This window comes from Desulfococcus sp. (genome assembly GCF_041737845.1).
Taxonomy (GTDB): Bacteria; Desulfobacterota; Desulfobacteria; order Desulfobacterales; family Desulfococcaceae; genus Desulfococcus.
Genome location: NZ_JBGSQX010000014.1, coordinates 1 through 46,821, shown reverse-complemented (window position 1 = coordinate 46,821; position 46,821 = coordinate 1). Strand labels below are relative to the sequence as shown.

The following is a 46,821-nucleotide window of genomic DNA, read 5'->3' as shown; positions in this document are numbered from 1 at the left end:
AAAAATAGAACTCAGCATAATGTCACCTCCAGATACAGTTTTTCTTTTGTACTGTATCTGCTTGAGGTGAATTTGTCCAGGATTATTAATTAGTTCGATCATTCAGCAATTGACTACCCTAGTGCTACCTTTAAAGGGCTGGTTGAAGGGAGCTAAACGGAAGAGCTTTTTTATTGTTATTTTATGCGGTTAAACAATACCAACAAGTTATGAAATAAGCCTGTAAAGGTCTTAAAATCCCTTGGGGCTTTGTCCCCGTGCGAGTTCGATTCTCGTTCTTGGCACCAAGAAATCAAGGAGTCAGCGCTTTCCGCCGGCTCCTTTTTTTGCAGGGAGCGCAGCGATTGTGCCCAATTCATTCACAGAACCATGAGTTCCCGATCCGAAACGGTGAGCCGTTCAACGCCGCCCTCGGTAACGGCGACCGTATCCTCGATGCGGATTCCGAACTCCCCCTGAAGGTATATTCCCGGCTCAATGGTGAAGACCATTCCGGGCGTAAGGAGTAGGTCGTTGCCCTCCGCCACCGAGGGTGGTTCATGAACCTCCAGGCCAAGGCCGTGGCCGGTGCGGGTGGTAAAAAACGGCCCCATTCCGGCTTCGGATATGATCCCTCGAGCCGTCCGGTCGATGATTGAAACGGCCCGACCCGGCGTTACCGCTTCCAACGCCGCTTCCTGGGCGCGGCGCACGATGGCGTATACCGTCTGATACTTCGGGCCGGGGCGACCCAGACACACCTGCCGGGTGATGTCGGCATAATATCCGCCGGTGCTGACGGCGATATCCAGCAAGACCGGTTCACCCTCCTTGACTGCGGCCGAGCCCGGGAGATGGTGGGGATGGGCGCTGTTGGGGGCCGTCTGGACCAGCACGAAATCAAGGGTCTCGGCGCCGTCTTCCAACAACAGGGCTTTGAGGTTGAGTTCGACCTGTTTTTCGGTGACCCCCGGCCTGAAAACCGTATCCGCCTTTTCCAGCACGCGCTCGATGAGGCGCGCGGTTTTGCGGACTGCTGCGATCTCTTCCGGATCCTTGGTCCGACGCAAAACCGTCATGGCCTCACTGGCCAGCCGCGTCTGAACCCCGCAGATATGCGGTTCAAGCGCCTTCAGGTATCCGAAAGGCAGGGTGTCGTCGAGAGCCATCGTTTGCACTTTTTCCCCGGTCACCCGGTGCAAGGCCTTTTTTATCGCCGCCGGCGGTCCCTGGGCATCGTCCCAGGCGAACACGTCGGCCAGGCCGGTCTTATCGATCAGCTCCTGCTGATCAAAGGCCGGCACCACGGCACAGACGTGGTCCCGCGATACCATGAGGAAGGTCGGCCGCTCAACGGCAATGGGCGCATGGCCCACCAGGTAAATCCAGTTTGCCGAAGGCCAGAGGACGACCAGGTCCACCTCCGTTTGCACCATCACCTGTTGAAGCCGCTGGAGTCTATGGTTTTTTGACAAGTGAACGCTCCTTATTGACAGGCGATTCCGGCTTTCGAAAACGCCCGGGATTCGAACTGGGGTTCCCCGCTTTTGAATGCCATGGCGATGTTGTCGCGATCGGTTGAAATCCGGAATGCGTCGAGGTGTCCTTTTTGAGGACGGCCGGATCCGCCCGTCTTCCCGGCACCAAGGTGCCCAACCCTGCGCTATTCAGACGAAGCGGTGCCGCCCCCAAGTTCCTCGCCCAGTTTCATCAGCAGCAGGACGTAGCCCTTCTGCCCCCTTTCCATGCTCTCTATCCGGAAAAATTCATTCGGTGCATGCAGATTTTCATCCGCGCAACTGAAGCTGAAGCTCACCGTATAGGCCCCCAGCTCCTTGAGAAACAGCGCGCAGGCGGCAATGGAGCCTCCCTCCCGGGTGAGGTAGGGGGGAGTGCCGTAAAGGGTTTCCAGCACATTGGCGGCGGCCCGAATGCCCGCATGGTCGGCGGGCATGAGATAGGGGACGGCACTGCCCGGAATTTCGCGGATCTCCACCCGCACGCCCGGCAATGGGATCCTTTTCACGTGACGCCTGACCGCGGCGATGATTCGCTCCGGGCGTTGATCGGCCACCAGGCGGCAGGAAATCTTGGCTTGGGCGCAGGCCGGAATGATGCTTTTCATCCCCTCCCCCTGGAATCCGCCTCCCATTCCGCAGATCTCCAGGGTGGGCCGGGCGCCGATCCGTTCCAGGGGGGCATACTCCGGCGGTCCAAACAGCTCAGGCACCTGGAGGCGGTCTGCCAGGCGATCGGCCTCAAAGGGGAGCTCGGCCAGGTGAATCCGGTCTTCGGCGGAGAGATCCAGGACGTCGTCATAAAAACCCTCCACCAGGATCCGGCCCTGGGCGTCATGAAACGACGCCAGAATGCGGGACAGGGCCTGGTTGGGATTGTGCAGCACACCGCCGTAGAGGCCGGAGTGCTGGTCTGCGGCCGGGCCCCGCACATCGATCTGAAACGCGGCAATGCCGCGAAAGCCGAGATCGATTTTGGGCTGGTCCGGTGACCACTGCAACCCATCGGCACTGACCACCAGATCGCAGGCCAGAAGATCCCGTTGCCGGGCCAGAAATTCCGGCAGTTGCGGGCTGCCGATCTCTTCCTGGCCTTCGAACAGGAATTTGACGTTCACCGGCAGGCCGCCTCCTGCCAGCAGGGCCTCCACCGCGGCGACCGGAGAAAGCATGTTCCCCTTGTCGTCACTGGCACCGCGGGCATAGATGTGTCCGGCCCTGATCACCGGATCAAAAGGCGGGCTCTCCCACTGCGCCAGGGGGTCCACCGGCTGGATGTCAAAGTGGCCATAAATCAAGACCGTCGGTTTATCCGGGGCCAGGAGCCAGTCTCCGTAGACCACCGGGTGACCGCCCGTGGCCAGGACCTGGACGTGATGGAGCCCCGCCTTCTGCAACCGATGGAAGACCCAGCTTGCTGCGCGGGCCACATCCCCGGCGTGGGCCGAAAGGGCTGAAATACTGGGGATCCGCAAAAATTCCACCAGCTCGGCTAAAAACCGCTCGCGATGGGTCTGCAGATACGCTTCCCACTCCGGTTTGACTGTCATCTCGGAATCGTCTCCTTTGTTCAGTGGACAGGACGTTCACCGGAACGGATGCTATCACGCCGACCCGGTCCAAGCCATCGAAGCCGGCGACCGGTCATCGAACCAGTTCTTTTTCCGCGGCTTTCAGAATCCGGCAGAATTCCTTTTCGACATCCGTCGGCAGCGGCGTGTCCTCATGGGCCGACATCAGCGCCTTGGCTCTTTCCCGGGCCCTTGCCGTCATATCCCTGCTTCCTTCCTGTTCCCACTCCTTGACGAGTCCGTAAAACCCCACTTGGGGCCTGAAGAGTTCCCCGGTGCGCAGGTGCTTGAGGGTATGCGGCTGCAGGAAATAATCCTTGCCGTTCATCGCCTGGGCGATCCCATCCACGGCCAGGTGATCGTCATCCACCACCACCCCCTGGGCCGCCCGAAGGTGCATCGCGAAAATTTCGTCGTCGATAACCAGGTCCTCAAAGGAAGACAGATAGCCGCTTGCAAAACTGCCGAATCCCGAGATGATATTGGCCCCGGCCAGCATCGGCAGCAACCCGTTGACGGCCATCTCGGCGCCGTACTGGGCGTCGTGGGTGCAGGCCGTGGAGGAGTAGCCGTAAACATCCGACGGCAGCCCGTAATAGCGGGCCAGCTGGACGGAACAGGCCCCGATCAAGCCCACTTCAGGCACGCCCCAGACCGAATGGGCGGTGCGCATGTTGGCCACCGCCAGACGGGCGCCGTAAATCACCGGGGTGGCCGGGTTGATCTGGCGGCTGATCACGGCATAGGCCAGGATGCAGGCGTTCATCTGGGTCAGGCCGCCTGCGATGGTCATGGGTGCGGTGAATCCCAGAATGGGCGCCACCAGGGCCAGGGTTGGGATGCCTTCACGGATGAAGGCTTTCATGACATCGACGATCTCCCGGGGAAAATAAAGGGGGGACTCCGGTGAAATCCCCACGTTCATCAGGGGGTAGCGATCCAGTTCGTCAACGGCGCCGCTCATCGCCCGATAGAGCTCCACAATATAGCGCGCCTGAGCCGCGCTGGAGACGGCCGTTCCGGAGGTCGGTTTCAGGTTGTGGCGGAACAGGCAGGCCGCCTGGAGGATTTCGGTGATCGCCGAAGGCACCTCCTGGGGCATGACCACCGCACCCGGCATGCTCAGATGTTCCAGATGGTTCATCATGCGCAGCATGTCTACGAGATCCGCCTGGGTGGCGTCTCGTTTATGTCCGTTTTCGAGGTCGTAGAGGAAAGGAATCGAACCGCCCGTATGGGTTTCCACCTGCCCTTCCCGGATGTGGAGCCGCTTGCCCGAACGGCTGCCGAAGATCACCTCCGCAGGCAGGCCGGCGACGGCCGCATCGATGATTTCAGGGGTAAACTGAACCCTGCTGTTCTCATGGCGGCATCCCTGGTCGAGGAGCTGTTGCCGGATCTCCTCATCCTCGAGCCTCACGCCCACTTGAGTCAGCACCTGCCGGCTGGCGCTGTCGATCTTGAGAATCTCTTCCCGGCTCAGATACTGAAGCCAATTTCTTTTCAAACTTGCCAACTGGGTCCTCCGTCTGGGTGGTCATGGGTGTTGCTTCGGCGAAGGTAAGGCCGAAATCATTGTCTTAAGGCCTGTCTGCGCGGTGACGTCCATCAACCGAATCGCGTCAATCCGCCCGGTGACAGTACATTTCATGCTCGGGCCCCACCTGGGTCCGGCTCGGGAACCGGCTCCGACACCCTTCCCCGGCCATGGGGCATCGGGTATGGAACTCGCAGCCGCCGGGCCGGTGGATCAGGCTGGGAATCTCTCCCTGCAGCCGAACCCGCTTTCTGGGCGCATCGGGGTCGGGTTCGGGGGTGGCGGACAGCAGGGCATGGGTATAGGGGTGCCGCGGGTGGGCAAAAATTTCGTCCGTCGGTCCGGTTTCCACGAAACGCCCCAGGTACATGATGGCGATGTGGTCGCTCATGTGGCGCGCAACGGCCAGATTGTGAGTGATGATCAGAAAACTGATCCCCAGCTCGCGCTGCAGGCGGGTCAGCAGGTTTAGCACTTCCCCCTGAACGGAGACATCCAGACCGGCCGTGGGTTCATCGGCGATGATCAGTTTGGGATTGAGCGCCAGGGCCCGCGCCATCCCCACCCGGCGGGCCTGGCCGCCGCTGAGCTGATACGGGTAATAGGCCCCGAACTGGGGCGGAAGCCCCACCAGGTCCAGCAGCCGTTCGGCTTCACGGCCGAGATCGACCCCTTTGACGCCGTGAATCAAAAAAGGTTCGGTCACCAGGGTGCGGACCGTGCAGCGGGGGCTCAGACAGCCCACCGGATCCTGAAACATCATGGCGATATTGCGCCTCAGCGGTTTGAAGGCCGCATTGCCCAGGCCGCGGAGCTCCCGGCCCTCGAATAGAATACTGCCGTCACACGGCGTCTCCAGGCCGATCACCGCCCGGGCGAGGGTGGTCTTGCCGGCGCCGCTTTCGCCCACCAGGGCAAACGTCCGACCCCGATCGAGGGTCAACGAGGGCCCGCATACCGCTTCGATGTAAGGATCCGGATCGCGATCCAGAAACGCCCGGAAACGGCCTTTGCAGCGAAACCGGATGCGCAGGTTGTTGATCTCGAGCAGCGGGCTCACGGTGCGCCCCCCTTCCGGCTCAGGTGGCAGCGGACGAAGTGGCCCGCTTCGATCTCCCGGCGCGGCGGAACGGTCAACGGGCAGCCGTTCTGCTTGATCGGACATCGATCGGTGAAGATGCACTGGTCGCTCAGTTGAACCAGATCGGGAATCTCGCCCGGAATGGTGGGCAGGGTGAGGGTCTTCTCCCGGATACGGGCCGGATCACATTCGAGCAATGCCCGGGTGTAGGGATGGGCCGGCCGGTGGAAGATGTCCCGCACGTCACCGGACTCCACGGTTTCACCGGCATACATCACCACCACCTCGTCACAGAATTCCGCCACCAGTCCAAGATGATGGGACACGAAAAGAATCGAGCAGCCGATGTCACCATGGAGATCGCGCAAACGGTCGATGATCTCGATTTCCAGGGTGGCGTCCAGGGCCGTGGTGGGTTCGTCGGCGATCAGGAAGTCCGGCCGGGCCATCAGGGCCATGGCAATGGCGACCCTCTGGCGCATGCCGCCGGAGAATTGATGGGGATAATGGTCCAGCCGTTTGACTGCGTCCGGAATCCCCACCCGGGTCAACATGCGGGCGGCACGATCCCGTTTGTCCGCCTTGCCGAGGGAGTCGCGATATTGGATGTCGATCATCTGGCGGCCGATGGACAATACCGGGTTCAAAGAGGTCATGGGGTCCTGAAAGACCACCGAAATCCGGTCGCCGCGGATCCTGCGCAGCTCATCGGGAGTCATTTTCAGGATATCGCGGCCCTTGAACTCGATCGCACCCGACTCCACCCGGGCATTTTCGGCCAGCAGGTTGAGGATGGCATTGATCACGGTGGATTTGCCGCAGCCGCTTTCGCCCACCAGTCCGACGATCCGTTTTTGGGGGATGTCCAGCCAGATATGGCGCAGCGCCTTCAACCGCCCGCGGGTGGTCAGGAAGCTCAGGGTGAGGTCCTTGATCTGAAGGATGGGTCGGTTATCCCGATCCGCAGCGACGGGGGTCGGCATCCTCACACCTCCCGCCGCAATTTGGGGTCGAACACGTCCCGCAGGGTCTCCCCCAAGAAGGTGAACCCCAGGGTGGTCAATATCAGGGGCGCACCGCCGGCGATCACCAGCCAGGGGGTATTGCGGATGAAGGCATAGCCGTCATTGAGGATCGTACCCCAGCTGGCAGTGGGCGGACGCACCCCCAACCCCAGAAAACTGAGGCCCGCCTCGATGGTCACCACCACCGGGATGTCCATGCTGGCGATGATCAGCAGCGGTCCGATCACGTTGGGCAGCATGTGCCGGCCCAACACCCGCAGGGTGCCGGCGCCCATGGCCCGTTCGGCCGTGATGAAGTCGTTGTTGCGAAGGGACTGGGTCTGGCTGCGCACGATCCGCCCGTAAACCGGAATGGAGGTGACAATGACCACCAGGATGACGGTGTTGAGGCTGGGCCCCATGAGGGTGACCACGGCCAGGGCGAACATGATCGTGGGAAAGGAACGGACCGTGTCAAAAAGGATGATCAGCACCGCGTCGAGCCAGCGCGGCCCATACCCGGCCAGCATCCCCAATAACAGCCCGATGCTGCCGGCGACGGCGATCGAAATCATGGCCACCTGCAGGGCGATCCGGCTTCCCATGATCACCCGGGAAAGGACGTCCCGCCCCAGCTGATCGGTACCGAGCAGGTGCTCGCTGGAAGGGGCCTTGAGCCGGTTGCGCACGTTGATTTTGTCAGGGTCGTGGGGAACGAGGTATGGAGCCAGGAGGGCGCTGCCCACGATGAGCACCACCAGGACGACCCCGATCATGGCCAGATGATCCCGCCGGATGTGCCGGAACAACGTGCGCCAGGAGGATGGTTTGGGAGCGACCGGGCCGGCGGCGGCGGGCATTAGAGGTTCTCCCGGATGCGCGGGTCGAGCATTGCCGCGATCAGATCGGACAGGGTGGTGCACAGCACGAAGATGATGGTGGTCATGATCACGCTGCCCATGACCAGCGGGTAATTGCGGGTAATGACGGCGTCGAAGATCAGCTTCCCCACCCCGGGACGGGCGAACACGATCTCGGCGAACACCGCCCCGGAGAGCATGTTGCCGATGCCGACCCCCAGGAGGGCCACCGTCGGCAAGATCGCCAGGCGCAGGGCATAGTGGAGGGTAATGGTCCGTTCCGGCAGGCCGAAGGCCCGTGCCGTGCGGATGTGATTTTCCCCCAGCACCTCCAGCATGCTGGCCCGGACCAGGCGGGCCAGATACCCGACCCAGCCAAGGCCCACCGCCAGCGAGGGCAGAATCAGGTGCCGCAATTGGTCGAGGATATCCCCATCCCGTCCGGCCCCGGTGGCGGGAAGCCATTTCAGGGCCACGGCGAATATCAGCAGCGAGTACAGGGCCACCACAAAAGAGGGAATGGTGATGGTGCCGACTGAAAACACCCCGGTCAGCTTGTCGATCAGGGTATTTCGCCGGATGGCCGAATAGCAGCCCAGGGGGATGCCGACTGCGGCCGACCAGCCGATGGCCATGAAGATCAGACTGGCGGTAAACGGCAGCTGACCGAAAAAGATCTCCGACACCGGGAGCTCGGAGAAGACATCGGTGCCCAGATCCCCCTGCAGGACGTTAAGAAAAAAAACCCCCAGCTGCACCACAAAAGGCTTGTCCAGGCCCAGCTTATCTGCCAGATCGTCCCGCATTTCCGGGGTGGCCCGCGGCCCCAGGACGATGCTGAGGGGATCGCCCGGGACCGCGTGAATCATGCCGTAGAGCAGGGAGACGGCGATCACGACGATAAGCGCCGCCAGCCCCAGCCGTTTTACAAAGTAATAGAGCATCCGCCTCAGGCTTTCCTGAAGTACTGCACCAGGGGAACCCCTTCCGGCGTCATGGCCGGAACGATGGTGTTGCGGTAAATGTTGGGCGTCGTCTCATGGGTGATAAAGCGGTAGCAGCCCGACGCCTCCATCAGGTCCTGCATCCGTTTGTACATCACGTCGCGCTTGGCATCGTCGGTCTCCACCGCAGCCGCGGCGTGCAGCTGGTCGAATTCGTCGCTGCTGAATCGCTCCCAGTTCCACACCCCGACCTGCTCTTTTGTGTGCCACATGGTGTACCAGTAAGGATCGGGCTGGCTCGAAAAACGGTTGGTGATGAGCTGGATATCCTTGACCTTCTCCTTCATCTCCTTTTCGGAGCCCAGGACCCAGAACTGGCCGGACTCATGCACGTTCACCTTTACCCGGATGCCGGCCTCGGCCAGGTTGGATTGAATGACCTGGGCCTGGGTGACGATCTCGCTCTTGTTCAGGCAGTCCAGGGTAAGATCGATGCCGTCGGGATGGCCGGCTTCGGCCAGCAGCTTCCTGGCGCCGGCGGGGTCGGCCTTGGGAGGGATGAGGGCTTTGTCGCGATGGCCGGTCAATCCGGGCGGGATGATGCCGGTGGCGGGTTCGGCCTGGCCGAAGTAAGCGGCCTCGAGAATGCTGGGGATGTCGACGGCCATCTGAACGGCTTTGCGCACGCGCGGATCCTTCAGCCGGGGGTTGTCGGCGTTGATCCCGAGCCATGCGTAATAGAGGGACGGCTTGACGACCACTGTGCTGCCCTTGGGCGGCTTGGCCTGGAAATTTTCCAGTGAAGAAATACTGATGCGGGTAAAATCGATATCCCCCGCCTCGAATGCGATCTCGGCCGTCTTCTCATCGTCGATGGCAAAAAATTGGATCTCTTTGAAGACGGGCGGCGGTCCGCTCCAGACCGGATTCGGCACCAGGATGGTCACCTGTTTGGGCTTCCACGCCTTCAGGATATAGGGACCCGAGCAGGCCGGCGGCTGGGTGGTGAATGTGCCGCCCACGGATTCCATCGCCTTTTTGCACATAATAATGCCGGAGTTGCCGGTCAGGGAAGTCATCCAGATGGGGGCGAAGGGTTTTTTCATGACGATCACGCCGGTGTACTTGTCCTTTTCCTCTACCGCTTCCAGCAGCTTCCAGTCATCGGCATAGGGAGACTTGTTGTCCGGATTGGCAATACGCTCAAAGGAGTAGCGCACGTCCTCGACCGTCATCTCGCCGAAGCCGTTGCTCCACATGATGCCCGGTTTCAGTTTGAACTCGATGTGGGTGGGATCGAGCTGTTTCATGTATTCGGCGGCCATCGGCTGCCAATCCCATTTGTCGCCGGGCTTGAAGTCGATCAGCTTGTTCTGGAGGCAGCCGTTGATCACATATTCATTGCGCGATTTCATGAAGGCCGGATCGAGGGTGAGAACGTCCGAATAGTTGCGGATCCGCAGGATGTCGCCCTCTGCGGCCGCCGATGTGCCGGGAAAAGGCAGCGACCCCATCATCATCAAAGCGGCGGAGGCGGCTGAAATTTCGACAAACTGGCGTCGCGTGATGGACAGATTCTTACCGTTTTTCTCGTTGTCTGGCATAAATTCCTCCTGTATGAGTTTCTGGGGTTTTTGGGACGGCACCGTCCGGCACCCAGAGCAGCGCCTTCGCTTTGGAGCCGTCAGGCAGACAGGTATGCTGGACCTGGAACAGCAGGGGCCACCCGGTTTGGGCCGATTGAACCGCAGCGGATCGGGAATGAGTGCGAGTTCCCGACCGACGCGCAACGCTGCCGGTGGTTCAACTTTCCACCGCCCTGGAGCATGGCGGCAATGGCCCGTATGGTGGATGGGGAAAAAATTGGATGTTGATCAAAAAGGTAAATACGTATATACGTCTAATAGGATGGATTCATTTGGTTTGTCAATCATTTTTTGCTGGGGATCCGTGGTCCCGGGGTGGGAAACAGGATCGAACAAACGCCGCCTTGGGAGGAGGAGGTTTTCAGTCGTTTGGAAAACCCGAGGCGGTCGGGGTTGAATCACCCCATCGAAAAACCGACCGAAGCCTTGAGGCTGAATCGCTATAATTTTTGATAACAGGGATGGATGATGCGCATCTACGAAAACCAGCGACCCCCTAAATACATCCAGATCTACGAATGGGTGCGGGGTATGATCCGGGAGGGCCGTCTGAAGGTGGGCGACCGAATCCCCACCGAGCCCGATCTGGCCAAACAGTTCGATTCGAGTCGGATGACGGTACGCAAGGCCATCGATCCGCTGGTGCTGGAAGGGATGGTGGAGAGACGCCAGGGACAAGGCACCTTTGTCGTCTCCAATGACATCGTCAAGCTGACCTATGACGTCAGCAAGCCGATCCGCTTCAGCCACGAAATGAAGCAGGTCGGTTTGTCGCACCATCATGAGGTGATAGCGGCCAAGGTCATCAACGCCGACAAGCGGCTTCAGCAGTACCTCAACCTGTCCGAGGGCGCCCGGGTCATCCTGATCAAGATGGTGCTCTACGCCGATGGCAAGCCGATGATCATCGAAAGAAACTACTTCTCTCATGAAGACTACCACGAGATGCTGAAAATGAATCTATCGGTGCCGCCGCTGCAGCTCCTGACCGATGAATTCGGAATCGAGGTTAAAAAAGTCAAACAATATATCAGCGCCGTCTGTGCCGGTAAAAGTGAAATGAAACTATTCGGCGTGGACTATCCATTGCCCTGTATCTTCCTCGAGTGGATTTCCTGTGATGAAAAGAGCCTGCCCCTCAGTGTTTCTCTCTGCCATTATCGAGGGGATTCATTCAAGTTTAAAATACCTGCCAGTGAACTCGTTAAACCGGATACGATATAGCCCCCATCGTCGCACTACCCATGCGCCTCGGTGGTAATAATTGATTCACCCCATTGATGATAGGTTGCTGTCGCTAACTCCACCCTATCCGCTTGTTTTGACAAGCTCAATGGGGTTTTTTGTTTTTTTGGCGGTGGATTGGGGGTGGGGCGTCAGCCTCCCGGCTTCATATTCTCGGGCATTTTTACCGCAACGACCTCGCCCCTGGCGCAGACCTTGCCGCCCGCCGACAGGGTCGATTCGACGACGATCTTTTTCCCCTTGATCTCCTTCACCCTGCCGCGGATTTCCAGGGGGCCGTCGATGGGCGTCGGCGCGAGATAGTTCACGTGAAGGGCTGCGGTAACGAACCGCAGCGGCGGATCGGTGTCCATCCCGCGTCCCTCGGCCCGATAGGCGGCGGCGGCGGCCGTTCCGGTGGAATGGCAGTCGATCAGCGACGCGATCAGCCCGCCGTAGACGAATCCGGGAATGGCGGTGTGATAGGGCTTGGGGGTATAGACGGCGACGGTCTCTTCCCCGTCCCAGCGGCTTTTGATCTGGTGCCCGTGTTCGTTCAGCCGGCCGCATCCATAGCAGTGGCTCACGTCGTCGGGGTAACAATCCTGAAATGCACGTTCGATCATCGGTTTCTCCTTTCGAAATTTCATGCTACCAGGCGGTATCACGCCGTAATCATATAAGATCCGCCATCTCGGGAATCGGGTTGAGCGGCGGGTTCCCCCCAAGCACAGCTATGATGAATGAAAGTAAAACAGAGCTCGTCATTTCATTGCCGGCAAAGGGCATGAAGCTTTTTCCACCAATTCGATCAACACATTTCCCGTGTCTTTTGGATGTAGAAAGAGGGTCTTTTCAAAACAGGGAGTCCATTTGGGTTCATCTGAAATCAGACGGACCTTTTTCGCCTGCATTTCCTTGACCACAGCATCGAGGTCTTCGACTTCATAACAAATGTGGTGGATCCCGCCGCCTTTTTGGAGGAAACGCCCCAATCCGTCTTCCGGGTTGGTAGGCTGCACCAGTTCAATGTAGGTATTTTTTACTGGTAAAAACGCAACCTTGGCTGAAAAAGCTTCGACATCGTAAACTTGAATAACTTCCATGCCCAGAACTGTTTCGTACGGTTTTTTTGCGGTATCGATATCTTCGACGACAATCCCGATGTGGTGGACTTTCGAATCCTGCCAATTCATTTGCGTGTATCCTTTTCCGGTAATTTCCTTCTGCCTGGATATGGCGAACTTTTTTTCCAGCAGGAGGATATGGTCTGTTATTTGGTTTGTTAAACCGTTTGCCATTTGAAATAATTCCTATAATCCTTTGAACAATCCGAATTCGTCAATAAATTGAAGCTCGGAGTCTTCCCCATTCCACCAGAGCCTTCGCCGCGGCGATCCACAGGTGTGCCGATTCGAACACCGGTACACCGACATTTTCGATGGCCTGGGAGAGTCTTCGGGTATAGGGTCCGCCGGCAGCACCGCAAAGAATCGGTTTGCCGGATTTGCGGTTCATGCCGGCAACCGCTTCCACGATGCCTTCGTCCAAGGGTGTATCCTGGAACACAAACCAGTTCATGATGATATCCACATTGGGATCATTCAGCAGGCACTCCATTGCGAACAGGTAATCTGCGGATGTAGCCGATCCGGTAACATCCACCGGATTTTTGCTGATGTAAAATGGGGGATATTGCGCCTTCATCTTTTCGACGGTTTCATTGAGAAGCGGTGCGATTTCGAGTTCGTAGCGGCCAAACAAGTCAATGGCATTGACCATGGGGCCGGCCCCGTTGCTGATCATCGATATGCCCGGACCGGCGGCATGGGGCTGCATGGCGAGGGCCTTGGTAACTGCCAACAATTCCTCGAAGGAATCAACAGACAGGATCCCTGCCTGTTTGAATGCCCCACGGTAAATACCATAGGTTCCTCCGTAAACCCCGGTGTGTGACTGGGCCGCCTTGGCCGACCGTTTGGTCCGGCCGGACTTGTAAACCACTATCGGCTTTTTGTAGGTCGATATCGCCTCTCGACATGTTTCAATAAACTTCCGTCCGTCCCCCAAGCCTTCCACATAAGCTGCCAGCACCTTGGTATCGGCATCCCGGGCCAGGTATGCAATCATATCCGCTTCATCCACATCCACCCGGTTACCGTACGAAATCATACGGGTGATCCCGATATGTTCGAATGCTTCCAGAAAACTGCAGCCGTATGTACCGCTCTGGGTGATAAAGGCGGTATGTCCCTTTCGGGGCCGCACCATGCGCTCATGCGTCTGGAAAAAGGCATCGAAACGGTTGCCTGCATTGAAGCAGCCGATACAGTTCGGACCGATCAACCGGATGCCGTATTTTCTCGCCCGGTACTGGATATCCTTTTCCAGCTCGGCCTGTTCACCTCCCAGCTCCTTGCCCCCGCCGGAGATGATCAGCGCGGCCTGTATCCCCAGACCGTGACATTGGTCCAGAATCTCGGGGACCAAGGCCAGTCCCACCACCACGACTGCCAAATCCACGACTTCGGGAATTTCTGCAAGGCTTTCGTAGCTCTCCAGCCCAAAAATTTTTTTTCGCCCCCGGGTGATCGGGTATATCTTGCCATCAAATTGATGATTAATCAGACTGTCGGCAACCACATAACCAATCTTGTCCGGGGTGGTGGAAGCACCGATCAGTGCGACGGTGCGCGGTTCGAAAAATTTATCAAGATGACTGGTATTGGCCGTGGGAGCGCTCAGGCACTCCCCGGCCGGTTCCTGGGTGAGGATGATTTTAGCATCCACCGCCACCGATTGTTTCTCGGTGACGGCAACGGGATTAAAATCAACCGATTCATACAATCCCGCTGCATCCATCCCCAGCCGACTCACGGCCAGCAGGGTTTGGACAAACGCCGCCTCATTCAGGGGCGGGGATCCTCGGAAACCCCGCATCAACACTTTTCCCCTGATTTCCTCGATCATCCCTTCAACGTCTTCGCGCGTTACCGGCAGCATCCTGAAGGTTACATCATCTAAGAGATGAATCATGGTGCCGCCGGTCCCCAACATGATCACCGGCCCGAAACTCGGATCGTTTTGGAGTCCAACGATGAACTCGGCTCCCGCCGGGATCATTTTTTCAACCAGATAACCGTCAAATTCCTCTCCGCGGTTTAAAAATCCTTTTTCCATGGCACCGCAAGCCTCGGATAATGTGCGCTCATCACCGATATTCAAACGCACGGCCTGCCGTTCGGTCTTATGCAGCAGAAAAGGTGAAACCGCCTTCAGCGCTACTGGAAAACCGAGCTGCGCCGCCGCCGCAGATGCCTCGGCAGCGGTGGAGACGAATTTTCCCTCAGGAACCTCTATGTTGTAAATGCTAAGCAGTTGTTTGCAAATATGCTCGGGGATAGTAGTCGCTTTGCGAGCAATGCAGGTTCGGCATAAAGACCTCAGTTCCTCTTTTTCCATTTTCGCCTCCTTTCAAGTATGTTTGCGCGGCCGAAGATTCGCTTCAAACAAAGGCATCGGCGCACGGACCGGTCGTTGAGGTTAATCTTTTCTGCCGAATTTCTTTTCGCAGATATCCCTACAACGACATTTAAAAAATATAACCAATGTCGTTGCAGGGATAATGTTCTCACGGGTAATCAGTGCCGCTAAAAAAACCGAACCCCGAGCCCTGCGCGATTCACCCGATAACCATGATTACCTCCCCGTCGGCCACGGCGGCGCCTTTGGCCACCCTGACCTCCATCACCTTGCCGTCCACAGGGCTGTTGATGTTGTTCTCCATCTTCATGGCCTCGATAATGGCCACCGTCTGGCCGGCGGCCACCATATCGCCTACCACAGCCTTAAGTTCAACGATGAGACCAGAAATGGGAGCTTTCACCGCACCCTTTCCAGATACGGCTACCGACGGACTTCTGGTTGTAACCGGAGAAGGAGGGCTCGGCCGCAACGCTGCCTTTGTGGTGGAGAAGGCTGCCGCGGATCCAGTGCTCGCAAGCGTTGCCGGTTGTGTTGCGGGGGAGGCAGGCCCTGTCATGTTCTCTATATTAACCTGGAAAACCGCGTCATTTACAGTCACCGGAACACATCCGTTTTCTATGACCCCGATCGCTACAGCATATTTTTTGTTTTGGATTTCCAATTGATAATGCATCGCTTCCTCGCTTTTTTCTTAGTGATTATCAAAAAATAAAAATGCTTATTTTTTTCCGGAGACCTGTAGGAGCGAAAAAATTTTTCGTTCCTACAAACGGGCAGATTATTTTTTGGAAGTTTTTTAGTTTATGGTTATTTTTTTGATTTTTAACCTCATCGCCGCGTATTCGAAGGATTCGCTCCCATAGCCATCTGTCGTCCGTGCTGGATCCAGCCTGTGGATTCGGATGTTCCAAGTTCCAGACGCTCCGGTGCCCGCAATCGGGAGAGGTGAATGTGCAGGGCCACCGCAGCGGCGGAAACGCTCTCAGTGTCGATCGCTTGCTCCCCGTCATCATTCCCTATGGCCTGCGGAATTGACACATCCTCCAAGGGCTCGGATTCCGATCGCATGCCCTTTTGCGAATTGTTGATATCCATTTTTTGGAAAATCCGACCGGAAAGTTCCATGCAAATTTGCAGGATTCCCAGTACCAGAAAAATTCCGAAAAACCGGATAAACAGCGTGCCAAGTGCATAGGCCCAGAAAGAATCCCGTGGTCCTCCCACAAAAAAGATCCGACCATTGACCGTTCCGTCCGAATCGTAAGGACCGCCGTCTATGACCTTGATGACCAGATCCTGAACCCGGTCCGGAAGAGAGATGTTTTCACATTCCGAAACCATCCAAGGGCTTGAAAGTTTTTCATTGAACACATAGAACTGCGTGGAACTGGTAAAGAAATCCGATGAAAGTGTAACCATTGCCTCGGCTCCCGGACTGACATCCCCGATCTCAATGGTGAACAGCGCTGATTTGAAATTTTTCACATCCACCTCAGGGCGTTCGGCTATCTCCCATTCCAAGCCCCTGACTTCAACAAGTTTGCCGCCTGAGACCGTGAAATGTACCTGCACACTGGTACTTTTGGCACGGGGGATATATTTGGCTGTAACTCGGTCCCCTTCCCGGCTGAATTCTGGCTTGGGTTTTTCAATGTCCTCACCGAAAGCGGCATGGCCTGTTCGAATCGTCCCCGGACAAAGGAGTAAACCCAACAGGGATCCCATTATCCATGCTGCGGAAAAAATCCTTTTGTATTTTGCTGTCATGGTTCCCTCCTATTGAAACATGGCAATGAACATTCCTGCGGCTGCCGCTGAACCGATCACCCCTGCCAAGTTGGGGCTCATGGCATGCATGATGAGCCAGTTGTCCGGATCGGCTTTCAGTCCCTCAGAATGTGCCACCCGTGCAGCCATGGGTACGGCAGACACCCCTGCCGAACCGATGAGGGGATTTATCTTATCTTTCAGGAAGATATTCATAATATGCACCGTCAGAATACCGCCGAAGGTACAAATTACAAAATCCACCAGACCGAAAGCGAATATCAGCAGGGGTTTCCAGGTGAGAAAGACATCAGCCTGCATGGTCGCGCCCACGGACAACCCCAGGAAGATCGTCACGATATTCATCAGCGCGTTCTGGGCCGTATCCGAAAGCCGTTTTACCACGCCGCATTCCCGCATGAGATTGCCGAACATGAACATGCCCATCAGGGGCGCAACAGCCGGAATCAGCAGCACGATCAGGGCGCATCCAATCAAGGGAAAAAGCAGTTTTTCACGCTGGGATACATACCGGAGCTGACGCATCCGTATCCGTCGCTGCTCCAGTGTGGTCATCATCCGCATAATGGGCGGCTGGATCAGTGGGACCATGGCCATATAGGAATAGGCCGCAAGCGCGTTGGCTCCCAGCAGGTGAGGCGCCAGTTTGGCCGTAAGATAAATGGTGGTCGGTCCGTCCGCACCGCCGATAATACCCACGGATGCGGCCTCTTTCAGGGTGAAACCGAAAAAGAGTACGCCGAGATAGGTGACAAACACGCCCAACTGGGCGCCTGCGCCGATAATCAGGGTCTTGGGATTGGCAATCAGGGGCCCGAAATCCGTCATCGCACCCAGCCCCAGGAAAATCACACAAGGAATGATCTCCCATTCCACACCGTATTTATAGAAAGCCCGGATCAGTTCGGGATTGCCGTGTTCCGTGAACCCCATCAAAGGCGTCAGGGGAAAATTCACGATAAAAATGCCGAAGCCGATGGGAACCAGGAGCAGGGGCTCATATTCTTTGGCAATGGCCAGATAAAGAAAAAGAAGGCCGATCAGAATCATAATCACCTGGTTGACCGCAAGATTGGGGATACCGGTCTGGGTGATAAGGATATTCTGAATCAGTTCTAGCATATGACTCCAGGACATATCCGTCTCTCCTTTCTATAAGGGCATGTTGCCGTGTTTCTTGGGTGGGTTGGTATCCCGTTTGCTTTTCAGCATCTGAAGGGCCCGGATGATTTTGGGCCGGGTATCTGCCGGATCAATTACCTCATCAATATACCCAAGTTCAGCAGCCTTATAGGGATTGGAGAACTTTTCGCGGTATTCTTTTATCAGGCGATTCCGTTCGGCCTCGGGTTCCGCCGCCCCCTTGATCTGGTTTCGGCAGATGATATTCACCGCGCCCTCGGCCCCCATTACAGCAATCTCGGCATTGGGATAAGCAAGATTGATATCCCCTCTCAGATGTTTGGAACTCATGACGATATAAGCGCCGCCGTATGCCTTGCGGGTGATCAGGGTGATCCGCGGCACCGTCGACTCTGCAAAGGCATAAATCAGCTTGGCGCCGTGTTTGATGATACCGCCGTGCTCCTGCAGGGTGCCGGGCAAAAATCCGGGTACGTCTTCATAAATAATGAGGGGGATGTTGAAACAATCGCAGAAACGGACGAAACGAGCGCCTTTGATTGACGCGTTTATGTCCAGCGCACCGGCCATAACCGCCGGTTGATTGGCGACCACACCCACCGTCCGGCCATCCAGGCGGCCGAGGCCGATGACCATGTTTTTCGCCCAATGAGGCTGGATTTCAAAAAAGTAATTATCATCCAGGTTGGAGTGTATGATATCACGAATGTCATATGGTTTGTTGGGATCGATGGGCACCGCCTGGCGCAAGGTTTCATCCTGCCGTTGGGGATCGTCCGCCGAATTCAGACAGGGAGGATCATCCATATTATTCTGAGGCAAAAAAGATAGCAATTCGCGAATCTTCAGCAGGCATTCACGATCATTGGGGGTTGAAAAATGGGCGACGCCGCTTTTGGCATTGTGGGCCATGGCCCCTCCCAGATCCTCCTTGTTGACGTCTTCCCGTGTTACGGATTTGACCACCTCGGGACCGGTGATGAACATATGACTGGTGTTCTCAACCATGAAAATCCAATCCGTGAGGGCTGGAGAGTAAACCGCCCCCCCGGCCGAAGGTCCCATAATGGCAGTGATCTGTGGAATTACTCCCGATGCCATGACGTTGTTTTGGAAGATCTGACCATATCCGGCCAGGCTCATAACACCCTCCTGGATCCGGGCCCCACCGGAATCGTTCAATCCGATAATGGGTGCACCGACCCGCATGGCCATTTCCATTACCTTACAGATCTTTTCAGCATGGGCCAAAGACAGTGAACCCCCAAAGGCAGTGAAATCCTGGGCGTAAACGAAAACCTGCCGTCCATTGATCTCGCCGGAGCCCGTGACCACCCCATCTCCGGGGATCTGTTTGTCCGCCATGCCGAAATCGGTGCAACGGTGGGTTTTAAATCGGTCCAGTTCCGCAAAGGTTCCTTCATCCAATAATATATCGATACGCTCTCGTGCGGTAAGCTTTCCATCCGCGTGCTGCTTTTCTATCCCCTTTTTTCCCCCGCCTTCAGTGGCCCGCTGGTTTTTCTCAGTCAGTTCTGCAATTAGCTCTGCTGTTTCCATTTATCCTCCTCTTATCCTTCCTTGCTTCTGCGGTATCGCTTTCTAATGACGTCGAGCGCTGTTGTCCCCGATTTGAGCGCGCGACGGTTGACTTCGACCTTTTTTCACTGTTTTTCTTATTAGCTACAGGGAACTATATGGCACGTCATGGCCGACGAGCCGCCTCGGGTCATCGCCGTCCATATCGTCCCCGTCCGGGGCAGGGTCATTTTCGCCCGGTATAACCGCTATCTGATCTGCCGAAATGTCATGGCCGACGAGCCGCCTCGGGTCATCACCGGCCATATCGTCCCGGTCCGGGGCAGGGTCGTTTTCGACCGGTATAACCGCTATCTGATCTGCCGAAATGTCATGGCCGACGAGCCGCCTCGGGTCATCACCGGCCATACCGTAAAAGGCAGGCGCAAACATATGACCGTTTATGGTTTGCATTGCTTGGGTCATGCGTACTCCTTCTCCTTAGCTTTTGCTCACTTGAAATGCCCGTGCTGACCGGTCCTACCTCTTTCCTCCGACCGGATATCAAGAGGCCGGGATCTCCTTGTCGATCAGATACTTCTCTCCTGACCCTCCCAGTAAGGTTTGCGCAGGATGCGTTTGAGAACTTTTCCGGTGGCGGTGCGGGGAAAATCATTTACGATATCCACCGAGCGCGGCCGTTTATACCCTGCCAGCTTTTCTTTGCAATGGACCAGGATGTCGTCTGCAGACAAAGCGCCGCTGTTTTTCAAAATCACCAGGGCTTTCACCTCTTCTCCGAAATCGGGATTGGGGATGCCGATCACGGCAACCTCCGAAACATCTGGGATCTGGGTGATCACTTCCTCGATTTCAGCCGGATAGACGTTTTCCCCGCCGCTAATGATCATATCGTGCTTCCGATCGGCCAGAAAATAATAGCCCTCTTCGTCGAAATAGGCCACGTCCCCGGCGGTGGACCATTCCCCGTCGATTGAAGCCTTCGTTTTATCTGGGTCTTTGTAATAGCCGATGAAGGCCGAACGGGCCTTGGCCCAGAGCACCCCCTGTTTGTTCGGTTCGGTGATGATGTTGCCGACTTCATCGACAAGCTTGATCTGAATACCCGGATTGGGTTGCCCGATGCTGCGCACCTTGCGCATTTGATCCTTATGGCGGAGCGTCGTCAGGGCACCGGTTTCAGTGGATCCGTAGCCTTCGCTGAAGCGGATGTTCTTGAAAAAGTCCAGGGCCGCTTCTTTGGTTTTGGTCAACAACGGCGCCGAAGAGCTGCCCAGGGACGTCAGGGAACTCATATCGTATTTTTTCTTGACGTCTTCCGGCAGTTCCAAGATTCGTGTAAGCATGGTCGGTACCATGGAACTGGTGGTCACCTTTTCTTCGTCGATAAGTTTCAATACTTGTTCCGGGTCGAAACGCCCCGAAGGGAAAATAACGTTGGTACCGCCGCACCACAGGGTGATCAGTGTCGACCAGACACTGTTGGAATGGCAGATGGGAATGATGGCCAACATCACGCGTTGGTCCAATTTGATATGGGATTTCCCGGCGGTGCGCACAAAGACGTTTTTCACGATGTCCAAGGTGCCGCGAATGGTGTTCATGGCCCCTTTGGGAAAGCCCGTGGTGCCCGAGGTGTAGCCGAAAAAGAAAATATCGTCCTCGCGCTGCTCCACGTCTTCAGGTTCATGGGTCGGATTGCCGGCCAACAGGTCCTCGTAATTTAAAAAACCGTCCGGTATTTGATCTTTGGGGCCGACGATGAAAATGTTCTCTGGTTTCACCGCCGGGATATTCTCCAGGCGCAGCTTGTCAAACAGTTCTATCCCCACGAACAATGCCTCGGAATCGGAGTTGTTGATAATGTATTCGAGCTCCGCCGGAACCAGGCGGAAGTTGACCGGCACCGAGATCATGGCCGCCCGTGTGAGTCCGTGATAAATCTCCAGAAATTCGACATTGTTGTACATGATAATCGAAAACTTGGTCTGCCGTTTGTACCCTCTTTTGAGGACGGCGTGGGCCAGTCGGTTGGCGCGGTTATTCAGTTCGGCATAGGTAACGCGCCGATCTTCGAAAACCGCCGCCGCCTTGCCCGGAAAACGCCAGGCATTAATTCTTAAGCCGTCTGCCAGGTTCATAATATTCCTCCTGCAAGTTATTGCCGCCGTATCCGGACGTATGATGATGGCCGTGACGGCATTGGAACCCGCTGTTGCGTGGTTCCCTATTTTATGTTGTTGTCCATTCTTTCGTTTGCCCGAAAGCACTCTCTCCGGCCGTAAATCGGCCCGATTCCGAACGTACATCGGCCGAAACCGTACTGCTCTTTTATCCGGTCTTACTTGCGCTCCAACGTAATGGCAAAGCCCATGCCGCCGCCGATGCACAGCGTCGCCAAGCCTTTGGAATAGTTTTTTCGCTGCATTTCCATGGCCAGCGCATAGGTAATCCGGGCGCCGGTACAACCGACGGGATGGCCGATGGAGATGCCGCCGCCGTTTATGTTGGTTTTTTCCCAATCCATTTTCAGTTCACGCATGCAGGCAAGTGCCTGCGAAGCAAAAGCTTCGTTTAATTCGATGCAATCAAGATCGGCCATGGCCCAGCCCGCTTTTTGCAGTGCCAGACGCGTGGCCGGGATGACACCGCACCCCATATAGGCAGGATCTATGGCTCCAGCGGCGTGGCTTTTGATATAGGCCAAGGGCTTAAGACCCAGGTCCGCGGCCTTCTCCGCTGACATGATCACCACCGCCGCTCCGGCGTCGTTGATGCCGGACGCATTGGCTGCCGTAACGGTGCCGTCTTTTTTGAAGAACGGTTTCAGTTTGGCCATTTTTTCCAATGACGTCTCCATGGGCCTTTCGTCTGTATCGAAAACCAGGTCGCCACCTTTTGGCCGGGGAATGGTCACGGGAACGATTTCATCTTTAAGTGTTCCGGCCTTGATAGCTGCAAGGGCACGCTGGTGGCTGTCAAAGCTGAGTCGGTCCTGGTCTTCCCGGCTGATGTCATACTTTTCAACGATATTCTCCGCCGTCATTCCCATGTGGTAACCGTAATAGAGCTCCCACAGGCCGTCGTGTACCATCAAATCAATCGTCTCCGTATTGAACATGCGGGCCCCTTCTCGCAATTTGAGCAGCGCATAGGGGGCGAGGCTCATGTTCTCCATACCACCGGCGATGATGACTTCGGCATCGCCGGCCTGGATAGACTGCACCGCCAACGCAACCGCCTTCATTCCCGAGGCGCATACTTTGTTAACGGTAAAGGCAGGCGTCTCCTTGGGCATGCCGGCGTAAATGGTTGCCTGCCGGGCCGGGTTCTGCCCCTGGCCGGCCTGTAAGACATTGCCCATGATGACCTCGTCCACAGCGACTTCAATATGGTCGTCGTCCCATTGGCGGAATTTTTTTTCCAACTCGATGATTCCGCTATCTTTCAAGGGCACCGGTGCAGTGTCGAGCATGCCCTGGGTCGCCCTGGGTTTTAAACCGGCCTTTTTTAGACTTTCACGGATACAGACGGCCCCCAATTGAGCAGCGGGAATATCCTTAAGCGTTCCCATGAAATTGCCCACGGCCGTTCTGGCCCCACTTACGATCACAACTTCTCGCATGATTCCTCCGAGGTCTGTTGATTAGTTGGTTTTCGATTCCGACTCCTGCCTGCTTCGATAGAGGCGTCTATTCTTCATCTTCAAAGGTCTCAATGCGGCAATAATCTTCTTCTTCCCCCTCGCACCTGCCCCACTTGTAGGTCTTCCCTTCGAACTCGCTGTTGATATATTCGGTGGTTGCGGGAATATATTTCTCGGGCGAGGCCCAGAAAATCTGCGGCGGGCCGTAGGGGGGAATGTGTTCAAGGTTATTGGGCTTTATGCACCATTCCACCGGATATTTGATGGGCCGTCCCGCCTTTGTGCTCCAAACCGGCAGAGTCTTTTCCATGGTCCATTCAAAAACACGGCCCAGTGAGAGCACCAAATCAATATCAATACCGGTTTGGATGCCCATCTCGTCCAACATGACCAGGGTATCCTCGGTGGGACAGTTGCCGACTTCATACGAATTTGTATACATCGGACCGCTGCCCTTTCCGGGAACGCCGTCCACCATGAATGCCGGTTGCCCGCCCCCCATGCCCAAAGATGTCTCGATAATGCGCGCGCCCGCCAAAATGGCCGCAAAGGTATTGGCCAGGCTCTGCCCCCTGCATTCGTGAAAGTGGGAAATTCTGAATTTTATCTGATCGTCGTATTTGCCGTAGCGATCCACCAAAGCCGACATATACTCATAACTTCTTCGGGGATTGGACTCGCCGGTGGTGTCGCAGGGGGTAAAATTGCGGATGCCGTGATCCATGCCCCAATCCATAAGTTCAAAGGTGTTTTCAATGGGAACCGGGCCGGCAATGGGCGAACCGTAGGTACATGCGATGGCCATATCGATCTCAAATCCGCTGGCCTCGGCAATTTTTATCAGGTCCGGGATCTCTTTCATATACTCCTTGCGTGTGCGCCCGGAGTTACGGCGACCATGCAGATCCTCTGCCGAAATGGTAAAGGCCACGCTGTTGGTGCGGTAGCCTCTCTGGGCCATTTCAGCGGCCCGCTCAAAGGCTTTGCGTGTCATCCCGTAGCATTTGAGATGGGGCTTTTCCTCCTGGACGACTTTCAATTTGCATACCCGCTCCAGGACTTCTTCGGCATCAACACTTTGGGCCAGCAGTTTCGGATGGCCGAAATTGGTGACCTCTATATATCTATATCCGGCCCGAACAAGTTGGTCGGCGTACCATACCTTGGCTTCAGTGGGTACGGTTTTGTGGGCGTGCTGCAGACCATCCCGCAGCAAAAGCTCCAACATCACGATCTTATCGGGCAACTGCCCGCTCAGTTTCTTATCTTTGTTGCTATTATTCTGAACCATTTTGTCCCTCCTTGAGTATCAACTGCCGGCGTATCGGGAAGGCTGACTCCCCGTCGGCGGCTCGCATCATCCTTGTATGGTTTATAGATCACCACCTCCGGGGCGCCTTTTCACACTTCGCTGGCGCCCCCACCTTCCCGAAACTATGGTCATTTTACGGCCTGGAGTCGTTTCTCAAATGTGGCACATGTTGTTCCGGCATTGAAAACGCCTTTACCAGAACTTTAGCCCGCGTCAGGAGGTTGCCCTCACTTCCACGGCCCATTGCCCGAGTTTAAGAAACGCGTCGGTGAGTGTTATGAACGTTTCATCGCCACCGGTTTCCAAGGGCCTGCCGTTGGGCGAGTAGATTCTGATGCGTGTCCCTTTTTTCAGATCGGCCATCTTCGTCTCTCGCCATTTGTTCATTCCCATGTCCTTAAAAATTTTCAGGTTGTCGCTTACTTGTTTGAGAATCATTTTTGCATCCTTTCTATCTTGGTTCGCTACCTTTAGAACTTTTGACCCCAAGCCGAAAGTATTAGAAATTTTGATATCATGTGTAGATTTGAATGAGACGAAAATTGAACCTGAATCGCTATTTGCCATGGCTTTGGGTTATAAAATCGACGCTTCCTAATTCATGAGAATCAGGAGTTCTGACCTTATTTCTACTCAGGATTTGATAATATTTTATGGCAGGCAGGAATAGAATACAATCCGGAGCAATGGCTATTTACATATAGTTATGATTAGCCATGTAACGGATAATAGTCGAAGAGTGCGGCAAGCGCTTCGTGATTCGGAGTCAAGGCAAGGGCATTTTTATCGGCTTGCCCGCTGTTGTCGGAGGAAGGAAAAAGCAAGCCGCATCCTGAAAAGGATTATTTTGAAACAGAACTATTGGGGCCAGTTGTACTGGTTTTCGGTAGTGGAGAAAAAATCCATTTCAATGCGATACCCGTCTTCTTTGCTAAGAGACACCTTGGCCTGGGGGTAACGCTTGGTGAAGACCTGAATCATGGCCGAGTTGTCTTCCAGCACCGAAGCGCCGAACCGCTTGTAACCATTTAAAACGGCGATTTTCTCCAACTCCTTGAGGAGATAGGACGCAATCCCCATGCTTTGGAAGTCTTCGCGAACCACAAAAGCAACCTCCGCGCTTGAAGAGCTTGCCTCGGCATAGGAACCCACGGCTATGATTTCCTTGTGAAAGCGTTTCTTGCTCAATCCGATGAGGGTCATATTTTTTCGGTAATCGATGTTCGACCACTCCTGTTGGACCAACTCATGCGTGAACAGCTCCATCGGGAAAAAGAAACGGCGGTAAATAGTCTCTTTCTGCAGCGAGTAGAAAAAATTGCGATAGTCAAATTCATCCGACGGCAAAAGAGGCCTGAACGAAAGCTGTTTTCCGGTTTTCAGCAAATAGGTGCTCTTGTAATCTTCTAAAAACAACAGGTCGTCAAACGAAGGCGGAATCTGATCTTTAAAAATATAATGACGCCGCTTGGCATTTTCGATCAACTCAGACCGAAAAGCGGGGTGGGCGATTTGAGCCAGCTCCATTACCCGCTGATAAACGCCTTTGCCGTGCAGCTCGGCAATGCCGTATTCGGTCACCACATAGTGGACATCTCCCCGGGTGGTGGCCACGCCGGCACCGAGGCTGAGGTGGGAAACGATGCGCGACACCTTCCCGCTGCGGGCCGTCGAAGGCAAGGCGATGATGGAAAAACCGCCTTTGGACATGGCGCTGCCGCGTAAAAAGTCGACCTGGTCGCCGATGCCGCTGTAAAACATAAAGCCGATCGAATCCGCACAAACCTGGCCGGTGAGGTCGACCTCCAGGGCCGAACTGATTGAAATCATATTGTCATTTTGTGCAATGATGGTAGGATTGCTGACATAATCGGATGTGCGAAAATAAAAACTCGGATTGTCATGCACGTATTGATACAGCTTTTCGGTGCCCATACACATGGAAGCAACGGTGCATCCGGTAAGGTGCGTTTTTTCCGTATTGGTGATAACCTTTTTTTCGAAAAGAGGCAGAAAAGCGTCGGTGATAAGCTGCGTGTGCAGACCCAGATTCTGCTTATTTTCCAGATACTCCAAAACGGCAGAGGGCAACGGACCAAAACCGACCTGGAGCGTAGCCCCGTCCCCCACCAATTGGGAAACATAATGGCCAATGCGGCGTGCCACGCCTTTATCTATTTTCCGTGGAACATTGGTCAGCAGCGGTTCCGGATACCACACCATATGGTCGATCTGATCGATGTGTACAAAGGTGTCGCCAAAGGTTCTCGGCATCCGGGGATTGATCTGGGCGATGACGACGCGGGCGTTTTCCAGGGCCGCTTTGGTAACGTCAACCGAAATCCCCAGACTGCAGTAGCCGAAGCTATCCGGTGGGCTTACCTGGACAAGGGCAACATCCAACCCAATGGTATGATTTGAAAACAAAGCAGGAATTTGGGAAAGGTAAACGGGTATGTATTCTATCTTGCCCATAAAAGCGGCGGCCCGCATGGGCCGGCTGATGAAAAACAGCTTGAGCGCAAAGCGCCTGAAAAAGGTGTCATCTTCAATGTAACGGGCCAGGGTATTGGAAAACATCTGATAAAGAACGCCGTCCTCAACGTCCGTTTCTTCAATAAGCGTTCTGATCAGATGCCTTGGTTCCCCACAGCCTGTACCCAGAAAAATCCGACTGCCTTTTTTGATTGTGGCCAGCGCTTTGCGGGCGTCGATGGCTTTCAAATTTGGAGGGGGAGAAATCGCCATTAAATTCACCTGTTTGATGGTTGTGGAATTTGATGCCGGCCGCCGCAAATGAAGGTCTGATTCTGATTTAGGATATTGGGAACAGGACAACCCTGCAATAACTATCCATAGCTATTTTATTATCGTTAACATTAACCATCGACCGTTCATAGAGTGAGTATTCCGCGGTTGAGAAAACCGACAAGGCGCGGCCGAGATGGGGAAGTAACACGATGTCGAAATAGTGATGCTTCATCATTGACAGACACTCATCGAAACGATTATTTCTATACTTGTTTCGCCTCCTCGATCGAAAGCGATGTTGCATAGACTCCCGGAAATGTGACGACCGGTTACACCGCTTGCGTAGCCGCCGGAAACGTTCCAGTTGCCAAGTTGGTTTTGTCACAGGAAAGGAATCACCAAATGGAAGAGCACCTAACGCCCGTGAATACGGAAATGGAAAGACGGCTGTGCACACGACGGAAAAATGTGGATGTATTTTTAATGCCATTAAGCCGACAACTGCGTGTAGTGGCTGAAATGGAGGACGGCGTCCACCATATGCGCATTGATATGATCGTCATGCAGCCTTCATTGCGCATCACTGCCATCACCTCCGAGATGCTATCCATCCCGGATCAGGTATGCCGTCAAGCCCTTGACTGTTTCGATCATTTGATCGGCCAGCGCGTTGCTCCAGGGCTTACCCGCCTGATCAGGCAAAAAGCACCTGCAGGGTGCGCCCATTTGACCAATCTATTCCACGATGCGTGCTACAATCTCACCATGGCCCAGGGGGTTATCACCGAGGAAAAACTGATCGCCCTGTATCCGGGTATATCTGAGGCGCAAATATATCACATATTCATGATGTTTCGTCCTGATTTACGCAACAGTTGCATCCGTTACGCCGATTCGAGCCCCTTCATGGAAATCGTCGACAGTGCATCTTTGCCCGAAAACTTCCCAGGATCACACCCCGCTGTAAATTCAGGCTGATTTTTTCACGCAAAGTGAGAAACCTATTCATCTCAGACATCCATGAGATTCTGACGTAAAAATGCCGTGGTATACCGGATGGCTCTCTTCCGGTGTAGCGGATTCGAGAATCGATGGTCGGCCCCATGCAGGATCCTGAGGCATCTGGGGGTAGCCAGTCGTTGGTAAATGCGGTAAGCGTGGGTTACCGGGACGAGCTTGTCATCCCGGCCGTGCACTATCATGCACCCCCGTAAATCCCCCAGAATCCGATCCAGGCGGTATTGCCGTAAATCCTTGAAAAAAGCCTCTCCTAAAACCTTCAACCCGGCGGCCGAATTTTTAGAAGGTTTGCTTATCTGCCAGGGGGTCGCCCAGGCAACAGCAGCCCGGATGTTGCAGCCGGTTGCCATGGCCCACAGGGAGACGAGTCCACCCATGCTGCTGCCCATGAACCCCATATGGCCTTCCACCCAGGCCGATTGCCGGCTCACGAAAGCATAAACAGCCTGCAAGTCATCAAGTCGGCTGCTGAGGGTGGTATCTGCAAATCGTCCCTGGCTGTCGCCGCAGCCGCGATGATCATAGCGGATGGCCACCAGCCCTTGTTCCGCTAAATGTCGGGCCATGGCAATAAACTTAGGACTGTCTTTGCTGCTGAAAAGCCCGTGGGAACAGATGACCCCAGCCGCCGGACAGTGCGCCGGCAAATGCACGCGGCCATCGATTTCAAAGCCATTACTTACGACCCTGAAGGCTTCTACACGCATGGAACGAGCATCCCTTTGCGGCACACTGGCAGGCGTACATAAAGGCATCGCCTGTGTGTCTCAAGGGCGGATGATAGGAGCCTGAAAGGCACTATGAATCATCATCGGAGGTATACCCCTCTTGGGAGATATACCCCTCTTGAATGGCATATTTTATCAAATCGGCGGTTTTTTTTATTCCAAGTTTTCGAATGATGTTGGCGCGGTGATTGTTGACGGTGTAGATGCTGATAAACAATAAATCCGCAATTTCCTTGCTCTCCCTGCCTTCGGCGACAAGTTTCAGGACGTCCTTTTCCCTGGAGGTCAGGACCTCTTTACGGTGTTCTCTGCCACCCTGATAGAACGTTATCATCTCCGAAGTCAATTCCCCGGAGAGGGATTTGGATATATATCTGCCGCCGTTGCGAACGCTGACGATGGCCTCAAACAACTCGTCGCCGGTGGCTGCTTCTTTAAGCAGGTATCCGTCCACCCCGGCGGCCAGGGCGTTTCGGATATAGCTGCGTTTTTTGTGCATGGTCAGAATTATGATCTTTATCTCCGGATGGCTGCTTCTGATCTTCTGGGCGGCTTCGAGCCCCCTCATTCCCGGCATGGAAATATCGAGGAGGATCATGTCGGCCTCTTGTCTGGTTAACAGACGCAATAACTCCAGCCCGTTTGACGCTTCGCCCACGACCTCCAGATCGGGTTTTTCATGGATCATGTGCTTGATACCGTCCCGCAAGATGATATGGTCGTCAGCCAATACTAAACGATAAGAATTCATCATTTGCGCCTTTTCTCTCAATGGGAATCATAAAAGCCAGCCGGGTGCCGATACCAATGATGCTGTAAACCCTCATTTTACCGTCCAGCATGCGGGCACGTTCCTCCATGGCCGTCAATCCCAACCTTTGTCTATATCTATTCCCTGTGGAAGACTGTTCTTTAACAAAACCGTTACCATCATCGGCGATGTGGATATCGACCATGGTCTCTCTTATTGTAATTTTAATCCAAACCCTGCGGGATTGGGCATGTTTTTGGATATTGGTCAGGGCTTCCTGAAAAATGCGGTATATCAGCGTCCGTGCTTTCAGACCAAAGAGTGCGTCAATGTTTTGAATATCCATAAAAACTAGCAGATTGGTGTGTTTGGAAAAATCTTCGGCCAGCAGGACGATCGATTCATCCAGGCCCAAGTCTTCCAGCGTGGACGGACACAGTTCGTGTGACAAATGGCGGACGTTTTCGATGATACGATCGACATAATTATTGGCATTTTCACAGGTCTCCAAGACCTGCCGCGAATCCGCTGGTAATGCTTTTTTGATGCTTCTTAGCTTTAATTTTAAGACCATGAGAGCCTGGCCCAGGTCATCATGAAGTTCGAGGGCCATGCGTCGCCGGGCTTTCTCCTGAGCTTCCAGCAGATGAAATGACAACGACCTGAGTTTGTATTGCGATTCTTTCAACGCCTCTTCAGATAGTTTGCGATCCGTCGTATCCATGATGATGCCTTCAATATAGCGGGGCGTACCGCAAGAATCGCGCAGGACCACCCATCGATCATAAATCCAGCGGTAAGTATCGTCTTTTTTCAAATAGCGGTATTCGGCCTCGCCGCTGTCCTTCCCTGACGCCTTCGACTCCCGGGCCTTTCGGCGGACCATCTCCCGGTCGTTCGGGTGGATGCGTAAAAACACGCTAGCCGACGTAATATCCGCCGCTTCGGATTCCTTTGAGCCGAGAAGTTCGATGACCAAGCGATTAAAGAACAGAAAGCGATGCGATTTTATATCATAACGATAAATACCGCTTTGCAGCCGCTCGGCCACTTGTTTGAAGTGGTTGAACACGGCCTGCGCACCGGCTTCAATTTTCTTGTAATCCGCCAGTTCCAACTGCAGGACGGTAATTATTTTTTCGAGGTCGTCGTAGGTCAGGCTTTTGCCCATTTTGGGCGGCAAGATAGAACTGATGTTGGCGTCCTTAATCACCATGGGATTCTCCAATCGCCATAACACTTCTCTGAAGATGCATCATTGTCGCCTGCTCTCCGCCGTGGACTCATCAGCAGTTTTTCGAAAAAATTGTATTTCGACTTTATAGATATCCTGAATTATAATGTTAATAATTTCAATATAATACAAAAACTTGTGACTGTTCGAATATTATCACTGCACGCCTGTCATTACAATATCAAAGGGTTTTGGGCTGATCTTTTCCTGTTTTATAAAGCTGTTTCCGACCGCATTATTTTGCGCAGCTCCCGAACACGGCCAATGATATCGGGCGACTGGGTGATACCGGTTACCATTGCCACTCTATGGGCTCCTGTTTCCAGAACCTGATTAATGTTTCCGATATTGATTCCTCCCATTGTGGTATAAGGAACATTGAGCTGAGGTCCGATTTCCCCGATCGCTCCGGGGCCCAGAAAGTGAGTTGCGTTTTTTTTTGGTCGACGTCGGAAAAATCGGACCGATATTGACATTGTCTGCCCCATCCTTTTCGGCCTGGAGGGCTTCGCTTACGTTGTGCGACGAAGCGCCGATGATCAAACCAGGTCCAACCCGACGTGTGCAGCAATGGGCAGATCTTCCTGGCCCAGATGTACGCCGTCTGCATCGACAGCCAGAGCAATATCGACATGGTCGCTGATAATGAGAAGGATTTGCTGCCCATATGTCCGTTTTCTAAATTCGAGTGCCAGGTCATGAATCGCTTTTTTCTTCCAGTTTTTCTCCCGCATCTGAATGATTCCTGCTCCTGCGGCCATAACAGCATCGAGTACCTCCAGGTTCGTCCTTCCCTTGGACATCTCTTGACAGGTGACCGGAAAGATATCAATCGCTCGGTCCGGGATAGCGAGGTTGCGGGCGTAACGCCCAGCTTGCGTCGGCGTCAGTGCCTGCGACGGACCTCCTTTGGCGGCTTTCGAACCCACTTTACAACGCTACCCTCTCAAATGTTTTCACTGCGCATAAATCGCCGCACATGGTACACACGTCACGGCTGTGGTCTTCGCTTTGCCCTCTCCTTTGGCGGGCCAGAGGCGGATCAATAGCAAGATTGTACATGGTTTCCCAATCGAAACACCTGCGGGCCCGAGACATGGCAGCATCCCAATCGCCGGCTTGGGGCAGATTCTTTTCCAGGTCACCAATATGAGCGGCGATACGGGAGGCAATCACACCGTCGTGGACGTCCTGGATCCCTGGCAAGTGTAAATGCTCGGCCGGCGTTACATAGCACAGGAAATCGACACCGGCGGCAGCAGCCACGGCCCCGCCGATGGCTCCCACCAAGTGGTCGTAGCCCGGGGCAATATCCGTGGGCAGCGGTCCCAGTACGTAATAAGGGGCATTGTCGCAAAGACGTTTTTGCTGGCGAACATCGTCGGCGATACGATTCAACGGTACGTGCCCCGGACCCTCGATCATTACTTGAACGCCGGCCCGGCGGGCTTTTCGGGCCAATTCTCCCAGGGTAACCAACTCTGCTATCTGAGCCCGGTCTTCGGCGTCATGAATCGCTCCTGGGCGCAGCCCGTCGCCCAGGGAAAGGGCTACGTCATGTTGGCGACAAATTTCCAGTAGGTCATCGAAGCGCGAGTAAAGCGGATTTTCAACCCCGTGCGCGCTGATCCATTCGGCCATGAAACTCCCACCGCGCGATACCATGCCCATGATCCGGTCGCAGTCTTTCAGGACCGCCAGATTCCGTCGGGTTATGCCGCAATGAACGGTGATAAAATCAACCCCGGCCCTACCCTGATATTCGATTTCGGAAAAAAGGTCATCTGCAGCCATTTCAACCGGTGCCTTTTGTTGGGCCATCAACTTGCTGATCACCTTGTAGATCGGCACCGTACCCACCATCACCGGTGCTTGCCTTAAAATGGTATCCAGAATTTGATCCAAATCACCGCCGGTGGATAAATCCATTACCGCGTCGGCTCCGGCCTTGACGGCTGCGTTCAGTTTGGCCAGTTCTTCTGTTACGTCATGGTGACTGGGTGAAGTACCGATGTTTGCGTTAACTTTGGTTTTCAGACCCGCGCCGATTCCGCGGGATTCGAAATGACGGTTGCTGTTTTTGGGAATCACCGCTGTCCCGAAGGCCACTTTTTCGCGAATGGCTTCGGGCGGAACCCCCTCCTGCCGGGCAACCTGGTACATGCTTTCTGTAATTTGTCCTTTTTTTGCCGCTTCGAGCTGAGTCATTTAAAACCTCCTGCCAGATGGTGGTTCTGCATTGATGCCTGTACGCCAGCGAATGGTCGTGCTTCTGCGTGATGCGACGGTTCGCCCATGCCCCCGGGTCCGTCACATGATCGTTCCCGGCAGCGAAAGATGGGGCGCTGCCGAACAACAAAAGTTATCCGTTCGGGGGCACAAGATTCGATTTTCGGGAAAAAGCGTCGGGAGATTATGACTGGGAGGCAAAGCATACCTAACGCATTTTGGAAAAATAGGTGAGAGGATGATAAAGTACATGTAACTCCGTTTCCCTTCGCAGGCGTTATCCTGATCAGGTTCATAAGGGTTTCCACGGTTGTGGTCTCTCAGCCGTAAAAAAAGCGGCACCCCCAACGATACTCTATTCCGATTTTTTCATTTTTATATTTCTACTCAGAGTTGTTCAGGTGCTCGCCGCCTCCGTCTGTTTTTAATCAAATCTGATGCCACACAAAAATTGCACCATTGCAGCGCAAAAGGAAGTGAACCATCGGTTGCTCGATCCTTTTTACCACCTCCTTTCGCAAAACTGCAGGCCATTACCATAGGCCGCCGGATAATCATTCAGCGTTCAATTGGTTGTAATTCTTTTGTAAGTCCGGCTTGAAGAAAATTCACCGTATGGCGGAATAATCCCATCATCGCGTCACATTTTTCAGAACAACCACCGTTAATTTTATCCCCCGATAGCTGGTCGCTGATGCCTGACCAAATAGAAACACCTGATAATAGTGTAAAAAATAGATTCACCACCTCACCGGTTTTAAGGGCGGATCCTGCATCCTTTCCGGTGTAGGCAAAGATGGCTGTCAAGTTCTCAATTATGCTGTTGAACCGATTTTGCACTTGCCCTCGCAACGTCGGCGTCATACAGTCCAAATTCTCAGCCGCAAGGAGGTGAAACATATTCTCGAAGATAAAGGGATTGAATTGGTATGCATCCGAGAGTACATGATGTAATGCGGAAATCTTGCTGTTTAAATCGGATTTACCATGAGAGGAGAAGACCTCGCCAAGTCTTAAATCCAAATATTGAAGCGAGTTGAAAGTCAATGAAACGAGAAGCTCTTCCTTGTTCTGGAAGTATAGGTAAATAGTCGTTGTGCTTACCTCGGCCTCCCGTGCGATATCATCAATGGTGGTACTGCGGAATCCCTTGGTGGAAACCATTTTCTTGGCCGCCGCCAGAATCTGCTGGCGCCGTTGCGCTCTTTCCCTTTTTTTACGTTCTTGAATACCCATTAGAAATCTTCCGTACTCAACGCCAGTTCAGACGGCTCCATAGCCCGAGGGATGCCTTGGCCGCCTTGAATCATCACACGTCTCAGGCCATTATTTTCCAAAACATCAGCGGCTTCATCCATTACCTGCCGCGTTACATGAGGCCAATTCCTAGATCTGAACGCCGGCTGCAACTCCGTCAGGGTAACCGGAATGTCCGGGTTTAAGGTTGCCAGAGCGACGGCCATTTCCTCCAATTCGCTTCTGGTATGGATCCGCGGATGGCAAGGAATGCTTACGGCCATAAAAACCTGATCCGCGTATCGTACCTGCAGGTGCTCAATGGCCTGCCAAATGGTTTGCATGTACCGTTTTGCAAGGTTCTTGTCATGAACCCCGCTTAACGTCATAAAGGTTTTTATTTCAAGCGCTTTGAAATCAGGTGACACGTCCGTGACGCCGGCCGCAATCAGTTCGTCAATATAATCGGGGGTAAGCAGCGAGGCGTTGGTATCGAGTTGAATGCGGCTTTCAGGCACTGATCCTCGCAACTCCCTGACGGTGTCCACGAGCCATTGTCGGTTCAGTGTCGGTTCGCCGCCGGATATCCCGATCCAGCGATCCTTTTCCGGTCGTAAACCGAGTTGGGCAATAGCCTGTGACGGGGTGAGGGAGGTGGCCGTTGATGAAAACGTCAGATCCCAGTTATGGCAAAGATCGCATCGGTAATTGCAGCCATGGGTGAAAATGGATGGATGGCCGTGGGGTGCCGGACGCATGACGGTAACCACGCGTTTCGGCGACACCTGCCTGATGGCCGCCTGGCGGGTTACGATCTTCATGCCGGAACGTAGCGCAGTAACGCAGCCGCGGGCCTGTTGCCCGTCAATCAAGACGGCGCAGTTCCAACATCCGCCGGTCCCGCATGCTGAAGAGGCCTCCCTTTCCGGTATGACACCCAATTGGGTAAGAGCCTTGGAAACCGATAGAGGCCCCGGTAGTTGTTGGGCCTGACCGTTTACTTCGAAGTCGATGAGATTCCATTTTCCCTCTCCCCCGGCCGCCTCATACACGTCGACGATTTTCAGATCACGGGCCGCCTGGGGGCAAGCCGCCACGCATGCACCGCATCCAATGCAGCCATCGGTCCCGGCCGGGCAGGCGATATATTGTGTGCAAAAACCGCAATGGATACAGTTGCCGGTACGAACCGCAATCTGACGATTCTGGATTAATGCCATATCAGCCTCACATGTTCTGCCCGGGAGGCAAATTCGAAACGATATTGCCCCCAGAATTCATCTTCCGCTTCGGCGCCGACCGCAGCAAGTTCCCCGGCTCCCAAGGCATCCAGGAACTGTGCTTTGGAAGGCAAATTCAGTATCAATTGATCAATGCACGGCATGGGCACAAAATCATAGGGATGTTCGTTATCCATATTGGCCCAGACCACATCACCCTTGCTGGCGATAGCACCATCGGCTAAAACAACGAATATTTCCTGCGGGAAATCCCACCGCTTAAAAAGCCGCCGTAGATAGTCCACAATCATGTTGCGCGACAGCGATGCTTCCGTAATGCGACCAGTCTGAAAATCACCTAAAAACGTCACTGTACCCCCTTTTCGCTGAGTGAGGTGTCCGGCCGGAACGGTTGTCTTGGTCTCCGGCCGGTTTTCGTTTTTCACGGAATCGCGCTGATGGTTCGGTCGATGGTGTTTATTTAAGCCATTCGCTTTTCGACTCGTAACCGAATTCCTTTTCGGTTACCGGCTCCCAAGAATCAAAAATGGGCATTTTCGGCAGTTTCTCCAGTTCGGGGAACCACCGTTTCAGGGTTGATCGCCGTGAATGTTTACCTCTCAAGGGAAGTTCTTCCCAGGGGATGTGGGCATACATCAGCGAATACACCGGACCGATGACGGCCTTGTTCACAAGGTGCCGGTCCATGATGCAGTCGAGGACTACCGGGCCGCTCTTTTCGGCCGTATTATACGCCTGCTTGAGCTGTTCGCGGAAATTTTCGGATCGGTTGCAGAGCATGCCTTCCAATCCACCGATAACCTTTGAAAGCTGGTCGAAACGCTGCATTTCGGTCGGGCGTTCTTCGCCAAATTGCTTCGCGCCCATCCATTCGCTGCCGATGGCGTCCTGCTCGCCCAGGACGTCATAATTGGGGCCATACCAGGGGTACTTCATGCCCGGCATCCAGCCGCCGTTGTTGTTAACCAGATAAACGATCGGCAATTTATACATCACCGCCACATGGATATCCAGAGCTGCGTTCATCATTCCCGAATCTCCCATCAGGGCTAAAAACGGTATTCTGGACCCGTTTTCCAGGTCGCCGATGGCTGCGCCGATGGCCTGGCCCACGCCGTGACCCACTCCGGCATTGTCGTTGGCGCTCAGACAGGAAGCCGGCCGTGTAAACTGGAGATAGGGCATTACGAAATCGCTCATGGTGTAACCGTCTATGGAAACGCGAACGGCACTGCCGTATAGCTCTTCGTTCACCTCCCGGATGATTTGCGACATGTAACCATGGTGTAGAAAATCATTTTCACGGTAGCGCGGATGATCCGGGCCGTATTTATAAGCGCGTGCGGTACGCGCTTCGGTAGCCTCGGCCATCGATTTTTTGCAGCGCTCGGCCCACTCCTCGCGCTCTCGGCTGATCTTGTCATATCCGTTGCGTTTGATGCACTCGTTCAGTTGTTTCAGCACCGTCTTGGTGTTGCCCACCAGAGCGGCCTTCGTGTTGACATAGGTCCATACATACTCATCGCAGGGAGCGATCTGCACACTTTCAGGCCATCCGCCGGCATATCCGTCAAAAAAGCCGACCTTGAGCCCGATGGGGATTATCAAGTCGAACTCGTTACGAAATTTTGGGAAGCCGCGATGGTGCATTTCGTGTTTCTCGCTTAAGGCGGCCCGTCCCAGGCGACGGGTATTAAACGGTATCTTCGTGAGGTTGGTAAATTCTTCAAGTTCATCCGAAGCCTGGTCCCAGGCGGCATAGTCGCCCAGTATTACAAAGGGTTTCTTTGCCTCGAAAATCGCTTTGGCCGCTTTTTCGATGGTCGCCGGATCTGCTCCTGATTTAATGGGCTGGGTAGTCTCATCCTGGCGCCAATTAGGAACATAATCGGCATGCTGTGAGAAAAAACCACCCCAATAATGTTCCCGAGCATCGTCTTTCATAAAAAGGCAGTCGACGCCCAGCTCGAAGGCCACAGGCCCCATGGGCGCGGCCTGGGCCACCCGGAAGCCGCGGGTCATGAATTGTTTTACGGACCAGGGATAAAAAACACGCTGAGCCCACTTGGTGATGTGGGCGAAAAATTCGGAGCAGATACTCTCCTGGATGGTGTTGTAGAGATGGTCATGCTCTTGTTCGATCCCCCCGGCCAGGTAGATAATCGGGGTGTTGCTGAGATAGGCCTGCTGCATGGGGCTGAAAGCGTTGCCCGTACCCGGCCCGACAGTGCCGAAAGCCACCGCCGGTTTTTGGGTCACCTGGCTGTATGCTTCTGCAGCATAGACCGAATTTTGTTCATGTCCGAAAATAATCAACTTGATGCCGATACGTGAAATGGCGTCCACAAAATGCCAGATATGTCCGCCGGGAACCCCCCAGGCGACGGTGACTCCCTGTTCACGAAGAATTTCTGCCACATACTTACCCGTTGACGGATAAATTTCCCTTTTGCCTAAAGGAACTTCCAGGTGTTTCTGAGCTTCTTCGTCGAATTCAATTCCGAGTTTTGGCATTTTTTCTCCTTGCTTTTTTTGTGTTAGAGGTTTCACAGCCAATTTATAAATTGGTAATGTGGTTTTGGGGTAATTGATAGCCCTTCACGTTTTCGTTGTCTTCACCCCCACGGCGCACTGCCCACTTTTAAGGAATGCATCGGATAGCGTGAGGAATGTTTCCTCGCCGCTGGCTTCCAACGGTCTGCCGCTGGGCGAGTAGATTCTGATTCGCATACCTTTTTTTTAGATCAGCCATCAGCGTCTCTCGCTACTTGTTCATGTCCATGTCCCTTAAAAAGTTTACTGTTATCGTCTACTTGCCTGAAAATCATATCTCCCTCCTTGCTTTCGTAATTTCAATGCCAGGCTTTTTTGCCCGTTTTCTCCAAATTGATTTCATTTCAATATCGTTGTTTTTTGATTCTTAAAATCCCAAATCAAAACAGTTCCGTGCAAAAACAACCGCTGCATAGGACTCCTGTGCCATGCAGAATAGCTCTCCACGCTGGTCATTCATCCAGCCGGAAGTTCCATAGACCGTTGAGAAAGGGATTTTTGTCACGCTCCACAGCGATGGTGGAAAACGCTGTTGTGCCGTAATTGTGGCCCGGATAAATTAGGGTGTCATCCGGCAGCGTCAGAAGTTGGTGGTTGATGGAATCCAGAAGCTGCTCCATTGACGACCGGGGTCCGTCCACGCGGCCCACGGAACCTACAAAAAGCGTATCACCGGTCAGGCAAACACCCAACGATGCCTGGTAAAGACAAATACTGCCCGGCGTATGCCCCGGGGTATGCAACACCTGCCAACGCAGTGCCCCCACGGTCAATTCATCGCCGTCTCGGACAACCACATCCGCGGGTGGGGATTTGCGGGCGGAAAACATCTCCAGCCAAAAATCCCCGATTTTTTCCAAGTAAGCAGCTTCGGCCTCATGGATGAAGATCCTGGCGCCGGTCTTGGTTTTCATTTCGGCGTTACCCATGATATGATCAACATGTCCGTGGGTGTTAACGATGGAGCCGATCTGCAACCCGTTCTCAGCCGCCAGGCCGATCAACATATCCACATCATCAGCAGGGTCTACAACGATTGCCTCACGGGTCTGCGTATCACCAATGAGATAGGCGAAAACCTCGTGTTCACCGACTTCGATCTGTTTTACAAATGATGTGGTTTTCATTCTATGTCCTATACTACTTGCTTTCTATGTAGGTACGAATACCCCGGACGCTTAACAGAAATGAAGCGTGTCGATCGGGATAGCGCTGCAAGTACGGTTGCTGCTTCAAAAACAATTTCCACATGGCTTGGGTTTCTATTCCCGGAGTTTCATTGAGTATTGCAGTTACGCATCGGGTCCATTGCTCGTGGGCTTGTTTTAAGTCTTCAAAAATTCGTTCCCGGGGATTCAGGCAATAGGTTCCGCAATGAGCGAAATTGATCCGCTTGGGCTTCAATGCCTCAATACGATTAATGGAATCGACAGACTGACACTTGTCATAATCGCTCGGCGGGGTGAGGATGAAATTGGGCTGGTCGGCAATCTTCAATCCCAATGCATCACCTGTGAATACGGCCGCAGCAAAAGGGTCGTGAAATATTACATGGTGTTTGGCATGACCAGGGGTATAATGCACCTCCAGGTGAGAGGCGCCCAACTCTATCGTGTCGCCGGAATCAATGGTCTTCAGATTGCCTTCAGGAACCGGCAGCATGGCACCTATGGCAGCAAAACGTTCGCCGTAGACGCGGGCGGCCGCATGCAGCAGTCTAGCAGGATCCACAAGATGGCGGCTCCCCCGGCCGTGAACGCATACGATCAATTCCGGATTCAATCGCGTCAGGCACCCTGCTCCACCGGCATGGTCTAGATGAATGTGAGTCAAGGCCAAGTAATCGATACTGCCGGGATCCAAGCCGAGTCGATCCAGCCCGGCAAGCAAACCGGGATGGTCCGACGGGTAACCGCAATCTACGAGGACCGTTTTACGATCCCGTACCACATAGCAGGTCCGGTATCCGTCAAACGTTATCGACACGGTGCGAGCGTCTATGTTTTCGACGGTGAGCATGGATGAGTGTTACTCCTATCCTGAAGATCGACCGGAGCAGGCCGCAATGGCGTGGGATCCACGTGGGCCGATTTATCCCTGATGCAATTTCGCGTCGCCTGCCCGATCCACGATGGAGGTTCGGCATTCCGATTTGCGCTGGTTTAGCCTTTCGATCCCAAACGAAGCCCACCGTGCAGAAAATAAGTTTCGCCGCTTATGGCTTCGTTGCGATACAACTCACCAATGAGCGAGGCGACTTCTTCGGGCTCAATTAAACGGCTGATGGGCACATTTTCAAGGATCCGATCCAGGGCTTTCTGGTTCATGCCCTTGACCATCTCCGTGCCTACATAACCCGGAGCCACAGCCACACAACGGATTTTGTGGGCCAACTTTTTACGGAAGAACTCGGCTGTAATGACTTTAGGCATGACGGACATGGCGGCCTTGGCGGAAGAGTAATTAATCTGACCCGCGGTTCCCAGTGATCCAGTAGAAGAAATTAAGCATATCAAACCCTTGCAGTCATTGTTGATCATTCGCTCGGCACACTCGCGCACCGTCAGAAAAACCCCGGTCAGGTTGATGGCGATCACTCGGTTAAATTGCTCCAAGCTCATTTTAGATATAATTTTACCGGTTTCTCGATCAGGTGTTAAAAAAAGACCATCGTTGATGATGCCAGCACACGGCACCACCAGGTTGATGGCGCCGAAGGCCTTTATGGCCAAATCTGCCAGAGCGGCATTGTCCGCTTCCTTTGTCACGTTCCCGGTCAGGGTGGCTACCTCGCCGCCCATCTCCCGAATTTCACCTGCGACCCGTTCCAAACCTTCCGGCATGACGTCGCCAAGTACGACTTTACCGCCGTTTTGGACCCAATATTTGGCTATTGCCTCACCTATACCGCTGCCCCCGCCCGTGATAACGGCAACAGATCCTTCAGTTGCTAACATGTCATCCCCCTGTTTCCGGCCGTATCATAACGGCCGGTCTTGTCACTATTGTGTAAGGTTGCACCGGTTTCCTGCCGACCGGGGAGCCGCTTTCTTGAAAAACAGACTCCGAGCGTCGTGGGAGCAACCCCTAACCCTTCATCCGCACTTTCAGTCGGATTTTCCGCTTTCCATGCCGCCTGCCTCCTTCTCCTGCACAACATCCCTATCCCACAGCCATAATACCGCCGCCAATCCAGCTTTCCCCAGCTGATCTGCGCAGCCAGTCGCTTACGATTTCCCTGGCGGCATTTTGCGGATCAATCCGGTATTCCCACACATGGTCAAGGGCTTTGTCGATATCCCGTCCGTTTTCGATCTGGCTCCAGATCAGACGTGTACACTCGGCTTCGATGTGATGTTTCAATTCTTCTTTGATCTGGCGCCGGCGCCGCAACTCCATTTTGTTATCACGTTTCAGGTAGCGGCAGTGATCCAACAGACCCTCATAGAGCTCATCAATGCCTTGGTTCATCGCCGCCGACGTCATGAAAATCGGGGGCCTCCAGTCCAGGCGGGAATCGATGCGGTCCAGCATCCCCTTTAACGAGTGAGCGATGTTGTCGGCGCCCGGGCGGTCGCATTTGTTGACCACGAAAACATCCGCCACCTCCATCAGGCCGGCCTTCATGATCTGAACACCGTCACCCGATTCAGGGGTCAGCATCACCACCACCGTATCGGTGACCTTGGCTATATCAAGTTCCGACTGCCCTACCCCCACGGTTTCGATAATGATGATATCCCTACCGCTGGCGTCCAGGATCCGCGCCGCCTCCCGGGTGGTTTGAGACAGACCGCCCATGATTCTGCCGGCGCTCATGCTGCGGAAAAAATAATCGTATTCCTTTTTCTTGATATTCATTCGCACCCGGTCTCCCAAAAGGGCGCCGCCGGAAAAGGGGCTGCTCGGATCGACGGCCACAATTCCCACCGAATGGCCCTTTTGGCAAAACCGCCTGACCAGCTTATCGACCATGCTACTCTTCCCGGATCCCGGTGGACCTGTGATACCGATGTAGTAGGCTTTTCCGGCATGAGGGTACATTTTCCCTAAAATGTACGGTGCAAGGCTGTCACCGCGCTCAACCAGAGAGATTAACCGCGACGTGGCGGGCTTTTCACCCTGCAATGCGGCTGCAATGATTTCGTCGATACTTTTCATGGCACCCTCTCTCTTTTTCGTCAGAAGAGCCCAATCCTGCTCCTGCTTAAATTGGGCGATGCTTTTGTCTGAATGTGGTTTTCATTCAGTTTATCAGGAGATTTTGCCGACAAGAATCGTTGCGTTTAGGTCCTGCGCCAGCGTTACGCATTCATCGCTACGTTTAATTCCTGCGCCAGTGTTACGCATTCATTGATGCCGTCGATGATGACCTGCATGGGCGTATCCGGCAGGTAGACTTTTTCAATGCCGTGTTCCCGCTCCAGAGTCCGGGCATCTTTCGGGGCCATAACACCTCCCATAAAGACCTTGATATGCTCCATGCCCTTTTCCTTGAGCAGCCGCACCACCCTAGGCCCCAACGTCATATGGGCCCCCCCGAGGGTGCTCAGGCCGATCACGTCCGCATCTTCTTCCACCGCCGCCTCAACGATCTGATCCGGAAACTTGTTGCCCAGATAGATGACCTCCATCCCGGCATCCTTCATAAACTGCGATACCAGGTATACCCCACGCCAGTGAATGTCCAAGCCCAGCTTCGCCATTACCACTCTGACTTTCCTATCCATTTTTAGTATTCTCCTTTTATGAATCCTATCTTCAATCTTTCTGAAAAAAGATGATTTTTAATGGTTCACAGCCACTCTGGCACTATCCGATCCGTAACTAAGAGAAATCCTCTTTTACAGGAGCGGAAAGGCCCACAAACCGAATTCCTCCCGGAACACCTCTTCGATTTCACCCAGGGTAACCAGGTTTTTAACCGCTTCGAGACAATGCGGCATCAGGTTTTCTTCACTGTGGCACTTGTCTTTCAGGATCTCCAGGCTTTCCTTGACTTTTTGGGCGCTGCGTTCTTTACGCAGTTTATCCAGTTTGGCCTTCTGCCGCGTGAATGTTTCGGGGTATTCAAAAACCTCGATGGGGGCAGTTTCACTTTCCTTTGACGCCTGAAAATTGACCCCTACGATTTTGATTTCGCCACTTTCGATTTTCTTCTGGGATTCCAGGTTGTAGTTACTGATTTCACGGTGCAGCCAACCATCTTCGACCGCCTTGACCAGGCCGCCCATGTCTTCGATTTTCTGGATATAGTCAAATATCCGCTTGCACATCTCGTCGGTGAGATGTTCCACATAGTATGATCCGGCCAAGGGATCCACCGTGCTGCAAACACCGGTTTCGGCCTGGATGATCTGCTGGGTCCGCAGCGAAATCAAGGCTGCTTCTTCAGTGGGCGCCGAATACGCTTCGTCATAGGAGTCGATGTGCAGGGATTGACATCCGCCCAATACCGCCGCCATTCCCTGGAGGGTCGAGCGCGCCACGTTGTTGAGCGGTTCGGTGGCCGGCAGAGTCACCCCGGCGGTCTGTACATGGAAACGCATGAGCATCGATTTGGCTTTTTTAGCGCCGAAGCGTTCTTTCATGATCTTGTACCAGACCTTGCGGCTGGCCCGGCATTTGGCGATCTCTTCAAAGAAATCGTTGTGCAGGTCCCAGAAAAAGGACATCCGGGGTGCAAAATCGTCAATCTTCATCCCTCTTTTGATCAGTTCCTCCGCAGTCGCAATAGCATTGGCGATGGCGACGGCGACCTCGCCTATGGCATTGGTGCCGGCTTCACGCAAATTGTAGCCGTTGTAGCTGACCGGATTCCAACGGGGTACATTCTTACAAACCCATTCGATCACATCGCATTGCATGCGAAAGGATGCCTTCGGTGGAAGAATTTCCGGGGCGCTGCCCACGCAGGTCTCCATGATGAAGTCGTTCTGACAGGTTCCGGCAACGTCGGTCAACGGGGTTCCGCGATGTTCGGCCACGGCGAAGTACATGGCCGGGATGACAAGGCTGGTGCTGGGCAAATGGGTAACAATGTTCGTACTAGCCGTTCCCAGATCGATATCTTTAAAAAAGGCATCTATATCCCAGATGGAATCCACCGCTGCGCCACAGGCCCCTACATTGCCCTCCGCTTCTGGATCATCGGAGTTGTAACCACGGACTGTGGGCAAATCGAAGAGGATGGATATACCCGTTGCCCCATGGTCGAGCAAATAGCAAACCCTTTCGTTACAGTCTTCCGGTGCGCCCAGACCGGCCAGCTGGCGTACGGTAAAGAGTCTGCCGCGGTACATGTTGGGATAGACGCCTCGCACATAGGGAGGATGCCCGGAAAAGCCGATATCGTCCGTATAGTTAATCTGTTCGACGTCGGCCGGGGTATAAATCAGTTTGACGGGAATCCCGGAATGGGTGAAATACTTGCCTTCGGTCTCGCGATCCGTATCGCGAAGGCTGTTATGGAACCATTCTTGGTAATTAGCCTTTATCTGCTGCACATGTTCTTCGCTGAAAAGACATTCCGTCGCTTTTGACTCACGCGCTTTGCTTTTCCCCACAATGTGTCCTCCTAGTTTACGGGTTAAATTGTTTTTTTGCCGTAGTCGCTGACCATAAAGGCAGGCTCCGCACTTAAGTGTCTTTCCTCGCCATAGAATGTCACGTCGATGATTTTCTTACGTGGCGCTATTTGATAAGGAATATATGGAAGGCAGAGATAGAATACAATCCACAGTAATGGCTATTTCCACATAGTTAGGCTTCGCTATCCCACAGGCGGAAACGAACTGCCACATGTTCAAGGGGTGCTTCCCATCTTCTGCTGATTAAGATACAATCACTGTAATGTTTAAAGACGTGAACATTCAGCCATCTTTAATTATGCAGCGGCAGGGTCTACTGTAAAACGGCCTTGACATTGGGGTCCACCGCAGGACTATAAATAGGAGGGATTGGCGTGGCTTGTCTGTCCTGCTCGGCGGATGTCCGATTAGACGCCGGGCCGGCCGGAAAAACAGGAAAACCCTGCTGAGACAAGATTTGAGAAACAGCTTTGCGCCCTGAAAAGGGAAAAAGACCTGTTTGAGCAGAATCTGGAACTCAAGGACATGCCGCCGCCGTTCGCATTAAAATTGAAAAGGGTCGGAAGAAAAAAGGACAGATCCAGCGGTTATTTTTTCGTGATATAAGGAGTCACCATGAGCAATGATGTTTTCCAAATGCCGGAACAAGCCGAAATTCTGGTGGTTGACGATTCCATCGACAGTCTGAAGCTGCTTGCCGATTTGCTCTCAGGCCAGGGTTACCATGTACGTCCCGCCGCAAATGGAGAGATGGCCCTGCGTTCCGTGGCCGAGAGCTTGCCGGACCTGATTCTTTTAGATGTGAAAATGCCGGTAATGGATGGATATGAAGTCTGCGGCCGCTTGAAAGCCGATGAAAAGACGCGCCGGATTCCAGTTCTCTTTATCAGTGGCATTGAAAATATAGATAGTAAAATCAAATGTTTTAAAGCCGGCGGCGTAGATTATATCACCAAGCCGTTTCAGTCCGAGGAAGTGCTGGCACGTGTGCGGATCCACTTGGAACTGCGACAGCTGCAATTGCAGCTGGAGCGGTCTTATTCAGAGCTTGAGGAGCGAGTGCAAGAGCGCACCGCCGAACTGACTCAGGCTTATCATGCATTACAGGCGAGTGAGGTTCGATTCAGAGGTCTATTTGAAAACTCACCAGTATCCATCTGGGAGTTAGATTTTTCGAAAGCAAAGGCCTATCTGGATAGCCTTAAAGATCAAAATGTCGACGATTTTGAAGCGTACTTGAACGAACATCCGGTTACGGTTACGCAGTGTGCCGAGCAGGTTGCCCTCCTCGATATCAATTGTGCGGCAGTGGAGCTTTTCGGGGCATCGGATAAGCAAGCGCTGCTGGAAGAGCTGACCAAGGCCTTTACGGCGGAATCCTTTGAGCTTTTCAAGCACCAGCTGCTGGCGATCTGGGAAGATGAGCCCAGGATGGAACAGGATGCCATGGTTACAACGCTGGATGGTGAGCAACGATATGTGAGGATCAATTGCTCGGTTTCTCCAGGGCATGAAAAAACGTTCTCAAGGGTCCTGTGTTCCCTGATCGATATTACCGAGAAAAAACGGGCAGAGGAAAAGATCAGGCGGCAACTGGTAGAGCTGCAAACGTGGCAAAATATGATTTTAGATCGGGAGGATCGTGTGCAGGAACTCAAGCGCGAAGTCAACGAACAGCTGGAACGGTTGGGTGAGCCGATTCGTTACTCCAGTCAGCAGGGGCTCCCGTGAAGGATAGACATCGTTTGGAGGTGAGAAGTGTGGTGGACTTCAGGCAAGCATGCACGAAAAAAGATTCCGGATGAGGTACCATCGGTCATTCACCCGAGAAAAGCACTCTCCTTGTAATCCTTTGATCGACCGCAAAAAGACTGCTTGACAAAAAAGTCAGAGTCGCTCTGAATCGCGCCATCGATCAGGCCCGCCTGCTGGAGCGCGCCTATCACGGCAAAGGGATTGTCACCCCCACGCTGGCGCCCCTCCCGTTTCCGGGCGCAAGGGGGGGTGTCAGAAACCTGTGGCCCTATTCCGAAATCCAGAATCTGAATTTTTTCGCGCCTCCGTGGGCACGCCGGAATTCACCGCCATCTGCGACAAGATCATGCGCCATGTCTACGAAAATGCCTATATGCTGGTTGTTCCAGCCCCCAATAAGGTTCTGGCGGTCAATAAAAACGTGGATTACAAGCCGTACCGGATGGCCAGTATGCC

40 protein-coding genes, 1 pseudogene and 1 riboswitch are annotated in these 46,821 nt (G+C 54.0%); of the genes and pseudogenes, 5 read left to right on the top strand and 36 right to left on the bottom strand.

Annotation, left to right across the window (positions count from 1 at the left end; genetic code table 11):
• Nucleotides 1–359: 359 nt before the first annotated feature.
• The 8 genes from ACEW8N_RS01590 to ACEW8N_RS01555 form a co-directional block, all read right to left on the bottom strand.
• Nucleotides 360–1,454, bottom strand: a complete 1,095-nt coding sequence (locus ACEW8N_RS01590; RefSeq protein ID WP_373498038.1) for a M24 family metallopeptidase — start codon at nt 1,452–1,454, stop codon at nt 360–362.
• 188 nt (nt 1,455–1,642) lie between these two features.
• The gene (locus tag ACEW8N_RS01585) at nt 1,643–3,046 is read right to left on the bottom strand and encodes a dipeptidase (RefSeq protein ID WP_373498037.1); all 1,404 of its coding nucleotides are present in this window, start codon (nt 3,044–3,046) and stop codon (nt 1,643–1,645) included.
• 94 nt (nt 3,047–3,140) lie between these two features.
• Nucleotides 3,141–4,583, bottom strand: a complete 1,443-nt coding sequence (locus ACEW8N_RS01580) for a trimethylamine methyltransferase family protein (RefSeq protein WP_373498036.1) — start codon at nt 4,581–4,583, stop codon at nt 3,141–3,143.
• A 106-nt stretch (nt 4,584–4,689) separates the two neighbouring features.
• Nucleotides 4,690–5,664, bottom strand: coding sequence for an oligopeptide/dipeptide ABC transporter ATP-binding protein (locus tag ACEW8N_RS01575; RefSeq protein ID WP_373498035.1), 975 nt, complete (start codon nt 5,662–5,664; stop codon nt 4,690–4,692).
• A complete protein-coding gene (locus tag ACEW8N_RS01570; RefSeq protein ID WP_373498034.1) occupies nt 5,661–6,668 on the bottom strand; it encodes an ABC transporter ATP-binding protein in 1,008 nt (335 codons plus the stop codon). Before ACEW8N_RS01570 ends, ACEW8N_RS01575 begins: the two co-directional genes overlap by 4 nt.
• A 2-nt stretch (nt 6,669–6,670) precedes the next feature.
• A complete protein-coding gene (locus ACEW8N_RS01565) occupies nt 6,671–7,549 on the bottom strand; it encodes an ABC transporter permease (RefSeq protein WP_373498033.1) in 879 nt (292 codons plus the stop codon).
• Nucleotides 7,549–8,493 carry an ABC transporter permease gene (locus tag ACEW8N_RS01560; RefSeq protein WP_373498032.1) on the bottom strand — a complete coding sequence of 315 codons (945 nt, stop codon included), beginning with the start codon at nt 8,491–8,493 and terminating at the stop codon, nt 7,549–7,551. The genes ACEW8N_RS01565 and ACEW8N_RS01560 overlap by 1 nt, the downstream gene beginning before the upstream one ends.
• A 5-nt stretch (nt 8,494–8,498) precedes the next feature.
• Nucleotides 8,499–10,097, bottom strand: coding sequence for an ABC transporter substrate-binding protein (locus ACEW8N_RS01555; RefSeq protein WP_373498031.1), 1,599 nt, complete (start codon nt 10,095–10,097; stop codon nt 8,499–8,501).
• A gap of 510 nt (nt 10,098–10,607) precedes the next feature.
• Between ACEW8N_RS01555 and ACEW8N_RS01550 the strand changes: the two genes are divergently transcribed.
• Nucleotides 10,608–11,363 (top strand): GntR family transcriptional regulator, encoded by a 756-nt coding sequence (locus ACEW8N_RS01550; RefSeq protein WP_373498030.1) that lies wholly within the window; start codon nt 10,608–10,610, stop codon nt 11,361–11,363.
• 152 nt (nt 11,364–11,515) lie between these two features.
• Here ACEW8N_RS01550 and ACEW8N_RS01545 read toward each other — a convergent pair whose 3' ends face one another.
• The 7 genes from ACEW8N_RS01545 to ACEW8N_RS01515 form a co-directional block, all read right to left on the bottom strand.
• A complete protein-coding gene (locus ACEW8N_RS01545; protein ID WP_373498029.1) occupies nt 11,516–11,989 on the bottom strand; it encodes a PaaI family thioesterase in 474 nt (157 codons plus the stop codon).
• Nucleotides 11,990–12,127: 138 nt separating this feature from the next.
• On the bottom strand, nt 12,128–12,664 hold the full coding sequence (gene mce, locus ACEW8N_RS01540; protein WP_373498028.1) for a methylmalonyl-CoA epimerase: 537 nt from the start codon (nt 12,662–12,664) through the stop codon (nt 12,128–12,130).
• A gap of 40 nt (nt 12,665–12,704) precedes the next feature.
• Nucleotides 12,705–14,825 carry an acetate--CoA ligase family protein gene (locus ACEW8N_RS01535; protein ID WP_373498027.1) on the bottom strand — a complete coding sequence of 707 codons (2,121 nt, stop codon included), beginning with the start codon at nt 14,823–14,825 and terminating at the stop codon, nt 12,705–12,707.
• A gap of 220 nt (nt 14,826–15,045) precedes the next feature.
• The gene (locus ACEW8N_RS01530) at nt 15,046–15,249 is read right to left on the bottom strand and encodes a biotin/lipoyl-containing protein (protein ID WP_373498026.1); all 204 of its coding nucleotides are present in this window, start codon (nt 15,247–15,249) and stop codon (nt 15,046–15,048) included.
• Nucleotides 15,250–15,677: 428 nt separating this feature from the next.
• Nucleotides 15,678–16,616, bottom strand: a complete 939-nt coding sequence (locus ACEW8N_RS01525; protein ID WP_373498025.1) for a hypothetical protein — start codon at nt 16,614–16,616, stop codon at nt 15,678–15,680.
• 9 nt (nt 16,617–16,625) lie between these two features.
• Complete coding sequence (locus tag ACEW8N_RS01520) at nt 16,626–17,759, bottom strand: sodium ion-translocating decarboxylase subunit beta (protein ID WP_373498024.1); 1,134 nt, start codon at nt 17,757–17,759, stop codon at nt 16,626–16,628.
• A gap of 30 nt (nt 17,760–17,789) precedes the next feature.
• Entirely contained in the window at nt 17,790–19,340 is a 1,551-nt protein-coding gene (locus ACEW8N_RS01515) for an acyl-CoA carboxylase subunit beta (RefSeq protein ID WP_373498023.1), read from the bottom strand.
• Between the two features lie 147 nt (nt 19,341–19,487).
• Here ACEW8N_RS01515 and ACEW8N_RS01510 point away from each other — a divergent pair, with 147 nt between their 5' ends.
• The gene (locus ACEW8N_RS01510; RefSeq protein ID WP_373498022.1) at nt 19,488–19,832 is read left to right on the top strand and encodes a hypothetical protein; all 345 of its coding nucleotides are present in this window, start codon (nt 19,488–19,490) and stop codon (nt 19,830–19,832) included.
• Between the two features lie 56 nt (nt 19,833–19,888).
• Here the strand turns inward: ACEW8N_RS01510 and ACEW8N_RS01505 are convergent, their stop codons facing one another.
• The 5 genes from ACEW8N_RS01505 to ACEW8N_RS01485 form a co-directional block, all read right to left on the bottom strand.
• Nucleotides 19,889–21,709: a class I adenylate-forming enzyme family protein gene (locus ACEW8N_RS01505; protein WP_373498021.1), complete on the bottom strand. Its 1,821-nt coding sequence runs from the start codon at nt 21,707–21,709 to the stop codon at nt 19,889–19,891.
• Nucleotides 21,661–22,944 carry an acetyl-CoA C-acetyltransferase gene (locus ACEW8N_RS01500; protein WP_373498020.1) on the bottom strand — a complete coding sequence of 428 codons (1,284 nt, stop codon included), beginning with the start codon at nt 22,942–22,944 and terminating at the stop codon, nt 21,661–21,663. The genes ACEW8N_RS01505 and ACEW8N_RS01500 overlap by 49 nt, the downstream gene beginning before the upstream one ends.
• A 67-nt stretch (nt 22,945–23,011) precedes the next feature.
• Complete coding sequence (locus ACEW8N_RS01495; RefSeq protein ID WP_373498019.1) at nt 23,012–24,256, bottom strand: hypothetical protein; 1,245 nt, start codon at nt 24,254–24,256, stop codon at nt 23,012–23,014.
• Nucleotides 24,257–24,490: 234 nt separating this feature from the next.
• A complete protein-coding gene (locus ACEW8N_RS01490) occupies nt 24,491–24,715 on the bottom strand; it encodes a hypothetical protein (protein WP_373498018.1) in 225 nt (74 codons plus the stop codon).
• Between the two features lie 420 nt (nt 24,716–25,135).
• Nucleotides 25,136–27,025: a GNAT family N-acetyltransferase gene (locus tag ACEW8N_RS01485; RefSeq protein WP_373498017.1), complete on the bottom strand. Its 1,890-nt coding sequence runs from the start codon at nt 27,023–27,025 to the stop codon at nt 25,136–25,138.
• Between the two features lie 405 nt (nt 27,026–27,430).
• On the opposite strand from ACEW8N_RS01485, the gene ACEW8N_RS01480 reads away from it, so the two are divergent.
• Nucleotides 27,431–28,006, top strand: a complete 576-nt coding sequence (locus tag ACEW8N_RS01480) for a DUF2889 domain-containing protein (RefSeq protein ID WP_373498016.1) — start codon at nt 27,431–27,433, stop codon at nt 28,004–28,006.
• Between the two features lie 32 nt (nt 28,007–28,038).
• Here the strand turns inward: ACEW8N_RS01480 and ACEW8N_RS01475 are convergent, their stop codons facing one another.
• From ACEW8N_RS01475 to ACEW8N_RS01400, 16 genes and pseudogenes are all read right to left on the bottom strand, one after another.
• Nucleotides 28,039–28,755, bottom strand: a complete 717-nt coding sequence (locus ACEW8N_RS01475; protein WP_373498015.1) for an alpha/beta hydrolase family protein — start codon at nt 28,753–28,755, stop codon at nt 28,039–28,041.
• Nucleotides 28,756–28,846: 91 nt separating this feature from the next.
• On the bottom strand, nt 28,847–29,548 hold the full coding sequence (locus tag ACEW8N_RS01470) for a response regulator (protein ID WP_373498014.1): 702 nt from the start codon (nt 29,546–29,548) through the stop codon (nt 28,847–28,849).
• Nucleotides 29,499–30,743, bottom strand: a complete 1,245-nt coding sequence (locus ACEW8N_RS01465; protein WP_373498013.1) for a PAS domain-containing protein — start codon at nt 30,741–30,743, stop codon at nt 29,499–29,501. Before ACEW8N_RS01465 ends, ACEW8N_RS01470 begins: the two co-directional genes overlap by 50 nt.
• Before the next feature lie 230 nt (nt 30,744–30,973).
• A pseudogene (locus ACEW8N_RS01460) lies at nt 30,974–31,304 on the bottom strand (thiamine phosphate synthase).
• Complete coding sequence (locus ACEW8N_RS01455) at nt 31,301–31,690, bottom strand: thiamine phosphate synthase (protein ID WP_373498012.1); 390 nt, start codon at nt 31,688–31,690, stop codon at nt 31,301–31,303. Before ACEW8N_RS01455 ends, ACEW8N_RS01460 begins: the two are co-directional and overlap by 4 nt.
• A 1-nt stretch (nt 31,691) precedes the next feature.
• Nucleotides 31,692–32,969 (bottom strand): phosphomethylpyrimidine synthase ThiC, encoded by a 1,278-nt coding sequence (gene thiC, locus ACEW8N_RS01450; protein WP_373498011.1) that lies wholly within the window; start codon nt 32,967–32,969, stop codon nt 31,692–31,694.
• A gap of 267 nt (nt 32,970–33,236) precedes the next feature.
• A riboswitch (TPP riboswitch) is annotated at nt 33,237–33,346 on the bottom strand.
• A gap of 202 nt (nt 33,347–33,548) precedes the next feature.
• Nucleotides 33,549–34,226 (bottom strand): TetR/AcrR family transcriptional regulator, encoded by a 678-nt coding sequence (locus ACEW8N_RS01445; RefSeq protein WP_373498010.1) that lies wholly within the window; start codon nt 34,224–34,226, stop codon nt 33,549–33,551.
• Nucleotides 34,226–35,446: a radical SAM protein gene (locus ACEW8N_RS01440; protein ID WP_373498009.1), complete on the bottom strand. Its 1,221-nt coding sequence runs from the start codon at nt 35,444–35,446 to the stop codon at nt 34,226–34,228. The genes ACEW8N_RS01445 and ACEW8N_RS01440 overlap by 1 nt, the downstream gene beginning before the upstream one ends.
• The gene (locus tag ACEW8N_RS01435) at nt 35,437–35,892 is read right to left on the bottom strand and encodes a hypothetical protein (protein ID WP_373498008.1); all 456 of its coding nucleotides are present in this window, start codon (nt 35,890–35,892) and stop codon (nt 35,437–35,439) included. Before ACEW8N_RS01435 ends, ACEW8N_RS01440 begins: the two co-directional genes overlap by 10 nt.
• A gap of 31 nt (nt 35,893–35,923) precedes the next feature.
• The gene (locus ACEW8N_RS01430; protein WP_373498007.1) at nt 35,924–37,981 is read right to left on the bottom strand and encodes a thiamine pyrophosphate-binding protein; all 2,058 of its coding nucleotides are present in this window, start codon (nt 37,979–37,981) and stop codon (nt 35,924–35,926) included.
• Nucleotides 37,982–38,472: 491 nt separating this feature from the next.
• Nucleotides 38,473–39,147, bottom strand: coding sequence for an MBL fold metallo-hydrolase (locus ACEW8N_RS01425; RefSeq protein WP_373498006.1), 675 nt, complete (start codon nt 39,145–39,147; stop codon nt 38,473–38,475).
• A gap of 13 nt (nt 39,148–39,160) precedes the next feature.
• Nucleotides 39,161–40,039: an MBL fold metallo-hydrolase gene (locus tag ACEW8N_RS01420; protein WP_373498005.1), complete on the bottom strand. Its 879-nt coding sequence runs from the start codon at nt 40,037–40,039 to the stop codon at nt 39,161–39,163.
• Nucleotides 40,040–40,182: 143 nt separating this feature from the next.
• On the bottom strand, nt 40,183–40,977 hold the full coding sequence (locus ACEW8N_RS01415; RefSeq protein ID WP_373498004.1) for an SDR family NAD(P)-dependent oxidoreductase: 795 nt from the start codon (nt 40,975–40,977) through the stop codon (nt 40,183–40,185).
• 205 nt (nt 40,978–41,182) lie between these two features.
• Nucleotides 41,183–42,181: a methylmalonyl Co-A mutase-associated GTPase MeaB gene (meaB, locus tag ACEW8N_RS01410; RefSeq protein WP_373498003.1), complete on the bottom strand. Its 999-nt coding sequence runs from the start codon at nt 42,179–42,181 to the stop codon at nt 41,183–41,185.
• 143 nt (nt 42,182–42,324) lie between these two features.
• Nucleotides 42,325–42,750: a cobalamin B12-binding domain-containing protein gene (locus ACEW8N_RS01405; protein WP_373498002.1), complete on the bottom strand. Its 426-nt coding sequence runs from the start codon at nt 42,748–42,750 to the stop codon at nt 42,325–42,327.
• A gap of 114 nt (nt 42,751–42,864) precedes the next feature.
• Nucleotides 42,865–44,586, bottom strand: a complete 1,722-nt coding sequence (locus ACEW8N_RS01400; protein WP_373498001.1) for a methylmalonyl-CoA mutase — start codon at nt 44,584–44,586, stop codon at nt 42,865–42,867.
• Nucleotides 44,587–45,225: 639 nt separating this feature from the next.
• Between ACEW8N_RS01400 and ACEW8N_RS01395 the strand changes: the two genes are divergently transcribed.
• Together ACEW8N_RS01395 and ACEW8N_RS01390 are read left to right on the top strand one after the other, a co-directional pair.
• Nucleotides 45,226–46,341 carry a response regulator gene (locus ACEW8N_RS01395; RefSeq protein ID WP_373498000.1) on the top strand — a complete coding sequence of 372 codons (1,116 nt, stop codon included), beginning with the start codon at nt 45,226–45,228 and terminating at the stop codon, nt 46,339–46,341.
• Between the two features lie 286 nt (nt 46,342–46,627).
• Nucleotides 46,628–46,821: hypothetical protein (locus ACEW8N_RS01390; RefSeq protein ID WP_373497999.1), on the top strand; the 194-nt coding region annotated here is incomplete at its 3' end.

Coding starts and splice junctions, on each gene's coding strand:
- ACEW8N_RS01585 (WP_373498037.1), bottom strand. CDS start 3,046: ATGACAGTCAAACCGGAGTGGGAAGCGTATCTGCAGACCCATCGCGAG.
- ACEW8N_RS01570 (WP_373498034.1), bottom strand. CDS start 6,668: ATGCCGACCCCCGTCGCTGCGGATCGGGATAACCGACCCATCCTTCAG.
- ACEW8N_RS01565 (WP_373498033.1), bottom strand. CDS start 7,549: ATGCCCGCCGCCGCCGGCCCGGTCGCTCCCAAACCATCCTCCTGGCGC.
- ACEW8N_RS01560 (WP_373498032.1), bottom strand. CDS start 8,493: ATGCTCTATTACTTTGTAAAACGGCTGGGGCTGGCGGCGCTTATCGTC.
- ACEW8N_RS01555 (WP_373498031.1), bottom strand. CDS start 10,097: ATGCCAGACAACGAGAAAAACGGTAAGAATCTGTCCATCACGCGACGC.
- ACEW8N_RS01550 (WP_373498030.1), top strand. CDS start 10,608: ATGCGCATCTACGAAAACCAGCGACCCCCTAAATACATCCAGATCTAC.
- ACEW8N_RS01545 (WP_373498029.1), bottom strand. CDS start 11,989: ATGATCGAACGTGCATTTCAGGATTGTTACCCCGACGACGTGAGCCAC.
- mce (WP_373498028.1), bottom strand. CDS start 12,664: ATGGCAAACGGTTTAACAAACCAAATAACAGACCATATCCTCCTGCTG.
- ACEW8N_RS01535 (WP_373498027.1), bottom strand. CDS start 14,825: ATGGAAAAAGAGGAACTGAGGTCTTTATGCCGAACCTGCATTGCTCGC.
- ACEW8N_RS01525 (WP_373498025.1), bottom strand. CDS start 16,616: ATGACAGCAAAATACAAAAGGATTTTTTCCGCAGCATGGATAATGGGA.
- ACEW8N_RS01520 (WP_373498024.1), bottom strand. CDS start 17,759: ATGCTAGAACTGATTCAGAATATCCTTATCACCCAGACCGGTATCCCC.
- ACEW8N_RS01515 (WP_373498023.1), bottom strand. CDS start 19,340: ATGGAAACAGCAGAGCTAATTGCAGAACTGACTGAGAAAAACCAGCGG.
- ACEW8N_RS01510 (WP_373498022.1), top strand. CDS start 19,488: ATGGCCGACGAGCCGCCTCGGGTCATCGCCGTCCATATCGTCCCCGTC.
- ACEW8N_RS01500 (WP_373498020.1), bottom strand. CDS start 22,944: ATGCGAGAAGTTGTGATCGTAAGTGGGGCCAGAACGGCCGTGGGCAAT.
- ACEW8N_RS01495 (WP_373498019.1), bottom strand. CDS start 24,256: ATGGTTCAGAATAATAGCAACAAAGATAAGAAACTGAGCGGGCAGTTG.
- ACEW8N_RS01490 (WP_373498018.1), bottom strand. CDS start 24,715: ATGATTCTCAAACAAGTAAGCGACAACCTGAAAATTTTTAAGGACATG.
- ACEW8N_RS01485 (WP_373498017.1), bottom strand. CDS start 27,025: ATGGCGATTTCTCCCCCTCCAAATTTGAAAGCCATCGACGCCCGCAAA.
- ACEW8N_RS01480 (WP_373498016.1), top strand. CDS start 27,431: ATGGAAGAGCACCTAACGCCCGTGAATACGGAAATGGAAAGACGGCTG.
- ACEW8N_RS01475 (WP_373498015.1), bottom strand. CDS start 28,755: ATGCGTGTAGAAGCCTTCAGGGTCGTAAGTAATGGCTTTGAAATCGAT.
- ACEW8N_RS01465 (WP_373498013.1), bottom strand. CDS start 30,743: ATGGTGATTAAGGACGCCAACATCAGTTCTATCTTGCCGCCCAAAATG.
- thiC (WP_373498011.1), bottom strand. CDS start 32,969: ATGACTCAGCTCGAAGCGGCAAAAAAAGGACAAATTACAGAAAGCATG.
- ACEW8N_RS01445 (WP_373498010.1), bottom strand. CDS start 34,226: ATGGGTATTCAAGAACGTAAAAAAAGGGAAAGAGCGCAACGGCGCCAG.
- ACEW8N_RS01440 (WP_373498009.1), bottom strand. CDS start 35,446: ATGGCATTAATCCAGAATCGTCAGATTGCGGTTCGTACCGGCAACTGT.
- ACEW8N_RS01430 (WP_373498007.1), bottom strand. CDS start 37,981: ATGCCAAAACTCGGAATTGAATTCGACGAAGAAGCTCAGAAACACCTG.
- ACEW8N_RS01425 (WP_373498006.1), bottom strand. CDS start 39,147: ATGAAAACCACATCATTTGTAAAACAGATCGAAGTCGGTGAACACGAG.
- ACEW8N_RS01420 (WP_373498005.1), bottom strand. CDS start 40,039: ATGCTCACCGTCGAAAACATAGACGCTCGCACCGTGTCGATAACGTTT.
- ACEW8N_RS01415 (WP_373498004.1), bottom strand. CDS start 40,977: ATGTTAGCAACTGAAGGATCTGTTGCCGTTATCACGGGCGGGGGCAGC.
- meaB (WP_373498003.1), bottom strand. CDS start 42,181: ATGAAAAGTATCGACGAAATCATTGCAGCCGCATTGCAGGGTGAAAAG.
- ACEW8N_RS01405 (WP_373498002.1), bottom strand. CDS start 42,750: ATGGATAGGAAAGTCAGAGTGGTAATGGCGAAGCTGGGCTTGGACATT.
- ACEW8N_RS01395 (WP_373498000.1), top strand. CDS start 45,226: ATGAGCAATGATGTTTTCCAAATGCCGGAACAAGCCGAAATTCTGGTG.